Source organism: Hyphomicrobium sp. 01T421 (assembly GCF_056398805.1).
In genome coordinates this window covers 515,913-572,627 of sequence record NZ_JBFTQC010000001.1, presented here as the reverse complement: position 1 = coordinate 572,627, position 56,715 = coordinate 515,913, and the positions used below count along the sequence as shown (strand labels likewise).

The following is a 56,715-nucleotide window of genomic DNA, read 5'->3' as shown; positions in this document are numbered from 1 at the left end:
CCATTGGTAAGCCGCACCCGATGAAGGCGGCGGAGACATGGCCGCGCTCGGCAAGATGCCGGCTGCGAAGCTTTCAACCGTCAGTACACCGCCTTGCGCGGATGCTCTATGACCGGCTATCGCGAGGGCATCGGAAAGTGCGCGCACCATCAGCGCACGCACGCGCCCTGCGTCGCGAAAGCGAACCTCGGCCTTGGCGGGATGGACGTTCACGTCGACGTCGGACGGCGCGACATCGAGAAACAGCGCGAGTAGCGGCGAGCGGCCGCGCGGGATCAGATCTCCGTAAGCAGCGCGGACGGCGCCGATCAGCAGCTTGTCCTTCACCGGGCGGCCATTGACGAACAGAAACTGCTGCGTGCTGTCCTGCCGGTGAAGCGTCGGCAGTCCAGCGAAGCCGAACACGCGCATCGGCGCGGACGCGCCGTTTCCGGCTCCCGATACTTCGAGCGCATCGTCCATGAACTCGCGCCCCATGATGGCGCCGATGCGTTCGAGCCACGCGGCAGACGACCGGTCGCCGCGTGCGAAGACCGCCGGTTTCTTTTCGCCGGTCTGCAACGTAAAGCCGATATCGGGATGGGCCATCGCGAGGCGGCGCACGACGTCGGTCACCGCCATGGCTTCGGCGCGTTCCGACTTCAGGAATTTTAGGCGCGCGGGCGTGGCGGAAAAGAGATCGCGCACTTCGACGACCGTGCCGCGATTGACGGCGGCAGGGCCGACCGGTGCTTTCGATCCGCGCGTGACGACGACGGCCGCACCCTGGTTCGCATCCGCAGGGCGGGACCTGATCTCGAGGCGAGCTATCGAGCCGATGGACGGCAGAGCTTCGCCGCGAAAGCCGAGGCAGCGAATGTCGAAGAGATCTTCTTCATCGAGCTTCGAGGTTGCGTGACGTTCGACGGCGAGGACGAGATCGTCCGGCGTCATACCGGAGCCGTCATCGGTCACGCGGATAAGCGACAGGCCGCCGCCGGAGATGACGATCTCGATCTGCGTCGCGCCCGCGTCGATTGCGTTTTCGACGAGTTCTTTGACGACGCTCGCCGGACGTTCGACGACTTCGCCCGCCGCGATGCGGTTGACCGTCTCTGGCGAAAGCTGCCGGATCGCCACCCCGTCCGTCCCCTATCGATAAGCGCCTAATTAAGCGCCTTTCGCGAGGCGCTCCTTCGTCAAGATTTTCGCAAGCTCGACTGCCGGCTGATCGAAGGGATCGACGCCCAGCAGTCGGCCCGCGAGAATCGTTTCGATCATAAAGTGCATCGCCAGCGCACCCATGGTTTTTTCGTCGAGTTTTGCAATGTCGATTGTTCGCACTGGCCGCCCGGCGCGGGCCAAGGCCTCAGGAACGGCGTGCGATTGGGCGGCGACGATATCGCCGACAGTGTGGCCGCCGAGCATATCGGCGCCCGCGATGCGCGCGAGTTCGGAATCGATTCGCGGGCCAATGCCCTCGCTCGCGACGCGAACGACCGTCAGGTAATGGTCGCGCGGGCCGTCCATGAAGAGCTGCAACTGGCTGTGCTGATCGAGCGGACCGAGCGCGCCCAACGGCGTCGTGCCTTCCCCGCCCTTGCCCAGGCTTTCCGCCCAAAGTTGTACAAACCATGACGAGAGGCGGCCGAGCCTGTCGGCGTACGGCATCATAACGAGCGTCGAGATGCCCTTCTCTTTCGAAAGCGCAATCGCGGTCGCGGCTCCGACGGCGGGCGCAAAGTCATGCGGCTTGCTGGATTCGAGCAGCGCATCGACGACGCCCTTGGCGCCCGCACGAATGGCGCGGGGATCGAGGCCGCGTGCGATCGCCGGCATCAGGCCGACGTTGGTCAAGCATGAGAAGCGGCCGCCGATGCCGGTGTGATGCTCGAGCAGCGGAATTCCGAGCTTCGAGAACAGCGTTCTGAGGCCGTTCGCTTTGCCGGGCTTGTCGGGCTCGGTGATGCCGAGGAAGAGTTTCGGGATCTCGGCTTCGAGGCCCGCAGCTTTGACGGCCGCCAGCGCCGCTATGGCCTGCGCCAACGTCTCCGCCGTGCCGCCGGACTTCGAGGTCACGACGAAACGCGTCGTTGGGAGATCGAGCGACTGGAGGACGCTTTGCAGCGTGCCGCCGTCGAGGTTGGCGTAGAAGCGGGTGCGGGGCCTCGTGCGCTGTCCGGGCAAAGCGACACCGGCGATATTCCACCCTGCGAATTGGGCGAACAATTCGCCACCGAGGCTCGATCCGCCGGTTCCGAAGAACACGATCGTTTTCGCACCCTGGCTCAGGCGCGCGTATGCCGCCTCGGCGTCGGCGATGTCCTGATCTTCGTCGGCGATCCGAAGAAGCGGGAGCTTGCCGGTGCGATAATCATCTTTCAGGGCTTCGACGTGCGGGCCGATGCGATCGAGCCATGCCGAATGCACTGAAGGCGCGAGGCCGTATTCGCCTATCGCGCCTTCGAGGCATCCTTCGATGCTCTGCTGAAACGTACGTCCGTCGTGCCGCTGCCCGTCCTGCATCGCCGCTCAACGCTCCTTGTTCAAATCCGTTCCGGCCTAGCTGATTTCGGATGTGCGGCCAAGAGCGCAGAACGAAGCTGACGTTGCGCGGCGAGAAACCATTCCGCAGGCGTCATCCCCGCGCGGGCGGGGATGACGTTCATTGCGAAATACCAATTTTAGCCGCGATCGGGGGCGGCCAGGACCGGTTGGAGCGCTGCCGGCGACGCCGACTTCATGCCGGTCGGCTTGCCGACGATCGTGACGACGAGATCGTCCGGCTTCAGCAGCCTCGCGGAGACCCGCTTGGCGTCCTCGACGGTCACCGCGTTGATCAGCTTGTTGCGGTTTTCGACGTAGTCCGGGCCGAAGCCTTCCTGCATCAGCCCCAAGAGCTGAGAGGCGATCTTCGAGTTCGTGTCGAAGCGCAACGCGTACGAGCCGGTGAGATAGTCCTTGGCCGCCTGCAGATCCTCTTTGCTCGGACCGTTCTCGGCCATCTTCTTCATCTCGTTGCGGATGATTGAGAGGCTTTCGCCCATCGAGGCATTCTTCGTCGCGACGCTGCCGACGAGAATGGACGTCTGCTGGTAAGGCTGGACGTAGGTGTAGACGGAATAGGCAAGTCCGCGCTTCTCGCGCACCTCTTCCATCAGCTTGGCGGAGAAGCCGCCGCCGCCGAGGATGTGATTGACGACGAATGCCGTGATGAAGTCCGGGTCCTTGCGCGGCATGGCGCCGAGCCCGAACACGGCGACCGACTGCGGCACGCCCATCTCGACGATCTTCTGGCTTCCGCCCTTCGCCGGCTCCGTCTGTGCGACGGAGAAGAGATCGGCTTTCGCCGGCAGGGGCCCGAAGACATCGTCGATGAGCTTGCCGAGTTCGGCGGCCGTAATGTCGCCGACGGCGACGATCTTCAGGTTGTCGCGCGCGAATGTGCGCTTGTGATAATCGAGGAGATCGTCACGCGTGATCTTCGCGACGGAGTCTACCGTGCCGTTCGACGGGCGCGCGTAGGGATGTCCGGCGAAGGCCTGCGCGTACCATTCGCGCATCGCGACCTTCTCGGGGTCCTTGTCGGCGTAGATCAGGTTGGCTGTCAGCTGCTGGCGGATGCGCTCAACAGCGTCGGTGTCGAAGCGCGGCTTCTGGACGGAAAGCTTCAGGAGCTCGACGGCCTTGTCGCGGTTCGCCGATAGCGTCTCGAACGATCCGTAGAGCGCGTCCTTGCTGTCGTCGTAGCTCATGCGCATGGCGATATCTTCCATGCGCTCCTGATAGTCCTGGGATTTGATGTCGCCAGCGCCCTCATCCATCATCGCGGTGAGGAAGTTGGCGAGGCCGGGCTTCCCCGGCGGGTCCTGGCTGTTGCCGCCGTCGAAGGCATACCGCAACGAAATCAGCGGAACGCTGTGCTCTTCGACGAGCCAAGCTTCAATTCCACCGGGGGATTTTATCTGCTGAATGTTCATTGCGGCTGCTGGGTGACTGACGGATGCGGTGAACAACAAAGCCAGAGCGGGAAGAGCCAAGGCTATGTTGGGGCGGACTGCCTTGCGAACAAGCGCAGCCGCCGCACGATAAGAACCTATCATCAATGTCACCTCAATTCGCCGGACGGTGATGCGGCGGGAAGATCTTCGACTTGCGCGACACCCGACTGATCGGGAACGAGATAACCCGTAACGGAATCGTTGAGATCGAGGTACTTGGCGGCGACCTTCTTGACGTCATCCGCCGTAACCTTCGAAATATTGGCTGGCCAAGCTTCGACGTCGGCGACGGTGCGGCCGACGGCGAGATTCCAACCGTAGCGGCGCGCCAGCGTCGCCTGGTTGTCGCTGTCGTAGACGTAATCGGCCAGATAGCTGTTCTTGGCGCGGGTCAATTCCTGGTCCGTCACGCCGTTCTTCACGATGTCGGCCAGAACAGCGTCTGAGGCAGCCTCGACCTTCTCGAGCGGCACGCCGTCGGCTGCGACCGCGTAGAGCGAGATCGTTCCGCCATCGAGGCCGTAGCCCGAGTAGTCGCCGCCGGCGCTCGACGCGAGCTTCTGTTCAACGACAAGCTTCTTGTAGAGGCGGCTCGTCGAGCCGGAGCCCGCGATCTTCATCAGGATATCGAGCGCTTCGGCTTCGCCGGGCTTCGCCGTGACGTAGCTCGGCGCCTGATAGTAGCGCTGGAACGAATAGTTGCCTGCGCGCGGATCTTTCAGCGTCAACCGGCGCGCCACGAGCTGCGGGGGATCGCTCGGACGGTTACGAGTTGACGGAACGCTCGGGTTCGCCGGAATCTTGCCGTACGTTTCGTCGGCGAGCTTCTTCACTTCATCGACGGTCACATCGCCCGATACGACGAGGATGGCGTTATTCGGCGCATAGTAGTGCTTGTAGAAATCGAGCGCGTTCTGGCGCGAGAGCTTTGCCATCTCGTGGTACCAGCCGATGACCGGCTTGCCGTAGGGATGGTTCAGGTAGAGCGCCGCATTCATCTGCTCATCGAGGATAGACGAAGGGTTATTCTCGATGCGCGAACGGCGTTCCTCGAGAATGACATCGCGCTCGGTCAGAACTTCCTTCTCGTCGAGACGAAGGTTGACCATGCGGTCGGCTTCCATCTCCATCATCTTGCCGAGACGGTCCTTGGCGACGCGCTGAAAGTAGGCGGTCGCGTCGTTGCCGGTGAAGGCGTTGTCCTGGCCACCGAGGCGCCCGACGATCTTGGAGAATTCGCCGACGGGAATCTTGTCGGTCGACTTGAACATCAGGTGCTCGAGGAAATGCGCGATGCCGGAGACGCCGCCCACTTCGTCGGCCGCGCCGACGCGGTACCAGACCATGTGGGTCACGACGGGTGACCGGTGGTCGGGTATGACGACGACATCCATGCCGTTCGCAAGTTTGAATTCGGCGGCGCGGGTAGCGCCGTCGGCGGCGTGAGCTTGGGGATTCACTGCGAGCATGAGCACTGCCAATGAGGTTAAGAGGCTAGACCGAAAGCACGTCGCAAGACGCATTATGGCGTTCCTTCGAACCGTAAGAGATAAAGTGCACCGCGACTTTTTTCATCCTAAACCGAACCCGAGTGCCGGGGATTACTCTGCAAAAGGCATAGGAAGCCAGCGTGCGGAATGTCCCGCTAGTGAGCGGCGGTTAGGAAATGAAGTCAAATGACAAGGCGTTCATCTGCGGCCGTTAACATGCGGCGCAATCAGCGCTTTTGTGCGACGGAAAAGATTTGGTTATGGGGCCGTTGAGCCGAATTCACTGAGTTTGGGAATCGTCGTCGCCGTCGCCGTTATTGGTCGAACCGGTCGTCCATTTTTTGACCGAATTAAAGATCGACGGCTTGCACGAGCCGAGCGGGCCCGCAGCAGAATCGGCGGAGGAATCGCCGCGGAACTGCGCTTCTTCATAGTTTTTCTTGCAGTACTCAGCTTGCTGTCTCTCGAGATCAGCCTGCGAGACCTTCAGCTTTTTGTCGGGATCTTGGATTTCGGCGAGCGTCGGTTGCTCCACCTTGCCGCTGCCTGGCGGCGGTAGGGCCTCGAGGCCGGGCGGCACCACCAGTGGCTGCCGGGTCGCCATCTTGGGGTCGCCCTTGGGGCCGCTGTCGCCATTCAAGCCCATGGCGTCGAAGACTTTGCCGTTCAGCTGAACGCCATCAAAACCGCCGCAACCCGCCAAGAACAGCGAAGCCGTGACGCAGAGACCGATTTTTCGACCTAATTTCAACGACATGCTTATTTGCCCGTGTCTTGCAACGACACGCCCCCGAGCCCGGATAAGCCGACTTTACGGCGCTAATGCGACTCGCCCCTGAAAGACTCATACAACAGGCCAATGACGCCAGCAACGATGGCCACATCGGCGATGTTGAAGACGTACCAATGGAAGCCGTAGGCGTGGAGCGAGAAGAAATCGGCGACGCCTCCAATGCGCAGCCGGTCAATCGCGTTGCCGATGGCGCCACCGATGATCAAGCCGAGGCTGATCGCCATGAGCCGGCTTCCCTGCGACCAGTTGAGCCACAACCAGAGGCCGGCGCTCGCCACTATCGCGAAGGCGACCAACAGATATTGGCCCTCGCGGCTTTCCTGATTGAACAGCGAGTAGCTGACGCCGATGTTCTTCACGAAGACCAAGTCGAGAAAGGGCGTGACCTCGACGCGGCCCTTCGCCTCGATGCCGTAGACGTCCAGCATCCAGAATTTGTGCGCCTGGTCGATGGCGATCGTCGCGAGTGCAAGGGTGAGCGCGAGCGCTGCCCATCTGCTCCAGATGAGACGCCTCGTTTCCGCCAGCTCACTCATGCCGTCACTCCGGAATCGATCTCGCGCATTGCCGCCGCATCGCGCGCCGACAGGTCGGGATAATCGGGATCGGAGCCGACGTCCTTGGTGATGCGCCACGAGCGCGCGCACTTCTTGCCTTCCGCGCGCTTGACGACGACGCCGACGCCGGGCTCGTTCGGAAGCGTGAACGCGCCTTCGGGCGCCGGCTCGGTGGAAATTGAAATGTCCGACGTGATCGAAACTTCCGCCATGTCGACACCGTCGAGGCCCGCCATCAGATCGGGATCGGTGACGTAGACTTCGGGTGCGGCTTCGAGCGACGAGCCGATTTTCTTTTCCGCGCGTGCGATTTCGAGAGCGCCCGTCACGACACTTCTGACTTCGCGCACCCGGTCCCACTTCGCCGCGAGATTATCGTCACGCCATTCGCGCGGGATCTTCGGGAAGGGCAGCAGATGCACGCTTTCCGCTTCATCCGGCCGGTAGAGCAACCAAGCTTCTTCCGCCGTGAACGACAGGATCGGCGCGAGCCAACGGATCAGCGTATCGCATAGCTTATCGATGACGGTGAGCGCCGCCTTTCGCTTCAAGCTCGACGGCGCTTCGCAATAAAGCGCGTCCTTCCGGATGTCGAAATAGAACGCCGACAGCTCGGTGTTCATGAACTGCGACAGCAGGCCGACGATCTTGCGGTAGTCGTAATGCTCGTAGGCTTTGCGGATTTCGTGATCGAGTTCGGCCAGACGATGCAGCATCAGCCGCTCGAGCTCGAACGGCTTCATGTCCTTCAGCGAAACGGCATCCTCGGGCTTGAAGTGCGCGAGCGCGCCGAGCATCCAGCGCAGCGTGTTCCTCAGCTTGCGGTAGGTTTCGGAGAACGTCTTCAGGATTTCGCCGCCGATGCGGAGATCATCGGAATAATCCGATGCCGCAACCCAGAGCCGCAGTATGTCGGCGCCCGACTTCGCCATCACGTCCTGCGGCGCGACGACGTTGCCGAGCGACTTCGACATCTTCTGTCCCTTCTCGTCGAGGACGAAGCCGTGAGTCACCACGATGTCGTAAGGCGCTTCTCCACGCGTGCCGCAGCTTTCGAGAAGCGACGAGTGGAACCAGCCGCGATGCTGATCAGAACCTTCGAGGTACATGACCCGGTCCTGGCCGCCGTCGCGTTTGCGCTTCAAGCCTTTGAAGCCGGGGAAGGCCGTCGGATCTTCCAGCGTGAACGCGTGCGTCGAGCCTGAATCGAACCAGACGTCGAGCACGTCTTTGACCTGCTCCCACTTCTTTGCGTCTTTCGCGGGAATGAAGCCCTTGAGGAAGCGTTCCTTCGCGCCTTCCTCGAACCAGACGTCGGCGCCCTTTTCGGCGAATGCTTTTTCGATGCGTGCAGAGAGTTCTTCCGATTTTTCGAAGCCCGGTCCGGGGATGACCTGATCGGTTTCGGTATTGCGGAAGACGGTGATCGGCACGCCCCACGCGCGCTGACGCGAGACGACCCAGTCGGGCCGGTTCTCGATCATGCCGTTGATGCGGTTTTCGCCTGCTTCCGGAACCCACTTGACGCGTTTGATTTCATCGAGCGCGAGGTGGCGAAGGGTTGGCGAATTATGGCCTCTTTTGATTGCGTCAGGCGACTCGCCTTCGGCGAGCCGGCCGCCTGACGCGGTAAGAGGTTTGTCCATCGCGATGAACCACTGCGGCGTGTTGCGGAAGATGACTGGTTTCTTCGAACGCCACGAGTGCGGATACTGATGCTTCAGGCGACCGCGCGCGATGATGTTGCCGGCTTCCGCCAGCGCCTTGATGACGGCGTCGTTGGCGTCGCCTTTGTCGCCGTTCTCCTTCAGCACGCGCTTGCCTTCGAAGCCGGGCGCGGCCTTCGTCATGACTCCGTCGGCGTCGACGGTGAAAGGAACGGTCGGATCGATGCCGCGATCGCGCAGCGCTTTCTGGTTCTTTGTCCAGATGATGTAGTCGTCGGCGCCGTGGCCGGGCGCGGTATGGACGAAGCCCGTACCCGTGTCGTCGGTCACGTGATCGCCGTCGAGCAATGGCACGTCAAACGAATATCCGAGATCGCGCAGCGGATGCTCACAGACGAGATGACGTAGGTCGAAAGCGCTGACGGGCCAGCGCCGCTCATAAGCCTCGACCTTCGCTGCCTTCATGACGTCGGCGGCGAGCTTGTCGGCGAGGATGTAGCGATCGCCCTTCTTCGCCCAATTGTTTTCCGGCGCTTCCGTGATCTCGTATAGGCCATACTCGATGCGCGACGAGAAGCTGATCGCGCGGTTGCCCGGGATCGTCCAGGGTGTCGTCGTCCAGATGACGACCGAGGCTCCGAGCAAATTCTCCGGCGTCACCTCGGGATGGATCTCGGGCGGCGTTTCGGCTGCCGAAAAGTCCTCGGCCGTAGGCAAGGGCTTCACGGGAAACTTCACCCAGATCATATCGGACTGATAGTCCTGGTATTCGACCTCGGCTTCGGCGAGCGCGGTCTTCTCGACGACCGACCACATGACGGGCTTCGAGCCGCGATAGAGCTGGCCCGTCGCTGCAAACTTCATCAGCTCGCGGGCGATGATGCTTTCGGCGCGGTAGTCCATCGTTGAGTACGGCCGCTCCCAGTCGCCGACGACGCCCAATCGCTTGAACTCATCGCGTTGGATGTTCAGCCAGTGGGCGGCAAACTTCCGGCATTCGTCGCGGAAGGCGTTGATCGCGACGGGATCGGAGAAGTTCGGTTTCTCCTTGCCCTTGGCGCGATACTGCTCCTCAATTTTCCATTCGATCGGCAGGCCGTGGCAATCCCAACCCGGAACGTAGTTGGAATCGTGGCCGAGCATCTGCTGCGATTTGACGACCAAGTCCTTCAGGATCTTGTTCAGCGCGTGGCCGATGTGGATGTTGCCGTTCGCGTAGGGCGGGCCGTCGTGCAGCGTGAACTTCACGCGGCCTTTGGATTGCGAGCGGAGCTTTTCATAGAGGCCGATCTCGTCCCAGCGCTTGAGGAGCTTCGGCTCCAATTCCGGCAAACCGGCGCGCATCGGGAAATCGGTCGCGGGCAGAAATAGCGTCTTGCTCCAGTCGCGGCCGCCGTCGGCTGCCGGAGCTTGGGTTGCAGCGCCTGCCTTGCCGGCGGCCTTTGCGTCTTTCGACATCGGGTAAACTTTCAATTTCAAAGAAAATCAGCGCGGGTTCTAGCAAGGTGCGGCCACCAAGTCATCCCGCGCCCGGCCATGGTGCCGGAATGCCTTTTTATTCCGTCATCCCGGCGGAGGCCGGGATCTGTCCTGGCCGGAAGATCGCGACGAACGTCTGGTTTGGACGGATCCCCGCCTACGCGGGGATGACGTGTTATGCGGGCTTCGATGCGCCCGATGGCGCACTCGCCCGAGGATGACGAGTTTAGCCTTTCGCCAGAACCGCCTGCACCTTGGCGATATCTTCGTCCATCTGCGCGACGAGTTCCTCGACGGAACGGAATTTGCGGTCGCCGCGAATGAAGTCGATGAATTCGACCTCCATTTCGCGGCCGTAGAGGTCGCCGTTGAAGTCGAACAAGTAGACTTCGAGGACGGGCATGCCGTCATCGAACGTCGGCCGCGTGCCGAGATAGGCCGCTGCGTCGTGGGGCACGCCGTCGAAATACGCCCGGACAGCGTATATGCCGTGGCCGAGCGTCGTGCCTTTCGGCATCGGCAGGTTGGCGGTCGGATAGCCCATGTCCGTTCCGCGCCTGGCGCCGCCGACCACCCGGCCCGCAACGCGCCAGGGGGAGCCGAGCACATGGGCTGCACCCTTCACATCGCCCTGGGCGAGATAGAGCCTTACGGCGGACGACGAAAACGGTTCGCCTGCTTCCGCGATCGGGGGCATGACGGTCACTCCAAAACCAAGTTCTTCTCCGGCGCGAACCATCAGTTCTGGATTGCCGCCGCGCTTATGGCCGAAATAGAAATCGTAGCCGATGACGACGTGAACGACGCCAAGCCCCGCGACGAGCACACGCTCGATGAAATGTTCGGCGGTCAACGCTGCGAGCTCGGCGTTGAAGGGCTCGACGACGGCGATGTCGACGCCAAGGGTCTCAAGCAGGACGAGCTTCCGCTTCAACGGGGTCAGACGGAAGTGCGCCTCGTTCGGCTGAAAGAACTCGCGCGGATGCGGTTCGAAGATCATCACGGATGATGGCGCGTTGGCTTTCCGCGCTTGCGCCTTCGCCTCAGTGATCAGCGCGCGATGTCCGCGATGAACGCCATCGAAATTTCCGATGGCGATGGCGGAGCCCCGAAACTCCGGCAAAACATGCTTGTGACCATGAATGACGTGCATGTCTGGCGCGGCTTCGCCGGTCTCCGAGATCTGCGAACGTGACCAAAGATTATCGCGGCCGGGGGGGAACCATCAGCACCGCTTCGCCCGTCAAAACCGGTTTGCCGGCGACAGTGCAGAGGCACTCGAACCGGGCCCGCTTCTTGTCGGGTATCAGCTCAACGAGCTTGACGAGGGTTTCGACGCGATCGTCGATCTTGACCGGGCCTTTGAAGAACAGCGACTGAGAGACGTAAATAGCGCCGGGGCCGGGAAGTTTCATTCCGAAGATGGCCGAGATGTAGCCAGCGGAAAGGATGCCGTGAGCGATACGCTCCTTGAAGATCGTCTTGGCGGCGTATTCGGCGTCGAGATGTACGGGGTTGTAGTCACCCGACAGGGCTGCATAGGCGACGATATCCGCCTCGCCCACGATTCTCGACATCGAGGCTTCCTGCCCGACCTCTAGATCCTCGAAATATTTTGTCCGGCCGGCGGTTGCGAGCATTAAGCGTCCCTGCACGTTATGGCCCGATCCACGAGCGGGCTTTTTTCGGGGACATTAACCCGTCACAAACACTGGCCGCAACCGCGGCGCTGCCGATCTGGCTGCGGCCTTGTTGCAGTTGCCGTGGCTTTGAGCCTTGCGTGACGCCCTGCCGAAGCGTTATACAGGGGTATTCCCTTTATTTACCGTTTTACTGGCTTTCGCCGACCTCCGGCGAAAGACCGAAAGAGGACACCCATGAGCGACCGTCGCCCCCTTATGCCGAAAGCCACCGCCGTTTGGCTGGTGGAAAACACGGCGCTCGCATTCGACCAGATTGCTGAGTTCTGCGGTCTCCATCCGCTCGAGGTCAAGGGTATTGCCGACGGCGAGGTTGCTCAGGGCATCAAAGGCATGGACCCCGTCACAAACGGTCAGCTGACGCGCGAAGAGATTGCGCGGGCCGAGAAGGACGGGAAATACAAACTGCACCTCGCGGAAAGCAAGGTGCAGCTGCCGCCGCTTCCGCAGACGCGCAAGGGTCCGCGCTACACGCCCGTCTCTCGCCGTCACGACCGGCCGAACGCGGTGTTGTGGATTCTTCGCAACCATCCGGAACTCAAGGACAGCCAAATCATGCGCCTCGTCGGCACGACCAAGCCGACGATTGCTCAAATCCGTGACCGGACGCATTGGAACTCTGCCCAGCTGACGCCGCAGGACCCGGTGACGCTCGGCCTCTGCTCGCAGGTCGACCTCGATGCCGAGGTGAAAAAGGCTGCGCGCCGCACGGGCGGCGACCGCAAGGACGCGGGTGATGAGGAGAAGGCTGGGACGCTGCTCCCGACGTCGGAGACCACCGCTCCGCCCGCGCGAGCCGAGATCCTGGCGCCGAAGGGCCCGGAAGAGGCTGCCGAGGAAACACCCGAGCAAGAGCAGGCGCGTGTTCTCGCGAAGCTCAAGGGCATGACGCCCAAGGAAGAGCCTCAGGAGGACGAGTAATTCGCGATATTGCGACGGTCCGGTCTTTCTCCGCGACTCATCGCGACGGCGTCCTCGATTTGAGCCGCGTATTGCACGAGCGGCTTTCTCAAACCTGCGGCAAGGAGCGTACGGCGAACGCTCCTGGTCGCGGAGGTAAAGTATAGTTTTGTGCCGCCCCGATTGAGCTTGTTAGCGAAAGCCTCGAGGGTGCGGGCGGCGGTGCTGTCAACGATGGGCACGTCCGCAAAGTCGAGAATGAACGCCTTCGGATGCGCGCCGATCCGGTCGAGCACGGCACTAACAGATGCTGTCGCGCCGAAGAAGAATGCGCCTGAAATCCTGTAGACCATGACGTCACTGTCGGCGCCCGCGGGCTGACTTGGAGGCTGTTCCGATTCCGGCGTGTCCGCCACGTCGCCGGCGACGAACGTGCGACCGGTCTCGACTTCAACCGCTTCTGCCATCCGATGCAGAAAGAGGAATGCCCCGAGCGTAACTCCGACTGAGATGGCCATTGTCAGGTCGACGAAGATCGTCAGCAGGAACGTTGCCAGCAGAACGGCCGCATCTCCCCAGGACGATCTCAGAAGCGTCGCGAATTCTTCCTTCTCGGCCATGTTCCAGGCGACCACGGCGAGAACACCGCCGAGGCTCGCAAGCGGGATGTATGCGGCGAGTGGCGCCGCGACCAGCATGAAGAGCACGATGAATAGCGCATGTAGGATACCTGAGATGGGTCCATGCGCGCCGGAACGAACGTTGGTCGCCGTGCGGGCGATCGTCCCTGTCACACACATGCCGCCGAATGTGACCGCGGCGACGTTGGCGACACCTTGGGCCACCAGTTCACAATTCGAACGATGCTTGCGTCCGGACATACCGTCGGCGACGACGGCAGAAAGCAGGCTCTCGATGGATCCAAGCAAAGCGATCGATATCGCGTCGGGCAAAGCGGCCTGCAACTTGGCTAGATCGACGGCCGGCACATGCGGCGCAGGCAGCATCCGCGGCACCTCGCCGAACCGCGAGCCAATCGTCGCCACGTCGAGACCCAAAGCCCAGGCGACGGTCGCCGTGACGCCAACTGCGATCAGCATTCCTGGCCATTTGGGCCTGATGCGGCGGAGCCCGACAATAATCGCTATCGAGAGCAGAGAGATCGTGATCGTTGCTGGCTTGAACGTTCCGAGGTTCGAGGCGATCGTGGCAAGCTTCGGGAAAAGCGCAGCCGGCTCATGCGCCATGTCGAGGCCGAGCAGGTCTTTGATCTGGCTCGCAAAGATAATGACGGCGATGCCGGCGGTGAACCCGACCGTCACCGGGAACGGGATGTATTTGATGTAGGTCCCGAGGCGCAGAGCCCCTGCGACGATCATGATCAAGCCGGCCATCGCCGTCGCGAGAACCAAGCCGTCGTAGCCTCGTTGCTCGACGATCGTCGCGATCAGAACGATAAAGGCTCCCGCCGGGCCGCCGATCTGGTATCGGCTGCCTCCGAGTGCCGAGATCAGGAAGCCGCCAACGATCGCGGTAAAGAGACCCTTCTCGGGCGACAGACCGGAGCCGATGGCAATTGCCATCGACAGCGGAAGCGCCACGATCGCGACCGTCAAGCCGGAGATCGTGTCGGCGCGCAAATCGCTTAAGCGATAGCCCTCTCGCAGAACCGTAACGAGCTTTGGCGTAAACAGCTCCGCAAGACTCGGACGAGGCCGAGCCGCTTCGCGTCTTGCCGACATATCAATTCTCCGTCCCCATTGGAGCGGCGAGATCGTCGGCCAAATCGTCGGCGGTCATCGTCGCAGTGGTGAAAGTGTTACGAGCGCGCGAACAGGCCCTTCTTCCTGCGCCCTTGCGCCACGGCCGGTGCTGAAGTCCTGACCGGAAGGCGTTCCTTGAAACGCACGCCGCGTCCATGGCCCACGCTCGGCATATTCTCGCCGATGAGCTCAATGCCGGCCGCGTCGAAGGCGGCAACGACCTTCGTCAGTGTATCGACGACGCCGCGAACGTTGCCTTCGCTTGCCTCCATGCGCTGGATCGTCGGCAACGAAACACCGGCGCGATCCGCCAGCGTTTGCTGGTCGATACCAATTAGCGCACGCGCAGCGCGCATTTGCGCGGCAGTAATCAAGCGCTGTCCTTCCCGCGATAAGTTATGCGGAAAAGCTAAACTGTGATGTCTTATACATCAATATCAATTTTTGACACATGACATGGATCGAGAGTGCCCGGCTTCCCGCCCTATCTCTCGCTAAGGGGCACAAGTCCTGATGTGTTGAGCATCGGCGTCAGCCAAGATGACTCGCTTGAAACTTGACAGCTGAAGGCGTTCCCGGTCTCAAATCCGGCATTGTCGGCCGTTTCCGGTTTCGCTAGCGTCGCCGCAATCAAAAAAATGCTTTCGCCCGTCGAGAGCTTAGAACTAGGTAGGAACCCGGGGCACTGATCGTGACGAACCCATTTGAGCAGCATCTCGATAAGAACGCAGCGAACTTTCAACCGCTGACACCCCTGTCATTCCTTTCCCGTTCGGCGCTTGCCGCTCCGAACCACACGGCCATCATTCACGGCGACGCGCGTCTGACGTACGCCGAATTCTACTCCCGCTGCCGTCAGCTCGCTTCGGCTCTGGCCCAACGCTCCATCGGAACCGGCGATACCGTATCCGTGATGTTGGCGAATACGCCGCCGATGCTCGAAGCCCATTACGGTGTCCCGATGACGGGCGCCATTCTCCACACGATCAACACGCGGCTCGACCCGGCGATCATCGCGTTTCAGCTCGATCACGCCGAAACGAAGGTGCTGATCACAGACCGCGAGTTCTCGTCTGTCGTGAAGGCCGCTCTCGAACTCGCAACCGTGAAGCCGATCGTCATCGATTACAACGATCCGGAATTTCCGCAGACGGGCGAAGCGCTCTCGACAGAGGATTACGAAGCGTTCGTCTCCAAGGGCGATCCGAATTTCGAATGGCGTTGGCCGGCAGACGAGTGGGAAGCGATCTCGCTCAATTACACGTCCGGCACGACGGGCAACCCGAAGGGCGTTGTCTATCATCACCGCGGCGCGGCGCTGATGTGCTACGCGAACGTCATTTCGACCGGCATGACACGTTTTCCCGTGTACCTCTGGACACTGCCGATGTTCCATTGCAACGGCTGGTGTTTCCCATGGGCCGTGACGATGCTTCAAGGCACGCACGTTTGCCTCCGATGGGTGCGCGCCAAGGCGATGTACGATTCCATCGTTACGCATAACGTTTCGCACCTGTCCGGCGCGCCGATCGTCATGTCGACGCTTCTCAATGCGACGGACGACGAGAGGCAGAAGATCGGGCATGTCGTTGCATTCAACCATGCTGCTGCGCCGCCGCCCGCGTCGGTCATGGCCGCGATGGCGGATGCCGGTTTCGAGCTGACGCATCTTTACGGGCTGACCGAGACATACGGCCCGGCGACGATCAACGAGTGGGACGAGTCGTGGAACGACCTGCCGCCGCTCGAACGTGGCGCCAAGCGTATCCGCCAGGGCATTCGCTACGTCGCGCTCGAAGACCTCACCGTGCTCGACGCCGAGACGATGAAGAAAGTTCCGGCGGACGGCGAGACGCTGGGCGAGGTCATGTTCCGTGGCAACATCGTGATGAAAGGCTACCTCAAGAATCCGAAAGCGACGGACGAAGCGTTCGCTGGTGGATGGTTCCATTCCGGCGACATCGGCGTCTTGCATCCCGACGGCTACATTCAGCTGAAGGACCGCTCGAAAGACATCATCATCTCGGGTGGCGAGAACATCTCTTCGATCGAAGTCGAGGAGGTGCTCTACAAGCATCCCGCCGTTGCATTCTGCGCGGTCGTTGCCAAGCCTGACGACAAGTGGGGCGAGACGCCGTGCGCCTTCGTCGAACTTCGGCCGGGAGCAACGGCGACGGCCGACGAGATCATCGAATGGTGCAGATCAGGTCTCGCGCGCTACAAGGTTCCCCGTCATATCGTCTTCTCTGAAGTTCCGAAAACGTCGACCGGCAAGATCCAGAAATTCAAACTGCGCGAGTTGGCGAAAGAGGCGTGAGGCTTTGCGGCCTCACCGCTGCGATTGAGCGCCAGCCAATCGATTGTCCGGCCAGAGCAGCGGCACCAGCAATTTCTTCGCGATGATAACGGCGCCGAGCATGGACACATGGTTGTCGTCGTAATAGAGCACGCCTTCCTCGAGATAAGCGTTGCAGCGATCGTCTTTGCAGAACAAAGGCGCAACCGGCACGTAGGTTGCGTCCACCTCGGAGGCGATGCTTTTTAATTTCGCATCCACATCGCCGAACTTTCTATCCGGCGAAAATTTGAAGTCTGCCGGGTCGTTGCCTAGGCTGGTCCAGCGAGCGACCGTTGCCGGCGCCGGCATGTGGTTCGGAAGTCGCGGCATTGGACCCAACACAATCAGCCGGTGTCCAACACCGCTCAACGTGACGAGTGTGGTCCGAATTCCCCGCCAGTATCGTTCGGGCTCGTAATCCGACCACGCAAGGGAATTCGCCGCGATGATGATTGTCGCCGGGGCGATCGAGACGAGCTTCGCAAGCATGGCCTCGTTGTGCGGCACACACCACTTCCCAGTATCCAGCGGGCTGGTAACCAGTGGGAACCCGACGGCTGGTGGGCAAGCCGTCGCTGTGATCTGACGTACGCTTTCCTCTCTTGATTTTGCGAGCGCGCCTAGCGCCGCGCTCATTTCGATTCCATGACTATCGCCGTAGACGATAACTTTCGGCGGCAACGTCCCACCTAAAACGCAAGTAGCGTCATACGCGTGTTCCGTCGGACCGATAAAATGGCATTTCGTGCGAAACGGACTGGCGTCGCGTTTGGCGTCGGCGAGGTCGAGAACCCTCTGCTCAAACCGGCCGGGAACACCTTGCAACGAAATGATAACAAGCGAGACGACAGCTAAGCTTCCGAGACTGAGGAAGCCGCTCCAAAGGATGGCTGTTCGCGTAAAGCCGCTCGCGCCTCGCCGCCTGAATGGCTGTTCGATGAAACGCCATGTGAGCGCTGCCAGCGCGATCGAAGTTCCTGCGACGGCAAACTTCTGAAATTCGGTCAGCGTCTCGACGTTCAACAGGTTCGCGAACACGATCAGCGGCCAATGCCATAGGTAGAGGCTGTAGGAAATCAGCCCGAGAAAGACGAGCGGGCGAACCGTGAGAATACGCGCGGAAGTATTCTCCTTGCCGCCTTGGCCTCCCCAAATAATGAGCGCGGCTCCGGCGCACGGAAGGAGCGCGGCAGCTCCGGGAAATGGCGTGGCTGCGGTGTATCCGAATACTGAAACCGCGATGGCGAGCAGACCCAGCACGTTTCCCGCTTCGCGCTGCCAGCGGCATGCTGGTCCGGGAATGAAACCTAACGCGATAATGCTTCCGCAAAGCAGTTCCCAGGCGCGCGTCGGCAGAAGAAAAAATGTGCCTCGGGGATGCATCTCGACCCGCCCCACACTCGCCATCAACGAGACGGCAAACAAGAGCCATATAGTTATGCCGAGCCAGCCTCTCAGGTATTTGTGGACGAGCAGTAGGAGAAGCGGGAACGCGATATAAAACTGCTCTTCGACGCTGAGACTCCAGGTGTGGAACAGCGGCTGCACGTGGGCGCTCGGATCGAAATAGCCCGAATGTAAAAGGCACCAGAAATTGCTGATGGATAGCGCCGTCGCGACCAGGCTCGACGCGAACTGTTTCAATTCATCGGGCAGGAGAAACGCGAGCGCCAAAACGGTCGTCGCGGCGCAAACGAAAACGAGTGCCGGGACGATCCTGCGAATGCGGCGGTCGTAGAAGCCCGCGATGCTGAACGTGCCCGCTTCCAATTCGGAAGCAATGATGGACGTGATCAGAAATCCGGACAGCACAAAGAAAACATCGACGCCGACGAAGCCGCCCGGTGCGAACGGAAAATCGAGGTGGTAGGCCACGACGGCGGCGACGGCAATGCCCCTGAGGCCGTCCAAATCGCGGCGATAGGCAAGGCCCTTATGCGGCGCGAGATCAGACAAGCGCGTTCACGACGCGTGCCAGAAGAGACGACATTTCGAATTTCCCCGTCTACTCAACGTCTGCGCATCCGGCCGGTGTGACCGCCTCGCGCGCAGCGAAGACTACGCGTAACTATGCCCCTCTCTCGAGCCTTTTCAACCCAAGCGCGAACAGCAATTGTTAATAAGGGGGAATGTCGTCGTCAATTGGATCGGCGTTTTCAGAATTCGACTTCGAGTTCGACGATCTCGTCCGGCTCGATGAGGGCGCCTTGCGTCCACTCCTGCATCAGCGTCCAATGGAAGATGGTTTCGCAATACGCCGACAGTGCCGGATCAAGGGGCACAGCGTACGTGCGAAAGCGGGTGCAGACCGGGGCGTACATCGCGTCGGCGACCGTCGGCTTCGGTCCGAAGAGATATGGACCGCCGTACTTCTCAAGGCACTCCGTCCATATGGTTTTGATGCGCTCGACATCCGGACGCGCGCCCGAAAAAATCTTGAAGGAGGCGTGGCGCGCCTTGAGGTTCATCGGCAGGGCGGAACGGAGGTTGTAGAAGCCGGAGTGCATTTCGCCCGACACGGCGCGGCAATGGGCGCGGGCGGCCTGATCGGCGGGAAGCAGCCCCGCTTTCGGTGAGATTTCCGCCACGTATTCGGCGATGGCGAGCGTGTCCCATACGGTCACGTTGCCGTTCGTGAGCCGTGGCACGCTGCGAACCGACGGCGAGAGCAGCAACAGCTCCTGCCGGGCTTCGACATCGTCCGTCGCAACCGACTCCTCATCGAAGTCGAGCCCGGCCATGCGGCAAAGCAACCAGCCCCGCAGTGACCAGGACGAATAATTCTTCGACGAGATCGTCAACGTGGCGTTCGACATCGACGAAGGCACTCCTTTTTCCGCGCTCACCCTGCGGCCACAATCCTCTCGCAGTGCAGCGGAATATGCACTAAGTTTTTCAGTCGCATCGGTTTTTCAGGCCGGCGCGAGGGGGAAATTGCACGCGATGCTTTACCAAGCCTACCAGTTTCAGGATGACCTTTGGGCGCCTTTCCGGGAGGCAGCCCGGCATTCGAAGGCTGCGATGGGGCATCGGTTTTCGCCCAACTTCGATATCTTAAAGGGGCATTTCGCGGCTGGATTCGAGATGGTTTCGCGGTTCCAGCTGACCCATTCGCGTCCCGAGTTCGGCATCTCAACCGTGCGGGTGGGCAACCGCGACGTTCCGGTCGTCGAGGAGGTCGCGCTCAGCCTGCCGTTCGGTAACCTTTTGCATTTCCGGAAAGACGTCGACACCGCGCAGCCCAAAGTCCTCGTCGTCGCACCGCTCTCGGGGCATTTCGCGACGCTGCTCGCCAAGACTTGCGCGACGCTGCTCAGCGATCACGATGTTTACATTACCGACTGGGCCAACGCCCGTGACGTCCCTCTCGAAGCCGGCCGGTTCGGCGTCGACGAGTATGTCGACTACATCATCCGCTTCGTCGAAGAGATCGGTCCGGGTGCGCATCTCCTCGCCGTTTGTCAGCCGTGCGTGCAGGCGCTCGTCGCCGTCTCGATCATGTCGGAAGACAAGCATCCGGGGACGCCGCGCTCGATGACGCTGATGGCCGGCCCCATCGACACGCGCGAAAGCCCGACCGCCGTCAACAAGCTGGCGATGGAGAAATCGATCTCCTGGTTCAAGGCGCACGTCACGGCGCGCGTTCCGAGCCGCTACAAGGGCGCCGGGCGGCGGGTCTATCCGGGGTTCGTTCAGCTGTTCAGCTTTCTGGCGATGAACATCGATCGTCACCGCGCGCAGCATCAAAAGCTTTACGATCATCTGGCCAACGGCGAGTTTGCCGAAGCCGAGAAGATCAAGACTTTCTATGACGAATATTTCGCCGTGCTGGATCTCACCGAGGAATTCTACCTCGAGACGATCGACCGGATTTTTCAGCGGGCGGATCTGGCGACGGGGAATTTCACCTACCACGGCCGGAAGGTCGATCCCGCCAAGATCCATAAGACAGCGTTGCTGACGGTCGAAGGCGGGCGGGACGATATTTGCGCGCTCGGGCAAACGGCTGCGGCGCACGACCTCTGTCAATCGCTGCGGCCGCATATGAAGCGCCACCACTTGCAGGCCAACGTCGGGCACTACGGCACGTTCAACGGCCGGCGGTGGGAGACTGAAATCTATCCCGCGATGCGAAACTTCGTTTTATCCCACACGGAATAGCGCTCGGCGCCGACGGGGCCGCGCAGTTCGCGAGGGTGGCTCCCGCCCTTCTATTTCACCCAGACCTTGTGCTGGCAATCGAGCCACTGGGCGATGACCGAGCGGTCATGAAATTGTATCGCTCCGCAGTTCTGGCAGACGATCATCAACACATTGACCGGCGCCATGCTCGAAGACGACTTGCGCTCGCAGGTCAGCATATGGATGTCGACGTCGCAATTTGAGCGGAAGCGCCCACAGACAGGGCACGACGTGATGTGTTTTCCGAAAAGAAAACGGTCAACCTCCGCTTTTGTCAGATCGCGGGTCGGCGTTTCCGTTTCACGAGTGGCGGTTGCAGTGTCTGTCATTGCAGTCACCCTGTTGAAAAACCTCGAACACAAGAATCGTATGATGAGTGGCCGTTTCATACAAGAAGAGTTCGAAGCAACGTCGCAATAATTGATGACCGTTTTTCAAGCATATTTCTTGTGCGGCGCAGTATTCGCGTTGCAATAATTTTGTTCCACGGAATGATTTGCCGGCTGACGACATTTCTTGCCGGCTACATCTCACCGCATCGCGACCGAATGAGCCGGAACGGCACACCTCTCAACACGTTGATCACCCAATCGCGGGGCAGTCGCGACCTGTCATCAACGTAGGAGAGACACGACAATGCTGAAGTATTCGATTACTGCCCTCGCACTTGTTGCGGGGTCGACGTTCGCCTTGGCAGATCCGAATAACGGCGCAGGCCCGTCATCGCCTGGTGCCGGGCCTGGTGCCGGCGGTGGCGCGGCGATGGAGCGTTCCGGCGGATCGTCAATGCCCGGTGGCTCGATGAAAGAAAGCGGAGGATCGTCGAAGGAACTCGGCGGCCAGATGAAGGAAGACCGTGGTTCGCGGGATCTCGACTCCGGTTCAGCAAAAAAGAATTCTGCCTCTGATGAGGGATCTCGCGACCGCGCGAAATCCGATCGTCAGCAGGCGTCCGACCGCGACTTACAAGGCAAGGACCGGCAGGCAAAGGATGAGAATCTGAATGCAAAGAGCAAGGCGAGCGACCGGGCGGACCGGGACGATCGCGGCGATAAATACAATGATAAGTCAAAGAACGACAGGTCTTCCACCGGCAAGAGCGAGGGTACGGAAGGCAAGGGCGGAGCGAAGGGCTCCCTCACCAGCGTCAGTCCTGAACAGAAAACGCGCGTCAGGTCTGCTTTCGCGAGCCACCGGGTCGCCCCGGCGCATAACATCGGCGTCTCCGTCAACGTCGGCGTCGTGATACCGCGCTCGGTGCACATCTATACGGTGCCGCAGGAGATCATCGCCATCGTTCCGGATTACCGTGGCTATGAATATTTCATGATCGATGAGGATCACGTCGCGATCGTCGATCCGGATACGCTCGAAGTCGTCGACATCATCGTCGTCGCTTAATTTTTAAGCACCAGGAAGAATGTGGACACCGCCGGGGCGACCCCTCGGCGGTTTTCTTTGTAAGAAAATCTTAAGCAGCACGCCTCTCCGGGGGCGCATTATGCTCGAGCCGACGGTCACCTCGGCTGACTTGTGATATTGTCAGACTGCACGATTAGGAAATATTCCTAGAAACCCCTGGGCGATCGTCACGACAACATTCGCTTGCCACTTCCGACTTTCAAAATTCATAAGACTTCCTAACACTATAGCTTCCGTCGACGAAGACTTGCGCGGACTACAAATCTTGCAATGGAGTGTCCTTGATGGTTTCCAACCGGCTCGTTGCCGTTTGCTTCGCAGCGGCTTTAATCAGTCTTCCGATAACTCGTGCCCATGCCGATGCTGACGCCGAAAGTCTCGTCAATGCGCTCAATGCCGTTTTCGGCAAGCATCCAGGCGTTCGCGCCGCGCACACGCACGGCATCTGCGTCAAGGGCAACTTCGTGCCGTCGGCGGAGGCTCCGAGCCTTACGAAAGCGCCGCATTTCAATTCGAAGACGCCGGTCGGCGTCATTGGGCGGTTCTCGATGGGCGGCGGAGACCCCGATGCGCCGAACGCGCAGAAAGACAACGTGCGCGGGATCGCGATGCATTTCGATCTCGGCAAGGGCAACAACACGGATCTGCTGATGGTCTCGGCGCCCGTATTCGTCGCGAAAGATCCCGATCAATTCTTGAAGCTGCTGACGACCGTCGCCACGAAAGACAAGGAAAAGATCGGCGCCTATTTCAAAGATAACCCGAACTCGACGCGGCAGGGTGCGTGGCTCAACGCGCGGCCGGTGCCGGCGAGCTACGGAACCGTCAATTATTGGGGCGTTCACGCGTTCACGTTCACGAATGCTGACGGGAAGAAGCAGATCTTCAAGTACAAGGCGCTGCCGGTCGGCGGCGAGGTCGGCATCTCGGATGACGAGGCAAAGAAGAAGGACCCCGACTTCTACCGGCCTGAACTCAAGGACCGTCTCGCCAAGGGGCCGGTGCAGTACACTTTGACGGCGATCCTCGGCGAGGACGGCGATCCGCTCGACGATCCGACCGCGTTCTGGCCGGAAGACAAGCGCAAGTCGGTCAATCTCGGCACGATTTCGATCACCGATTTCGAAGATGCGAAAACGTGCGACGAGGCCATCTTCGATCCGACCAACGTCGTCGACGGCGTCGAAGGACCGGCGAACGATACGATCTTCCCGATGCGCTCGCAGGCATACGCCGTTTCGTTCTCACGCCGGGAAGCGCCCCAGCAATAATTTAAAGGAAAGCCGTCATCCTCGGCGTGAAGCCGAGGATGACATTCAGTTCGATTACCCAGTTCTGTTACATGGGCGATCAGCGCTTCCGAATGCTGGCCAGGTAAGCTTCCAGCTTATCGAAGGTGCCGCCGAAGCCGTTCGTCATGCTCAGATACCCCTCCTCGAAGGTCGCGATTTCCTCGTCGCTGGCATTGTATGCCGACGACGTCACGTTGAGCTTCGTGCGGCCGTCATCGATCTTTTCAAACGTGAAGACCGTCAGCATTTCCATCGGCCACCCGGGGGCCATGGGGTGACGCGTGACGCCGCCCTCCGCATCCGAAAACGAGTTTATGAAAACGATGCGCTCGGGCGCTGAGATCTGGCGATAGAGGAACCGTCCCCACATGACGGAGCCATCGGGCGCCTGCATGCCGTAGTGGAAAATACCGCCCGGCCGTAGATCCATCTTGGCATCGACGATCTTCAAGCCTTTCGGCCCCCACCAATGCCGCATGTGTTCGGGATCGGTGAACACTTTGTAGACGAGCTCGCGCGGGGCATCGATGATGCGCGAGAGGGAGAACGGCCCGATCTTGGCATTGTCGGCGACTTTGTTCATGGCGTCTTCTCCCGCGATTGAAGCAGATACGCGTCAAGGCGGCTGAGCGTCTGGTGGCCACCCTCGACGGCGCCGAACTTCGCCATCCACTCCCGCCGTTCACGCGTCGCCGCGAGAAGGCGCAGCGTCACGCGGGTCTTGCGGTCTTCCGTTTCGAACGTGATCCAGACCTTGAACATCTCGAAGTCGGGTCTCTCCTCGCCGGCGTCGTGATCGTAAGCGAGAAGTTCCGGAGTCTTCACTTCGGTGTAACGAACACGGTTCGGATAATCCGTGCCATCGGGCCCATGCATCGTGAACAGCCATTGGCCGCCGGGGCGAACGTCCATCTCATACGTCGTCGTGGTGAAGCCGTTCGGGCCCCACCAATTGCTGATGTTGTGGGGATCCTTGAATGCCTCGAACACGAGTTCGCGCGGGGCATCGAAGACGCGCGTGGTGACAATTTCTCTGTCGGCTTCGCTCGCATCACTTCGGTTTCTTGCGTCCACCTTTTTTCTCCTTCGCCTGTAACACACGTAGATACTCGTCCAGCCGATCGAAGCTCTGCTCCCAGAACCGGCGGTAGTGCTCGACCCAGTCGTCGACTTCCTTCAACGGCCCCGGCTCCAGCCGGCAGGGCCGCCATTGCGCCTCGCGCCCGCGCGCGATGAGCCCCGCCCGCTCCAGAACCTTGAGATGCTTCGAAACGGCCGGAAGGCTCATCTCGAAGGGTTCGGCAAGATCGGTGACAGACGTCTCACCCAGCGCCAGCCGCGCCAGGATCGCCCGTCGCGTGGGATCGGCGAGGGCTGCGAACGTTTCACTCAGTCTGTCGGAAGTCATGTATTTAGCTATCCGGTTAAGTAACCATTCGGTTAAGTACAGTCGATGGGGAAGAACGTCAAGTATGTAAGAACCTGCTCGGCAATGCTTGCCGACGGAGGCCGGCATCCGTCCACAGCGCCAGTGCTGATGCTTCCCTAGATCCTGGCCTTCGCCGGGATGACGGAGAATGGTGGAGCAGCTCGCCTCTAACCACGTCCCGCGAGACATGCCGCGCGGGTCACCCCACCACCGTCATCCCGGCGCAGGCCGGGATCCATACAAGCCGGAAATTTGTAATGGACGGATGTCAGGACGGATCCCCGCCTTCGCGGGGATGACGATGCTTGGAGAGGCGGTCAGTTACAATTTTCCATCATCCACGCCGCGGCACGCAGCAGGCGTGCATCATCGCCGCGCGCGCCTACAAGCTGCACGCCGACTCGAGCTGAGCGGTGCCACGCCGAAGACGGGGGGATCCAGCGCAAGAGTGGTCGAAAACCGCGAACGTCTCGCGAGCTCGCGGTTCGAGGACGACGGCAGGTTTGGTGGCTGAAAATCGGCTAAAAATATAAAAACCCCGCCCGGAGACCGATGGATCATCCGCTCCGGTGGCAGGGCCTGGGTTAAGGGACTTCGTGCGCGAGCTAGTGGCGCGTCTCGCGTCTCAGCCGCTCTATCTCGTCCTTGAGCTTCAGCTTTTCTTGTTTCAATCTACGGATTTCGATGTCGTCAGATCCGGGGCTCGCAGCCGTTTGGTGGATTTTTTGTTCGAGAGCCCGATGCTTCTCCGCGAGTTCAGCCAGATGAGCCGTAATCGTCATCAGTTGCCTCCTAAAGAGATTGCAGACGATGAAATCGTGCCACACGTTTTTGGCGTTGTCCAACGTGTCTCGCGGCCAAGCCGCGATGTTTTACTTTTGTTGCGGAGCCCAAAACTGGCATTAGAGAATCGTGAAATTATTTCATAGGATTAGAAAGATCGACCTGGATCGCGCTTTTGCCCTGTTGCCATATCGAGGGCAATCACCCAAAAGGCTGCGATTGGACTGGGCAGTGGGCAGGGAATCGTTATGGAGCGGCGCGACGAACGCGAGCTCAGGGAAGAGCTGGTAACTTTGCGAGGCGAGCATCGGAAGCTCGACTGCGAAATCGCCGCTCTTGAAGGCGACGCTTCGGCTGACCAACTTCTCATCAAGCGGCTGAAAAAGAAGAAGCTTGTTCTGAAGGACCGGATCACGCAGATCGAGGATAAGCTGCTTCCCGATATCATCGCGTGAACGTCATTCTGCATGTAGCTGCTTCGCGGTTACATGCGTTTAATGGTTCATGATCTCGCTCGCACCTCCCGTCGACAGCTGGCTGTACCCTGTCGGGTCCGGCATCTATTGCGAGCCCGGCGATTTTTATATCGATCCGGGCCGGGCCGTTGATCGCGCTGTTATTACGCATGGGCACAGCGACCATGCGCGCGCGGGCCACCGCGCGGTGCTCGCAACGTCCGAAACCATCGAAATCATGGAGGTGCGCTACGGCGAGGATTGTGCCGGCGCATTCCAGCCGCTCGCCATCGGCGAAACCATCGACATCAACGGCGTCAAGCTGCGGCTGGTGCCCGCCGGGCATATCCTTGGGTCCGCGCAGGTTGTCATCGAGTGGGCCGGGCGGCGCGCCGTCATTTCCGGCGACTACAAGCGTGCGAGTGACCCGACCTGCGCGCCCTTCGAACTCGTCACGTGCGACGTGTTCGTGACGGAAGCGACATTTGCGCTGCCGGTTTTCCGACACGAGAAGGCGGAACACGAAGCCGAGAAGCTTCTTTCGTCTCTCAGCGCAGAGCCAGACCGGACACACCTCATCGGCGCCTACAATCTCGGCAAGTGCCAACGGATGATCCGAGTCGTTCGCGACGCGGGCTACGATAAGCCGATCTACCTGCATGGCGCGGTCGTCGCGCTGACGGAGCTTTATCAGAAGCTCGGCGTCGATCTCGGCGAGCTTCTGCCTGTTGCGGGCACCGATCCGAAGTCGATGCGCGGCGGCATCGTCATGTGTCCCCCTTCCGCACTTGGAGATCGCTGGTCGCGGCGGTTCGGCGATCCGGTCAACGCTTTCGCGAGCGGCTGGATGCGCGTGCGCGGCCGCGCCCGCCAGCTTGGCGTCGAGTTGCCGCTGGTCGTCTCCGATCACGTCGACTGGCCGGAACTCATTCAGACCGTCATCGAAACGGAGGCCGAAGAGATCTGGGTGACGCACGGCCGCGAGGATGCGCTTGTCCATTATCTCGGCACGCTCGGYCGGAAGGCTCGCGCGCTCGCGCTCGTCGGATATGGCGAGGAGGCGGAATAGCGATGCGCGCGTTCGCCCGTCTCCTCGACTGCCTGGTCTACACGCAGAGCCGCAACCGCAAGGTGGCCTTGCTCGGCCATTATTTCCGCTCGGCACCGGATCCCGACCGCGGCTGGGCGCTTGCGGCTTTGACGGACGGCGTGCCGATCCGCTTGCCGCTTAGGCGGATGCTGAGCGATCTCGTCACCCGCTTCATCGATCCGACGCTTTACCGGCTGTCGCGCGATTACGTCGGCGACACGGCAGAAACGGTGGCTCTGCTCTGGCCGGATGATCATGCCGTCGTTTCCTCGATTCAGAAAGCGAGCGCCGTTTCCCTTTCTTCGACGGACAAAAAGCGGGACGACGAGGAGCACAAAAAGCCGAAGCAGCTCGTGCTTGAGTTCACCCCACCCCCAACCCCTCCCCGTCAAGGGGAGGAAAGAAGTGGGCTGTCCCCTTCTCTTTCCAGCGACGGAGAAGGGAGAAGTGGGTCGTCCCCCTCCCCCTTGCGGGGAGGGGTTAGGGGTGGGGGTGATGTCGGGCACAATTCCGGAGAGCCGCCTGAACTCTCGCTCGGCGCGGTGATCGAGGCGATGGCGGACGGCACGACGGCAGAGCGCACCGAGCGGCTCGGCCGTCTTCTTGATCAGCTCGATGCGACCGGTCGATGGGCGCTGCTGAAGCTCATCGGCGGAGCGCCGCGTGTCGGCGTGTCTGCGCGTCTCGCGCGTACGGCGCTTGCCGAAAGCTACGGCCGTGACGTTTCCGAGATCGAAGAGGTCTGGCACGCGCTCGAGCCGCCGTATCTCGAACTCTTCCAGTGGCTCGACGGCAAGGCGGAGCGTCCCGATCCCGGTGCGAAACCGGTTTTTCGCCCCGTCATGCTCGCGCATCCGATCGAAGAGGAAGACTGGCCGCGGCTCTCTCCGGAAGATTTCTCCGCCGAATGGAAGTGGGACGGCATCCGCGTCCAGGTCGCCGCGCGTGGCGGCGATGTCCGGATGTTCTCGCGGCAGGGCGACGACATTTCCGGCGCCTTCCCGGAAATCCGATCGGCGTTCCAAGGGCACGACTGCGTCGTGGACGGCGAGTTGCTTATCATGCGCGATGATAAAATCGCGCCGTTCAACGACTTGCAGCAGCGTCTCAATCGCAAGTCAGTCACCCAGAAGATGATGACCGGCTATCCTCCGTACGTGCGTCTCTACGATCTTCTGTTCGACGGGCAGGAAGATCTTCGCGGGCTGTCGTTCGGCGAGCGGCGCGCTCGGCTCGAAGCCTGGCATGCAAAGCATCATCCCCGGCTGACGGACGTCTCGCCGCTCGTTCCATTCAAATCGTTCGGCGAACTCGGCGTGCTGTGGTCGTCGGCGCGGGCGGAAGGCATCGAAGGGCTCATGCTGAAGCGACGCGCAAGCACGTATCAGGCCGGCCGCGTCAAGGGCGAATGGTTCAAGTGGAAACGCGCCGCGCTAACGCTCGACTGCGTGCTGATGTACGCCCAACGCGGTTCGGGAAAGCGCTCGTCCTACTATTCCGATTATACGTTCGGGGTCTGGCGCACGGACGAGAACGGCGAACGCCAACTCGTGCCGGTCGGCAAAGCGTATTCGGGATTTACGGACGAAGAGCTGTTGCTGATCGATAAGTGGATCAGGGGACATACGACCGAAACGTTCGGGCCGGTTCGCGCCGTCGAGCCGGAACTCGTTTTCGAGGTCGCGTTCGACGCGGTGCAGGAGTCGACGCGGCACAAATCGGGCGTCGCAATGCGGTTTCCGCGCATTCACCGCATCCGCTGGGATAAACCCGCGGCCGAGGCCGATACGCTCGAAGCGATTCTGAAAATTATGGGAGGCGGTGCCACCGCGAGCGCAGCGGCACCTTCCAATCTTGTTTGAGGCCGATCTCGCTTAAGCGGCGGCGGCCTTCACGGAGCCTGCCGTTTCGGCGATGTAGCTCATCGCAGCGGCAACGCCGCCCTTCTTATGCGGAACGCCTGCAAGGTCGAAGCCCATCTCGACGCCGGTCAGAGCGCCAAGGATCGTCAGCTCGTTGGTGTCACCGAGATGGCCGATGCGGAAAGCCTTGCCCGCGATCCTGTTCAACCCGGTTCCGAGCGACATGTTGAAGTTGTCGAGCACGAGCTTGCGATAGGCGTCGGCGTTGTGGCCTTCCGGCATGATGACCGTCGTCACCGCGGGCGAATAATACTTCGGATCGCGGCACTGAATTTCGAAGCCCCACGCCTGAACCGCGCGGCGCGTCGCTTCAGACAGACGGGCATGACGCACGAACACGTTTTCGAGGCCTTCCTCGTTGATCATGTCGATCGACTCGGCGAGGCCGTAGAGCAATCCGGTCGCCGGGGTGTACGGGAAGTAGCCCGTCGCGTTCAGCGCCAGCATTTCGTCCCAGGCGAAGTACGACTTCTTGAGCTGAGACGTCTTCGACGCTTCGAGTGCCTTGGCGCTGATGGCCGTGAACGACAATCCCGGCGGCAGCATCATGCCTTTCTGCGAACCGGCGACGGTGACGTCGATGCCCCACTCGTCGTGGCGGAGATCGGCGGCGCCGAGCGACGAGATCGCGTCGACCATGAGCAGCGCCGGATGCTTCGCAGCGTCCATGGCTTTGCGAACTTCATCGAGCCGCGAGAGGCAGCCCGTCGACGTCTCGTTATGGACGACGCAAACGGCCTTGATCTTGTGGGCGGTGTCAGCCTTGAGCCGCTTCTCGATGAGATTGGCGTCGGCGGCGATGCGCCAGTCGGTCGGGATGACTTCGGTCTCGAGACCGAGGCGGCGCGCCATGGCTTCCCACAGCACGGCGAACTGGCCCGTTTCGCACATCAGCACCTTGTCGCCCGGCGACAGCGTGTTGGTGAGGCTCGCTTCCCAAGCGCCGGATCCCGACGCCGGATAGATGATGACGTGGCCCTGGGTCTTGAACAGGCCCTTGATGCCGCTCAGAACGCGTCTGCCGAGCTGCCCGAACTCAAGGCCGCGATGATCGAGAATCTGACGCGACATTGCCGCCAAAATGCGCTCCGGCACGGGCGTCGGCCCCGGGATCTGCAAAAAGTGGCGGCCAGGACGGCGATTTTCTCTCGTCATTATAATAGTCCTCAAGGATCTTTTTTATTCAGCTCCGCGGGTGTCCTAGTACTGAACCGCTCCGGATACAATTGTTTGGGGCGCCGATTTGGGCCGATCCGCGGCGCTTTTTGTCTCGGCAGGGCTGGTCACGGGAAAAAAAGCTTCTTTCCCGTCAAAGCCGCGATATTGACACACGCGCTGCCTTGCCACGCCGCGATGGCCGCACAACCGACCGAGACGAAGAGGCCACCCAGTGAGCACGTCGAATAAGAGCACGCGTCTCGAGCACCTTACGGCTTCCGAAGCGCGCGAGTTGCTGATCGCGGGCGATATCACGTCTGCGGATCTTGTCAGCGCCTACATCGGACGAATCGCGGAACGCGACACAGATGTCGGCGCGTGGGCGCACATTGACGCCCGCAAGGTGCTCGACGCTGCTGAAGCGAGCGACGCGGCGCGGGCGCGCGGAGAGGCGATGCCCCCGCTTGCGGGAATTCCGGTCGGCGTAAAGGACGTCATCGACACAAAGGACTATCCGACGGAACTCGGCTCGGAGGTCTTCACCGGGCGGCAACCGTCAAATGACGCGTTCGTCGTTTCCCAGCTCAAAGCCGCGGGCGCGATCGTGCTCGGCAAAACGGTGACGACGGAGCTTGCATTTTTTGGTCCCGGAAAAACGCGTAATCCGCATGATTTGGAGCGGACGCCGGGCGGCTCGTCGTCGGGATCGGCGGCGGCCGTCGCCAACAATCAGGCGCCTCTTGCGCTTGGAACGCAGACGGCTGGTTCCGTCATCCGGCCCGCATCCTATTGCGGCGTCATCGGCTTCAAACCGACGTTCGGATATACGTCCCGTACCGGCGTTCTGGCGCAATCGCCGCCGCTCGACACAATCGGCGGCTACGCGCGATCGGTCCAAGACATCGCGCTCTTGTTCGATTGCATGAGCGACTTCGATGCTGCCGACGGCGACATGACGGCGGGGGCGAAGCCTTCGCTTCTGGCGGCTCTCAAATCATCCGAGTTGCAGGCCCCGCGCCTGGCATTCGTGAAAACGCCTGCGTGGCCGCACGGCGACGAAGCGATGCGCGCGGCGTTGGAACAATTCGCTGTGCGCTTTAGAATTGTCGAAACGCCATTACCAGCGGAGTTCGACGAGATCCTGCGTCTGCAGCAGATCGTGCAGTTTTACGACATCGCGCGGAATTACGGCCCGATTGCCGACGCCAATCCGGAACGCGTGTCGGCGAAGCTCAAGGAGATCATTGCGGAAGGGCGGACGTTTTCGCAGGCGGACTATGACGCTGCGCGGAGCAAGCAGGATGCTCTCTACGGGGCGCTGCGGCCGATCCTCGATACCTGCGACGCTATTCTGACGCCTGCAGCGGCGGGCGTTGCGCCGGTCGGGCTCGGCGGCACGGGCAGTCCGATGTTCAACGGGCTTTGGACTTACCTCGAGATGCCCTGCATCTCGCTGCCGCTGCTCGAAATCGATGGGCTTCCCCTCGGCGTGCAGCTTGTCGGCGCGCGCGGCGATGATGCACGCCTGCTCCGTGCCGCGGCGTGGATGATGGAAGCGCGCAATTAGCGGCGTTTCCAGTGACTGTCATGCAGATGAAGGTCGGCGCCCAGACCGACCACGCGTCATCCTCGACCGAATGAGCGTAGCGAATGATGGTCGGGGATCCAGCGCAAGACTCGTCGAAGACACGAAATGTATTGGGCCTTCGGCAGTTTGCGCTGGATCCCCGGTCTTCGACGTGGCTCCGCCACGCTCGACCGAGGATGACGGACAAAAAAATGGCCGGGGCGAGCCCGGCCATTGTGAAAGTCATGATGAAACGATTTAGGCCAGCTTGAACGGCATGTCCTTGCCGGCGAAGAAGGCATCGATGTTGTCGAGCGCTTCAAAGCCCATCTGGTTGCGCGCCTCGATGGCGGCGGAACCCAGATGCGGGAACAGGAACGTGTTCGGCAGGTCGTAATAGCCTTCGTTGATCTTCGGCTCGCCGGCGAAGACGTCGAGGCCGGCGTAGCCCAAGCGTCCCGACTTCAGCGCCGCGATCATGTCCTCGTCCTTGACGAGGTCGCCGCGCGCCGTGTTCACGACGATGGCGCCTGGCGGCAGCTTCTCGATCACATCCTTGTTGAAGAAGTAGCGCGTCTCCGGCGTCGAAGGCGCGTTGATCGAGAAGAACTGCGAGACCTTCAAGAGACTGTCGAGGCTGTCGTGATAGGTGGCGTTGTACTTCGCCTCGACCTCGGGCTTCGCGCGATAGATGTCGTAGTAATGGATTTCCATGTCGAAGCCGCGCGCACGCTGCGCCAGGGCCTGACCGATCTTGCCGAAGCCATAGATGCCGAGCTTCTTGTTGTCGAGGCGCTGACCGACAAGTTGCAGCGGCTGCCAGCCCGGCCATGACCGCGTGCGGATCATCTTCTCGCCCTCACCCGCGCGCCGTGCCGAGCCGAGTAGCAGCAGCATGGCGATTTCAGCGGTCGCGACGGTGACGCCGTGCGGCGCGTTGCCGACCTTGATGCCGCGCTTCTTGCAGGCTTCGAGATCGATGTGATCGAAGCCGATCGAGAACGTCGAGATGCACTTGATGTTCTCGGGGATCTTTTCGATCACCGGCGCCGGGCACTTCTCGTTGAGGGTCAACAGAATGGCGTCCACCGACTTCGCCGTCTCGAGCATCTCGTCGACGGTGATCTTCGGGTTATCCCCGTGAGCGATAACATCATAGGTGGCGCGGGCGCGGGCCATAGCGGCCTCAGGGAGAGGCCAGGTAATAAGGATCTTCTTTTTCGACATGACGTGAGGGTTCTCCCGGGAGATCGGACGTGGATCGCAGGCACCGCTTGTGCCTCACCAAGCCGGACCTGACAAGCCCGCTGCGCCGCTGCGCTGCACCGCAACCGGCCGAAGCGAAACGCTTTTTTCACCAAGACGGGCTCAGAATGGAGGCCGGGTTATTATGGGCCGGCCAATCGATTGGCGCGCCTTCGGGCCTCGGACAAACGTCATGCGTATGATCTTGCTTGGTTTGGTGGTGCTTGCGGGCGCGAAGGTCTGGTTTCAGGACCGCGCTTATCGGGCTGCCATGAGCGAAGCGGTTGTCGAAGCCTATCGCGAGCGCGCCATCGAGGTCTGCCGCCGAAATGCTCCTAAGCGTGCCGCTGGTTCCCGCGACGACGGGCCAGCTCAATGGGCGGCCCCTTCGCAAATCGAGGCCGTGATCGGCAATCCGGATATCGACGTCGCGATTTGGGATACGCAGAACCCGCTGTGGAGCCAGCGCTACCGCGATCCGCATCTCATTCTGACGTCGTCAACCGGCGGCCGCAGCGCGCGGTGCGCCTACGACGTCCACGAAGGCGGCGCGAAACTTTCGCTGCGCTAGACGGCTCTCGCTGCACTAACGCGTTTTCGGTGCAGATGCCCCGGCCGGCGGTAAAAACTTAACCAATAAAGCCCTGTTCATAATTGATCCTGACAATAGCGAGTGATTCGGCATTGCCGGGCACGCGGGCGAAACTACACGGCGCCCGGACTTCACGGGCACTACGGGACGATGAGCCAGGAAACGGCATCACCAGCACAGCGCAGCATGGGGCTCGGCTTCCCAGGCGCCCGATCGGCCATCGTCAAGCGCGCCAAGGCCGTCGCGGTCTTGCCGGTCATTACCGCGCTCCTCGCCATGGCCATCGTCGCCGTCATTCCCGACCGGTACTCAGCTTCGGCTCTCATCCAGACGGACCCGCAGCAGAGACCTACGACCAAGGCCGCCAATGTGCCTGCCCCGGCCGATACGCTCGCGTCCGACGCCGAGCGCCGGGAGATCGAGAAGCAAATGGACTTCATGCGGTCGGCGCAGATCATCGACCGCGTTATCGCCGAGCTTCAGCTGTCGAACGATCCTGAACTCAACAAGCGATCGCTATGGTCTTACCTCACCGGATTTCTGACGCGTCCGGCGCCGGGGGAAGCTCTGCGCGAGGCGATAATCGACAGGCTGAGCATTACCCGCGTCCGCAGCACGTTCCTCGTGACGGTGCAGGTCACGACGAGGAATGCTGAAAAGTCCGCTCGCATCGCGAATGCGATCGCAACCCAATACCTTGCGCAACAGCGATCACCCGTCGCCGCGGATCGCGCACCTCCCGCCAAGTCCGGCAAACTCACCGCTTCCGAGCGCATGTTTGCATCGCTCATCGGCAAGTATGGACTGAGCAGTCCGCTCGCCGGGCCGCGCATCGTGGGGGCTGCCGGTGCACCGAACCGCGCGGCAGGACCGAGGCGCGTACGCATCGTTGCGATTACCGCCGGATCGACATTGTTGGTGGCGCTTCTGCTCGCGCTCTGGCTCGAGCGGGAAGCGTTGCGGCGAACGCTGAAAGTCGAACAAACCCTCGCCTGCCCGCACATGATCTCCATTCCGGCGATGACCGCGCATTCCGACCCGAAGGCGAACGCGCGGGGCGCACGGATGATCGTCGCTGAGCCTCAATGCGTCTACGCGGAGGCTGTGCGAAAGGTCTGCCGCGAACTTGGACAGCGCAAAAGCGATGACGCCTCGCGCGTGATCCTGGTTGCGTCCGCTCTACCGGACGAAGGCTCGGAGAGTTTCGCGTCGAACATCGCTCATTACTTCGCGGTCTCCGCGCAAGAGACCCTCCTCGTCGACTGCGATTTTCGAGGCAAGGGCCTGACGCGCGAACTGACGCCGCGGAATTCCAGCGGGCTTCTCGATCAGATCGCTGCGCGCGCGCCGATCGAGGACGTGATCTTGCGCGATAATCTCACGGGGTTGCATTTCCTGCCGGCGTCCGGCCCGACACCGGTCCCGCTTGCGGTGGCGACAGCAATCCGGTCACCGGAATTCACGAGGTCGATCGCCGGTCTCAAGTCGCGGTTTCCCATCATCGTGCTGTCCGCGCCGCCGTTGCTGCCGATCTCGGACGCTCGCGTGCTCGCGGAACTCGCCGACGAAATCGTATTTCTTACCGCCTGGCACCGGACGCCCCGATCGCTCGCTAAAAAGGCGCTGACGTTGCTCGAGGCCAACCAGAAGAAAGTCGTCGGCGCTGTGCTGACCGACGTCGCCGAGGATCAATCCGTCGGCGTCATGAGCTTCGCCGCGATTTTCGATGAGATCCGCCGAGCCGCCCGCATGCCGGCGATGCCCCGCGCCGCCTGATCATCAGTCCGACGCTCGCCACGCACGCAACAACCTCCCGCTGTGCTTCTTTTTTCTTGCGTATCGATAGTCGGCTGTCACCCCGCATCGTGGCGAATGTTTCATCAGACGAACCGCGTTCGAGCCCGGCACGGGAATTCTTGCCCATACATTTCGGGAATAATTCTCGATGCAGCGCGGCCGCAAAAAACCATTTTTGCCGCTCGCCATCGCGCGACCTGAAAATGGTTCTAAATCAGGTCGTCATGGGCGTCTCGCGTCAGCGAATACTTACGAATTTCACACTGGTAACCGAACAGCAAAATCGCTACACGCGTTTCCGGAAATCGGACATTCTTTCGCTAAGAGAAGGTCATCGCGTGATCAGAGCTTTCAAGCGTTACCGCCTTGCATATGCGCTCGTTCTGCCGATCGGTGCTTTGGCGACACACGCTGTTGCCGATCCGACTGCTACACCCCCTCCGAAAGAACTGGCTTCGACAGCGCCGGCGACCCACGTGGAATTGAACAAACTCGAGAGTTCCGACAAGGGTTGCCGCGCCTATATGGTCGTCAACAACCCGAGCGAGACGACGTACCAGTCGTTCAAGATCGACCTCGTGCTGTTTCAAACCGATGGCGTCATCGGCAGGCGTTTTTCGATCGATCTGGCGCCGCTCCGGCCCAAAAAGAAATCCGTGAAGCTCTTCGAGATCGATGGAATCCAGTGCGATAAGATCGGCTCGCTGCTCATCAACGACGTCATGGATTGCAAAGCCGAATCCGGGCCCGTTTCGGGATGTCTCGAAAGCCTCAAGACCTCGACCCTCACGAACGTCCAACTTTCCAAGTAACCCGGTGACCGCCTGATGACTGAAGAAATTATCGGAAGAGACTTGTCGATCCTCGGCCTCTTCCAACATGCCGATATCGTCGTGAAGTCCATTATCGTCGGTCTGTTGCTGGCCTCCGTCGTTTGCTGGGCGATGGCGTTCGAAAAGCTCATTCGCGTGTGGCTGGTCAATCGCGAGATCCGCGTTCTCGAAGCCAACAGCAAATCCGCTACTATTCCTTCGGGCCGCCCGAACAGCCTGGTCGGTTCCGTTGGCGATGCCGCCCGCACGGAGTGGGCCGAGGGCGCGGACGCTGCTTCGGCCGGCGAAGTGCGCGACCGCCTCGAAATCGCCATGCGCGCCGCCGTCAAGCGGAAGCTAAAGAGCATCGAGCAGGGCTTGCCGTTTCTCGCGACGCTCGGATCGGCCGCGCCGTTCATCGGCCTCTTCGGCACCGTCTGGGGCATCATGAATTCGTTCACGGCGATCGCTCAGCAGAAAGATACGAGCTTGGCCGTCGTCGCGCCCGGCATCGCGGAAGCGTTGTTCGCAACGGCCGTCGGCCTCGCAGCCGCTATCCCGGCCGTTATTTTCTACAACCAGATCACGGTCGCACTCGGCCGTGCGTCGGAACGGGTTGCGCCTGCCATCGTCGGCTTGGCGCGGACGCTTTCCCGCCGCGGCGTCGAGGGTGTGAACTAATGGGAATGTCCGTTGGCAGTGGTTCGTCGGGCGACGACGGCGACAGCTACAAACCTTTGGCCGAGATAAACGTCACGCCGTTCGTCGACGTGATGCTCGTGCTGTTGATCATCTTCATGGTCGCTGCGCCCCTGATGGTTCAGGGCGTGCCGCTCGATCTGCCAAAGACATCGGCGTCGAAGCTCGGCGCGCAGAAAAAGCCGATGGTCGTTTCGCTGGCGCCCGATGGGAAGCTCTACATCCGCGACGAGGAAGTGTCGCGCGACACGCTCGTGTCACGTCTCATGCAAATCAAGTCGAGCGAGGGCGACGGCGTCGTTTACGTGCGCGCGGATCGAAAAATTGCCTATGGCGACGTGATGGAACTTTTGGGGCGCGTCGGTGAGTCGGGTTACGCGCGCGTGTCCCTTCTCTCCCAGCCTTCGCCCTCCGGAGAAACTGTTAAGAACTAATGCCCAGAGCCGCCGGAATGAACGTGTTGCGAGCGACCGCCATTCTTCTGTCCCTGTTGATCCACGGGACGATCGGCTATGGGATGCTGCCTGATTTGCAAAATTCCAATATCGAGGCTCTCGACCTCGGCAAGGGCACGGACATCGTGCTCGTCCAGCAAGGCATCGCGACAGAGGGCATATCAAAACTCGGCGACGCGATGGAGACCATCGAGACGACCGAGATCGTTCCTGTCCAGGAGCAGCAGTCGAAGCCTCCCGAAGAAGTCAAACCGGACGAGCTTCGCGACGTCATCACGTCCGACGCCAGCGATGTCGAGTCGGATGTTGTAAAGACCGAAGAACCGCCGCCGCCTGACACTCCGCCGCCGGAGCCGCAGGTCGTCGAGACGAAGCAGCAGCCCGAGCAGGTCGCGATCGTGACCGAGCAGAGTTCGGGCGAAGCGAAGTCGGGCGGCAATGCCAGGGAGTTCGGTCTCTATCTCGGCAAGATCAACGACCATGTGCAACGTGCCAAGGTAAATCCCCGTACGACGGTTGCAGGTACGGTCGTGATGAAATTCACGATCGGCGTCGACGGGACGCTGCTCTCCAAGGAAATTGCGACAAGCTCGGGCTCGAAGCTTCTCGACGACGCCGCAACGGCGGCTATCGACCGCGCGGCACCGTTCCCGCCGATCCCGCCGGAAGTGAGCATAAAGCCGCTGGCGTTCACCCAGCCGTTCAAATTCATCATGCGGTAATAGTTTCTGTTGTTCTTGCAACAGCTCTCGCTGCGCGCACGACAACTCTTGCTGCGCTTGCGACTCCCCATGCGGACGTCCTCCGGCAGCGCGGATTCTTAATTTTCGTAAGTCATTTGAGTTGCGGCGGCAGCCAGAGAGCGGCGGGGTTTTGGATTAACCTTGAGTTAGCTACTCGCCCCTAGATTGAAACTGCTTTCAGCACTGCGTTAGGCTGCAATATGATGTTTGGCTCAGTTGGAACCGCCAAATCCAACTCCCTGATGAACGAGTATGCGTCGCTATTGAGCGATGCGGTTCTGCGTCATCGCGCGCGCGTCGCCGAGCAATCCGCGCGCATCGAAGCGGAGCTTGCCGGCAAAGTAAAATCCGAATTCATCGCCAACATGAGCCATGAGCTCAGAACGCCGTTGAACACGGTCATCGGCTTTTCGAAGCTCCTGACGCAGCATCAGCATCGCCGCTTGCCTGACAAAGAGATCGTCGAATACGCGACGCTCATTCATGATGCGGCGGGCCACCTGCTCTCGGTCATCAACGATATTCTCGATATCTCCAAAATTCAGAGCGGAAAATATTCGCTCGACGCCCGCGAGGTGAATGTCGGCGAAATTCTCGCCGGTTGCATCACATCGTTCCGGACGATGGCAAGCGAAGCGCAGGTGGATTTGCGCTTCGGCATTGCGCCTGATCTACGCCCCATCCGCGGCGACGCCGAGAAGTTGCGCCAGATCTTCATGAACATCATTGCCAACGCTCTCAAGTTCACGCCGGCAGACGGCACGGTGGACGTGAGCACGCGACGGACCAACAGCGGCGGCGTCATCATCGCCATCCGAGACAGCGGCGTCGGCATGACGGAAGAAGAAATCGCTATCGCCATGACGCCGTTCGGGCAGGTGGACGGCGGCCGTTCGCGCTGGCGGGAGGGCGCCGGTCTCGGCTTGCCGATCGCCAAAGCGCTCGTCGAGCTGCACGGGGGTTCACTCGAACTCCGTTCGAAGAAGGGCACCGGCACGGAGGTCGTCATCAACCTTCCGGCGCGGGACAGTGTAAGCGCGGCCGACTCTACGCAAATGATTGCCAACGGCGCTTAACAGGCCCGAGATCCGGATCAGTATGGCTGGCATAAGTATCTCAACTCAGGTGAATGGCGGTCCCGATACCTCCATCGGGCGCATCGTTTCGGTCACGGGATCGAAGGCGATCGTCTTGCTCGACGGCGCCGGCGACCTGCGCTCCCGCTCGCCGGATGGCCGGCCCGAAATGGGAACCCTGCTCGCGATCGAAACCAGCCGGACGACCGTGCTCGCCATTGTTTCGGCGTTGAGCGTTCCTGTCCCATCGCAACGCGAGGGCGACAGCGAGGTCTGGATCGCGGAACTTGGTCTCGTCGGCGAATTGACGACCGTCGGCGAAAGCAAGACGCCAAAATTCAACCGTGGCGTCACCGGCTATCCGGCGCTCGGCGACCGGGTTCGCCTCGCATTGCGGACAGAACTCGAGGCGACGTTCTGCGGCGATAGCGGGGCGATGGTGCGTGTCGGCACGATCCGCCAGGACAGCACGATCCCGGCGATGGTCCGCGTCGACGAACTGCTCGGCAAGCATTTCGCGATCCTCGGCACCACGGGAACCGGCAAATCGTGCACGACGGCGCTGATCCTCAGATCGATCGTCGAAAAGAACCCGAACGCGCACATCGTGCTGCTCGATCCGCACAACGAATATGCGACGGCATTCAGCGAATGGGCCGAGGTGATCTCGCCGCGGAACATGCAGCTGCCCTATTGGCTGCTGACGTTCGAGGAACTGCAGGAAGTTCTCGTCGGCGACAGCGACCGCAAAGCCGAGATCGAGATCCTTCAGGAAGTGATTCCGATTGCCAAGGCGCGCTACAACAGCGGCCGTGCGGCAGAGCCTGCGAAGCTCCGTCGCGGCTACTCGGACTCCAGCCGCTACACGGTCGACACGCCCGTTCCCTACCGTATTTCCGATCTGCTGCTGCTGATCGACGAACGGCTCGGCAAACTCGAGAACAGAAAAGACCTCGCGCCCTACCGGCTTCTCAAGCACCGGATCGAGACGATTTCGCAAGACGGCCGCTACGCCTTCATGTTCGGATCGCTCACCGTTTATGACGGCATGACCCAGGTGCTCGGCCGAATTTTCCGCGTTCCCGTCAACCACAAGCCGATCACGATCCTCGAGCTGACCGGCATCCCGTCGGAAGTCGTCAACGTCGTCGTTTCGGTTCTGTGCCGCATGACATTCGACTTCGCGCTATGGAGCGAAGGCCAGGTGCCGGTTACGCTCGTCTGCGAAGAAGCGCATCGCTACGTTCCCGTAAACTCGACGCTCGGCTTCGAGCCTTGCAAGCGCGCGATTGCGAAGATCGCCAAGGAAGGCCGGAAATACGGCGCCTCGCTTTGCATCGTCACGCAGCGCCCGGCGGAAATCGATCCGACCATTCTTTCCCAGTGCAACACGGTCTTTGCTCTGCGCATGTCGAACGACCGCGACCAGGAGATCGTCGCCTCGGCCGTCGCCGACACCGGTGCCGGACTTTTGGAATTCCTCCCCTCGCTCGGGCAGCGCGAAGCAATCGCGTTCGGCGACGGCATGGCCTTGCCGGTGCGGATCAAGTTCGACGAATTGCCGAAGCACTGCTTGCCGAAGTCATCGACTGCGAACTTCTCGGAGCGGTGGCAGAAGTCTCTCGGCGACGACGGCTTCCTCGATCAAATCGTCGAGCGCTGGCGCGCCTCGGGCATACCGGCGAGCAACGATGGATCGCAGCATCTCGCAATGATGGCGGATGCTCTCGGCTTTCACGGCAACGCGCATTCGGGCGCGGCGCCGGAGGTTCATGACGCCGGTCACGATGCGAGCGTCTCCGGGCATAAAATGCCGATGGCGCCGACGCCTTACGGGACCACGTCCGCCGTTCCACGGCCGAGCGTGCCGCTACCCCGCCGCGATGTTCCGCCGGCCCTGCCTTCGGGTGCCTCCTCGGGCTCGGCCCCTGCCACAGCTTCGCATCAGGGCAGCAAAGCATCAACGTCGGCTGAGTCGCTCCGGTCGCTCCGCGAACGCCTGACGCGTCCGCTAGGCTGATTGGTTCAGGTCTTGCGCGGGCCGCTTCTGCACGCCTGTCGTATTTGGGCCGTACACGTTGCGTCAGATTGGCATTCGTTCGTCGCGTGGATTTCCTATTAATTTGCGCGAATGTCCCTGAAGGCCGTTTGTGCGCTACATAGATGTCGACCTTTGATTTTGGGGGATACCGTTTCTCGATGAGCAATATTTACCCAGTCATTTTATCGGGCGGCTCGGGAACGCGGTTGTGGCCGCTGTCGCGGGCGATGTATCCGAAGCAGTTCATTCGCTTCTTCAACGGTCAAAGCTCGTCGTTTCTCGGCGCGGCGCTCGGGCGGCTGCCGCAGCCCGAAGGTTTCGAGCGGCCGATCCTGCTCTGCAACAACGATCACCGGTTTCTGGTGCGCGAGGAAGTCGAGCGCGCCGGTCTCGAGCCGCGCGCCATCGTGCTCGAGCCCATCGCGCGCAACACGGCGCCGGCCATCGCGGTCGCGGCGCTGATTGCGCTTGCCGACAATCCGGATGCCGTTCTCGCGGTCATGCCGTCCGATCACGTCATCGAAGACGGCGCGGCGTTCGCCGAGAATATCCGGCGCGCGGCTGAGGTCGCAGCGACCGGCAAGCTCGTCCTCTTCGGCATCAAGCCGACGGAGCCTCATACCGGCTACGGCTACATCAAGCGCGGCGCGGCGCTCGAAGGCTTCGACGGTCACGCATTCACAGTTGAGAGCTTTGCGGAAAAACCCGACCGCGCCACGGCCGAGCGCTATCTCACCGATGGCGGCTATTTCTGGAACAGCGGAATTTTCGCTCTCAATGCCAAGACGTATCTGGCCGAGATCGAGCGGCTGGAGCCGAAAATTCTCGAGGCGGCGCGGGCTGCACTCGCGGGCGCGACGGACGACCTCGGCTTCCTGCGTCTCGACCGCGCCGGCTTCGCGGCGTCGCCGAACATCTCCATCGATTACGCGGTGATGGAGAAGACGCGGGCGGCGGCGATCCTGCCGATGGACGTCGGCTGGAACGACGTCGGCTCGTGGTCGTCGCTGTGGGACATCGCGCCTCGTGACGACAAGGGCAACTTCATCAAGGGCGAAGCGGTGCTCGAAGACACGTCGAACTGCTACGTCCATTCCGAGCGTTCGATCGTGTCGACCATCGGTGTCAGAGATCTCGTCATCGTCAACACGCCGGACGCGCTGCTCGTCGCCGACAAGAGCCGCACGCAGGATGTTTCCAAGATCGTGCAGCGGCTGAAGCAGTCGAACCGCAAGGAGCAGGAGCAGCACCTCAGAAACTACCGGCCGTGGGGGTACTTCGAGACGCTCAACATCGGGCCGCGGTTTCAGGTGAAGCTGTTGCACGTGAAGCCCGGCGGCATGCTCTCAATGCAAATGCATCATCACCGGTCGGAGCATTGGATCGTCGTACAAGGGACAGCGCAGGTATCGATCGGCGATAGGGACCAGCTCGTTCGCGAGAACGAGAGCGTCTACATTTTCGCGACGCAATGGCACCGGCTGCAAAATCCCGGCAAGGTTCCGGTCGAAATCATCGAAGTGCAGATCGGCTCGTACCTCGGCGAGGACGACATCATGCGCACCGACGACATCTATCATCGCCAGCCCGAAGAGACGAAATAGTATCCAGCGCTGGCGGCCAGCTCGCGGAACTCGGCGAGCCAGCGTGAGATGATTATTTCGTCGGATCTGTCGGGCGGAAGGTGAAAATGCGCCCGGTGCCTTGCTGTGGCGCGGGCGTTTCGCTCGGTTGAGGAGAAGCCGATTGCGCAGCGGCGGCGGCCGCGCTCTCGCCCTCGCTCCTGTCGCGGAAGTTCCGCCAGCTCACGGGAATGAAGCCGAGATAAATCAGCGTCAACACAGTCAGCGTTTCGTAGGGGTAGGTGAACAGGAACGCGACAACGCCGATGGCGACGACGAATATCGGCAACACCCATTCCCGTCCCACGCGCTCGCCGACCAGTTTGCCGGAGTATGTCGGGATCGACGACACCATCATGAAGGCGATGAACACCGTGTAGACGAGCACGACCTTCAACGCCCACTGCGTTTTGATGTCGGCGAGGCCGAGCTGGTCGAGATAAACCGGCAGCAGCAGGACGATTGCCGCCGCGGGCGTCGGCATGCCCATGAAGTAGTTCGATTGCCACTTCGGTTTGTCATCGTCGAGCGCCGCATTGAAGCGTGCTAAGCGAAGCGCGGAGGCGAGCGCGAAGATCATCACGCAGATCCAGCCTGCGCTTTTCAGGTCGCCGAGACCCCAATTGAAAAGCAGAAAAGCCGGTGCGACGCCGAAGTTCACAAAGTCGGCGAGACTGTCGAGTTCGGCGCCGAAACGGGACGAGGCCTTCAAGAGCCGGGCGATGCGGCCATCGATGCCGTCGAGACAGGCGGCGAAAACGATCGCCGCCAGCGCCAGATCGTAACGGCCTTCGATCCCCATGCGGATCGATGTCAGGCCGGCGCAGAGACCGAGGAGCGTGAAGAAATTCGGCACGAGCATCCGCACCGGCACGCGCCGGTGACGGAACAGAGACCGGCGCCTGCGACGGCGCGTTTCGGTCTCGATGAATGGCTCATCCGCATCCATGGCAGGCTCCTTATGGTCCATGCCTCAAGTTTCAACGGCGGGCGCGACCTCAGGCGTGGCGCGCTTCGCGTTCCGGCTCGATCGATTGAAGATCTGCCAAAACCGTCTCGCCTGCAACCGCACGCTGACCAACGCTGACGAGAGCGTTTTTGCCGGGCGGCAGATAAACGTCCACACGCGACCCAAAACGGATCAAACCGAAGCGTTGGCCGGTTCCGAGTGTGTCACCGACCTCGCAAAAGGTCACGATGCGGCGCGCCACAAGTCCTGCGATTTGCACCACGCCGACGTCGCCTTCGGCTGGCGTCTCGATGACGATAAGCCGGCGTTCGTTGTCTTCGCTCGCCTTGTCGAGAGCTGCGTTCAGAAACGTGCCCGGTACGTAGATTGACCGGACGACGCGGCCCGCGATAGGCGCGCGGTTGATGTGAACGTCGAACACCGAGAGGAATGTCGAAATCCGGGTGCGCGGCTCCGTGCCGAGGCCCATCTCGGCGGGCGGCACGACTTTCTCGATGCCGGAGATCTTGCCGTCGGCTGAGGAAACGACGAGGCCCGGTCTCAGCGGTGTCACGCGCTGTGGATCACGGAAGAAATAGATGACCCATGCAGTGATGCCGGCGCAGATCCATCCGAGCGGCGGATAGAGGAAGAAGAACAGCAACGTTACCGCGGCGGCGATACCAACGAACTTGTGTCCATCGGGATGCACGGGCGATAGCTGGTCGAAAATCGTATCGAGAATGCCGTGACCTTTGGACACGAATTACCTCCTGCCGAGAATTTCTGCTTCCGATAGCACGCGGGTTACGTCAACGGCACTGCGACGAAGCGGAGATCGCCCTTACTGTCCTCGACGCGCAGAAGCACGGCCTTGCGGCCGGCCTTCTTGACCTTTTCGACGCTTTTCGCGACGTCGTCGGGTTCGGAGACGCTGTCCTGCGCGGCTTCGACGATGACGTCGCCCGGCTTCAGGCCTTTGCTCGCGGCGGGGCTTTGGGGATCGACCTGCTCAACGACGACGCCTTTGATCTTGTCGTCCAGATTGTACTTCTTGCGAAGTTCGTCGCTCAGGGGCGAGAGCGTCAGCCCGATGATTGCCGAGCCCTTCGGATCAGCCTCTTTGCCGAGGTCGTTTTTGAGGTCGCTGGCGTTGTCGTCGTCGTCTTCGAGACGGCCGACCGTCACTTGCGCGTTCTGCTTCTGACCTTTGCGAAGAAGTTCGAGGTCGACGGCTTGGCCGACCTCAGCCTGGGCGACCATCTTCGGCAGGCCGCGCATCGTCGTCACGTCCTTGCCGTCGAACCGCAAAATGACGTCGCCCGCTTCGAGCCCGGCTTTGGAGGCCGGGCTGCCGGGCGTTACGGCTGCAACGAGAGCGCCTGTGTTTTCAGGCAATCCCAGCGTCTCGGCGATGTCGTCGGTCACGGTTTGGATTTTGACGCCGAGCCAGCCGCGCCGCACTTCGCCGTACTGCTTCAGCTGATCGATGACTTTCGCGACGGTGTCGGACGGGACTGCGAAGCCGATGCCGATCGATCCGCCAGTGGGTGAGATAATCGCTGTATTCACGCCGATGACTTCGCCGTTCATGTTGAACAGCGGGCCACCGGAGTTGCCCTTGTTGATCGCCGCGTCGGTCTGCAGATAGTCGTCATAGGGCCCGGAATTGATGTCGCGGCTTTTCGCCGAGATGATGCCGAGCGAAACCGATCCGCCGAGGCCGAACGGGTTGCCGATGGCCATGACCCAATCGCCGACGTCGATGCCGGAGGATGGGCCGAATTTCACGTCCGCAAGCGGCTTCTTCGGCGTGACCTTCAAAAGCGCGAGGTCGGCCTTGGTGTCGCGGCCGATGATCTTCTCGACGACGAGCTTGGAGCCGTCATGGAAGTTGATGTCGATTTCCTCGGCACCTTCGATGACGTGATTGTTGGTGACGATCAGGCCTTCCTTGCCGTCGATCACGAAGCCTGAGCCCAGAGACGAGACCTTGCGGTCGCCGTGGGGCACGCCGCCGCGCTTGTTGAAGAAGTCATCGAAAAAGTCTTCGAAGGGTGCACCCTTCGGAACCTTCGGCAGCGGGTTGCCGGCCGGGCCTTTGACAGTTTGAGATGTCGCGATGTTGACGACCGCATCCTCGAGACGCTTTGCGAGGGGTGCGACGGACGCCGGTCCGGTCGCGAAATCTGCCAGAGCAGGTCCTGCACCCGCTGAGCCCCACAGCGCGACGAAGCCAACACTGACAAGAAGCGCCGAACGTTTCTTCATCATCGCGAGAACTCCAGGGGCTGATCGTGTCGTACGCTCGTTTCGGCCGGGTGGGGCGCTTTTGGCGAGTTCCCCGGATTGGCAGGCGTTATTGGCGCAACATCCAAGCGTCAACATGGCAACTTTAGCATACCGTCAAGGCGCGGGGATAAGTTGGGTCGTTTCAGCCCTATCCCTTGGATCATCCCCTTGGATCATCCCTTGGCTCATCCCCGGGCCACCCAAACGACAAAAACGCCGAGCGCCACGGCGGCGACGGCGCAGGCCTGGATGTGGCCATTGCTGAAAGTTGAAATTTCTTCAAGGGCCCGCCGCGCCTTTTGAGGCGCGGCGGCCCAGAGGAGGCCCTCGAGGACAAGGGCGATGCCTAGCCCCGCGAGGAGATCGTTCATCGCTGGTCGGCGTGAACCGGCGGGGCCGGCGCCTTGCCGTTAGGGTCCTGGAAGTACCGGAAGAACTGGCTGTCCGGAGACAGCAGCATGCGGGTGTCTTCCGGCTTGATAGCCGTCGTGTAGGCTTGCATTGACCGGTAGAAGCGGAAGAATTCCGGGTCCTGGCTGAAGGCATCCGCGAAGATCCGGCTGCGCTCGGCTTCGCCGTCGCCGCGGATTTCATCTGACTTCTGCGTCGCCGTCGCCTTGATGATCGTCACGTCCTTGTCGGCGTTGGCACGAATGCGGTTGCTCTCCGCTTCGCCTTGAGCACGTAGCTCCGTCGCCTCACGAACACGGTCCGCCCGCATCCGGTCATAGACCTTAACGAGGTTTTCCTTGGGAAGGTCAGCGCGCTTGATGCGCACGTCGACGACTTCGAGACCGTAGTCGCGGCCTTCCTTGTTCACCTGCGCGGCGATCTCCTTCATCAGGCTTTCGCGCTTGTCCTTGACGACTTCCTGCAGAGTTGCAGAGCCAAGAACACGACGGATTTCAGATTCGATCAACGGGCCTACGACCTCGCGAACGCGATCCTCGTAGCGCACGTTCTGATAGAACTTGAGCTGGTCGGTGATGCGATAGCGGGCGTAAGCGTCGACGATCAATCGCTGCTGATCGGACGCCGTCACTTCCTGCTCGGTCGTATCGAGGTCGAGGATGCGCTTGTCGAACTTCTCGACGGTGTCGATGAACGGCACCTTCCACTTCAGGCCAGGCGTCGTGATGGCCTGCTGCGGATTACCGAAGCGGAGCACGAGCGCCTGCTCGTTCTGGTGCACGATGAAGGCGGAGGCGTAAAGCCCCAGCGCCGCGAGACCGAGAACGGTCAGGATAAAAGCGAAGAACGCTCGCATATTATTTCGCTCCGTCGGGCTGTTGCTGGTCGCGCTTCTGGAGCTGCTCCAGCGGCAGGAATGGGATTACGCCCTGGCCGCCGCTCTTTTGATCGAGAATGATCTTGTCGGCTCCGGACAGAACGCGTTCCTGCATTTCGAGATAGAGCCGTTCGCGCGTGACGTCCGGCGACTTCTTGTATTCGTCGTAGACCTTCAGGAAGCGGGCAGCCTGACCCGTCGCCTCGGCGACCGTCTGATCGCGATAGCCTTCGGCGGCGGCAACGATGCGGTCGGCATCGCCGCGGGCACGCGGGGTCACCTGGTCCTGATAAGTCTGAGCCTGCTTGACCAGGGTTTCCTTCTCCTGACCGGCAGCGGCGACTTCGCGGAATGAACTGATGACTTCCTGCGGCGGATCGACCTCTTTGAGCTGGATCTGATCGATCTTGATGCCAGCACGATAGTAATCGAGCGTCTTCTGCATCAGATTGCGCACGTCTTCCTGTATCTTCTGGCGGCCACCCGTCAGAAGCGGCTGAAGGGCCGACTGACCGACAACTTCACGCATGGCGCTCTCGGCGACCTCACGAACGGTCGTCTCGGGCTGCGCTATGTTGAACATGTATTGTTCGACGCCCGTCTCTCCGGTTGCCGGATCCGATTCAGGGCTGATGCGCCAGAAAACAACGAAGCGAGCGTCGACGACGCTGCCGTCGCCCGTCAGCATCAAGCCACTATCCTGGCCGCCAATAACGCTGCGGCCGGCGCCGACTTCGATCGTACGCTGCTGCGTAACTTTCGGGAGACGAACTTCCTCGATCGGATAAGGCCAGCGGAAATGCAGGCCCGCCGGTTCCCACCGGTCGAACTTGCCGAAGCGCATGACGATGCCCTGCTCGTCCGGATTGACGCGGAAGAAGAAGCCGTAGAACGAGACGCCTGCAAGCAGCAGCATCGCGATCAAGAAAAGGAAAGGTTTCGGTACGCCGCCGCCGAAGTTGCCGCTACCGTTGCCGTTGCCGCCGCCGCCGCGCATCACTTGGCGCACGCGATCCTGGCCACGGCGCAGAATCTCATCGAGATCGGGCGGTTCTTTACCACCACCACCGCCACCACCGCCGGACGGACCCCAGGGCCCTTGGCCCCACGGGCCACCACCGCCCTTGCGGCCGCCATTCCCACCGGGGTTGCCGCCACCGCCTTGACTCGTCCAGGGCATAACTCAGGGCCTCATTGAATTTGAGTTGAAGAGTGAAATCGCGACCCCCGCTTTGAATACGCCGGCAACAGATCGCTGTCGCCGATTGTTAGACATGCACCACAAAGGGTTGAGCCACGTCGTTAAAAGAGATTTCGCGGAGCTTATAGGGCAGGGCCCGATCGATCGCAAATTCCGCTTTTTTTGGCTAATTCCAATTTGGTGGCTCCGCGCACGCCTTCAAGTGCGGCGTGTCGCTTCTTATGCCGATGTTTTCAGGCGATCGTAAACGATTAGCGTCGATGCATGGTCGTCGCGAGGGCCATGCGGCAGCGCCTCCTCGCTGACTTTTTGCCATTGGCCGGCGTCGAGCGGCGCGAAATGACGGTCACCGTCAACTACCGCATGAACGCGAGTTAAGTAGATCCGATCCGAGACCGGAAATGCCGCATCATAGATCGCCGCACCGCCGATAACCATGATCTCCTCGGCGCCGCGCGTTTTCGCGAGAACGCGTCCAAGGGTCAGCGCGTCGCTCACCGTCTCGCACGTCGAGACGCCGGCCACCTCGAATGACGGGTCTCGCGTGACGACGATGTTATCGCGACCGTCGAGCGGCTTGCCGATCGATTGGAATGTTTTGCGGCCCATGATGATGGGCTTGTCCAGCGTGAGGCGACGGAACGTCTTGAGGTCGGATGAGAGCCGCCACGGCAAGCCACCGTCGCGGCCGATGACGCCGTTCTCGGAGACGGCGACGATAAGTGAAACTGTTATGTCATTCATCCGGATCGCATAGCAACGGCGGCGGCAAGAAGCAAACCCGTGAAATGAACGGCGGAAATACGAATTCCGTTGAAGTGAGCTTTTCAGCAACTTGCTCTTTGTGCGGAGGACGTTCTAGCCTTCGTCTCAAAACCGGGACAACGGGGAACGTCAGGCAATGCAAAGGCGATTGGTCTATGGGTTGGCGGCCATCGCCACGTGTCTTTTCACTGGCATCGTCAGCGGCGGATGCGCTGTCTACATGGCCGCGAACCAACCTAACGCGAAGGACCTTAATGTCCTGTCGGCTGGTCAACCGAGGGCGAGATTGATCGCGGAACTGGGGCCGCCCGTCAGCACCCAGACAGACAAAGGCGTTCGCACCGATATCTTCAGTTTCACCCAGGGCTACAGCGGCGGCGCGAAGGCGGGCCGTGCCATTCTGCACGGCGCCGCTGACGTCTTCACGATGGGCCTATGGGAGGCGGTCGGAACGCCGACCGAGGGCTATTTCAACGGAACGCCAATGAGCGCTCAGGTGACCTACGACCAGAATGACATCGTTACCGCGGTCGTGCCTCTCAAGGGCTCGGAGCAACTTCAGGCAGTGACGACGGACGCCAAAACCGATACCAAACCTCAGGCCCGCGACATTCAAACCTCGAGCACGCACTAACCGCCACTAAACCGCAACCGGCGCCTTGATGTGCGGGTGCGGATCGTAGCCCGTCAGCTCGAAGTCTTCGTATTTGAAGTCGAAGATCGATGACACGGCGGGATTGATCTTCATCTCAGGGAGCGCGCGCGGTGTGCGCGACAGCTGCAGATCCGCCTGCTCCAGGTGATTGAGATAGAGGTGCGCGTCGCCGAACGTGTGGACGAAATCTCCCGGCTTCAGTCCCGTCACCTGCGCCATCATCATCGTCAGCAGCGCGTAGCTCGCGATGTTGAACGGCACGCCGAGGAACACGTCCGCCGAGCGCTGATAGAGCTGGCAAGAGAGCTTACCGTCGGTGACGTAGAACTGGAAAAGGCAGTGGCACGGCGCCAATGCCATTTTCGACAGGTCGCCGGGATTCCAAGCCGTCACGATGATGCGGCGCGAATCGGGGTTGCGCTTCAGATCGTCGACGGCGTTCGTGATTTGATCGATGGTCGCGCCATCGGGGGCTTCCCAGCTTCGCCACTGCTTGCCGTAGACCGGACCGAGATTGCCTTCCGCGTCGGCCCATTCGTCCCAGATGCTGACGCCGTGCTCCTTCAGATACTGGGTGTTCGTCGCGCCCGACAGAAACCACAGCAGCTCGACGATGATCGACTTCAGGTGCAGCTTCTTCGTCGTGACGAGGGGGAAGCCTTCCGAAAGGTCGAAACGCATCTGGTGGCCGAAGACCGAAAGCGTGCCGGTGCCGGTGCGGTCTGTTTTCTTCGCGCCTTCGGTTCTGACGCGGCGCAGCAGGTCGAGGTATTGTTGCATTTAATGAGCACTAATCGATTCTGGACCGCGGATCGATTCCAGTGGTTTTCCCCTCACCTAGCCGAACGATCCCGCGGCCGAGAAAGCCATCAAGAGGATGATCAGCGAGTTGTAGGCGCCATGACAGACGATTGGAGTCAATAGCGACCCGGTGCGCTCGCGAAGCCACGCAAGATAAAGTCCGATCAGCGTTATCGCAGCCAAGCCGTAGAGCGAATAATTGGCATGCAGCAGGGCCCACGTCACCGCGGTGATGACCGCCGCTCCGATAAATCCCAATGGCGACGGCCTGAGGGCTCCGAAGAGCAAACCCCGGAACAGGCATTCCTCAGCGAGCGGCGCTCCGATACCGGCGGCCAGAAGAATGAGCCACCACGTCCGCGACTTCATCATCTCGGCGAAGGGCTGCAGGTCGTGCTGCAGTGCGTCCGGATTGAAAACGAAAACAAAGGAGGCAAAGAGCATCGCGAGCGCCATCAGCACGACGACGGAGAGCGCGAGCGTCTTGATACCGCCCGGCGGCATGTCGAAATTCAAAAAGGGCGCGCCCGCAACGCGCCTGCGGCGAGCATTGGCCAGAAGTACAGAGACGACCGTCACCGCCTGAAAAGCGAAGAGCGAAATGGCGACGCGTCCCGTCATCAGGGCTTCGGGTTCGCCGGCCGCGAAGGCGCGAGGCTCCTTGATCTGGCTCCACATATCGAAGACGGCGGCGGCGCCGTAGCCCGAAACTGTCGCCAGTACGACGATCGCGACCGCCAGGCAGACACCGGTCGCCACCCATTTCCAAATCTGAGTTCGACTTTGCACGTGACCTTGCATTCGACTTTCGGTTCGACCCTGAAGGCAACCCAACACCCGGGCCGGGCCCGGGCCGGGACTGGGATTGAGACTGGGACCTTATCTTGCGACGATACGCTCACTCTATAATTTCTTGGGCTGAAGTTCTCCCGCCCGCAGGCGCGTCACGATCAAATCACGGCGCCCAGCGGCAAAATCGGGTGTCCTGTTCACCAATCGCTCGGTCCAATCGTCGCCCTGCCGATCACAGATTTCTTCGTCACGGCGAGCACATAGGCGCGGAAACGCTTTTGTTCGAAAGCATTGCACCCTATATTCGTTCTGCTGGCTTGCCAGCTATGGCGATAAACGCGGTCGTAATAAGCCGATCGGACCCGGGGGCGGTACCCGGCGCCTCCACCATTTTCTCGCTGGGGTCTTTCGACTCCCCTCCGGGGAGCCGGCCGAAAGGCCCGGTAGGTATGGGGGCGAAATAGGATCGACGAAGGCGTAAAGGACTTAGCTTTTGCCCGGCATGATACCACCGTTATCGGGTCATACAGAGTAGTTGCAAATGACAACTATGCTGAGGCTGCTCTCGCTGCGTAATGCAGTGCGAATAGCCTGAACTTGAAGCCCTTATCCGTAGCAGGATAAGGCGCGGTCCGGAGGGCACCGGGCAACAGAAGCCCTCCACTTATTCTCTGCGTCCCTTTAGAATGTTCCTGGCACTCGGACTTGACGAGACGGGACTTGACGGGACGGCAAATCTGATTTCAGAGGTCAGAACGAAGTGTTCGCGAATTGAAGGCTGAGGCATGGCATCGGGGCCGTCCATAGATTACGCAAAGCTACAACAGGAGGCGATGCGAGGCGTTGTGCGCGCGGTTCTGCAGCAGGTCGTCAAGACCGGGTTGCCCGACGAGCACCATTTCTACATCTCGTTCCATACGCAGGCGCAGGGCGTAATCCTGTCGAAGCGGCTCAAGGAAAAATATCCGACCGAAATGACGATCGTGCTCCAGCACCGGTTCTGGGATCTGATCGTTTCGGAGGACCGGTTCGAGGTCAAGCTCACCTTCGACGGCATCCCCGAAAGGCTTGTCGTTCCGTTCGCCGCCATCAAGGTCTTCATCGACCCGAGCGTTCGCTACGGGTTGCAGTTCGACGAGGAAGCGAGCGATCGCGACGCGCCGTCCGTGCCGCGTGCGGTCACCGCGGACGCGACCTACGACGTCGTCGACGCAACGGATACGCCGCGCACGCAATCCAAAAAACCGCGAGCGCCCCGCAAGCCCCGCGGCGACAAGGATGCGCCAAACAGCGCGCCGACGCTGGTTGCCGTGAAATCCGTTCCTTCCATCCCGCCCAATCCGGAGCCCGCCTCGCGCGCCGGAGAGGAAGCTCCGAAAGACGGCGATGACGCCGACGCCGCTAAGGAACAGGCCCCCGAAGGCGGCGCCAAAATCCTGAGCCTGGATCAGTTCCGGAAGAAGTAGGCGGGCCTGCCGGTCCGCATTCCGCTCGACTGATCGAATATTGACCACTGTGCCTCGTACGCCGCTACGGGCTGCGCCCGAGCAGATACGACACGAACGACGCGCAGGCGCCCAGCATGAACAATGCGTCGGCCTCGTCCACCTGCGCCTCGTCGCTGAACACGAGTGCGTGGCGCACGCCTTCCTCCTCACTTGAATAGCCGTAGAGCGACCCGAACGCCGCCTTAAGACTGCCATGCAGATGGCCGCGCTGCTCTATTACCTTGAGGGCCCCGCCCAGGGTGTTCGTGTTCGGCGCGAGACGCACGGCCATCGCTTCGACGGCATGAATGCTTTCACGCACGCTACCCGGCCAATCCCCGTTGCGAAGTGCAACACCCGCCGCGATGAGTTGCTTGCGCGCGGCGGTGGCATTCTTCGACTCCGCGTCCGCAATGGCGCGCTCGAATACCTCCGCCTGCTCATCCGTGCCGATGGCGGCAATATATTTGTTGTCGAAGACGCGATACGCGGAGCGCGCCGTCACTAAAGCGTCCGCAAGCTCGCGCTTAAGCTCGCCGCTGCAATTGGGATGCAGGAGGAAGAATTCGACTAGATCGAATAACTTTCCAATGTCCGCACGCTGAATGAAGAAGTTTAGATTCTGCTCGATATCAACGGCGCGGTTCTTGAATTTGTCTGCCGGCTGCTTGAGGAAGAGAACGTGCAGGTCCATGGCGACCCGCCTCCATTCGTCTTTAAAATAGTCGTCAGCATACGGCAGATGCCGTGCTTCGCGGTCGATTTCGAGGCTGATGTAATAATAGAGCAGACGCCGCAGTTCGACGGATACTTCGCCCATCTTGAGCTGCGGCGGGATTGGCTCAAGGCCGGTGCGTTGGGAGAATGGCACGTAAGGCTTGGAATCGCTCTGCATGCCACATTATAGGTGGAACCGCAGTTTCGGAGCGCTCGCACCAGTAAAAAAGATGTTCACGACGACGATTGTCTTGCCGCGAACGCAGCCTTTTGCCCGACCTGTCACTGTGGATGCCATCACATCGGTTGTGAAGGCCCCCGAAACCGATAGCGTCGCTGCCTGACGCCACTAACCATCCTCCAAACTTCCCCACCGAAACCTGTCCCCGCTCTCGTGCCGCGAGTCATGTATGGATTGAGCATGCGGGGTCGCGCGGAGAAATCGGCATGCCGCGGGTTCGCCGACTTCCATTCGACGGTATGGGAGTAGCGGCCTTTGACTCGAAAGAGACGCCAGCCGCGCGACAGCTTCGCTGAGCCAGCGACCTACAGGGCTTGACCTGCCACCCAGCCGCTCGCCCAAGCCCATTGAAAATTATAGCCGCCAAGCCAACCGGTCACGTCTACCGCTTCGCCAATCGCGTAGAGCCCGCTCACGTTCCTTGCTTGCATGGTCTGCGACGACAGCTCGTCGGTGCTGATCCCACCAGCGGTCACCTCGGCTTTGGCGAACCCTTCGGTGCCGGTCGGGCGAAAGCGCCAGTCGGAAAGCCGCCGCTGAGTTTGTTCGAGTATCCGGTCGGGAATGTTTGCGAGCTCTCCGCTGAGCCCTGTGCGCTCGGCCAGAGCTTCGGCGAGGCGCGCAGGCAATGCATGCGACAGCACGGAGCGCAGCGCGGAACGGGGGTGGCTGCGCTTGGCCTCAAGGAGCCAGGACGATCCGAGCTGCGGCAGAAAGTCGATCCCGATCTCTTCGCCCGGCGTCCAGTACGAGGAGATCTGCAGTATGGCCGGTCCCGAAAGCCCCTTGTGGGTAAACAGCGCAGCCTCGCGAAATGCGATGTCGCCACATCGCGTGACGACATCGGCCGAGACACCCGACAGCGACTGGAAGAGCGTGTCGTCTCTCCCAAGCGTCAGCGGCACAAGCGCCGGCCGGGGCGCGAGGACCGCGAGGCCGAACTTGCGGGCAAGATCGTAGGCAAACCCCGTCGCCCCCATTTTCGGTATGGAAAGGCCACCAGTCGCGATCACGAGTGCAGGCGCGCAGGCTGTCTCATCACCGCAGCTGACGCGGTACATCCCATCGGCGTGCTCCAACTCGCGCACAGCGTTGCCAAGCCTCAGCTCGACGTGTCCTTTGGCGCACTCCTCGAGGAGCATGGCGACGATCTGCCGGGCCGAGCCGTCACAGAAAAGCTGTCCCAGCGTTTTGTCATGCCAAGATATACGATGGCGCTCGACCAAGGCGATAAAGTCTTCGGGGCGAAAGCGGCGCAGCGCAGACTTGGCGAAGTGGCGGTTCGCGGACAGATACCGCTCGGGCGGCGTATGGAGATTGGTAAAATTGCAGCGGCCGCCACCTGAGATAAGGATCTTCTTTCCCGGCTCGTCGGCATGGTCAATCAAGAGCACCTTGCGTCCGCGCTGGCCCGCCGTGAGGGCACACATCAGCCCCGCCGCACCTGCGCCTAGTATGATTGCGTCATAACGACTGGATGCTCTCGTGCTCACGGACCTGCTGCGCGACCTCTCTTGACCTCAGATTTAGGCAGAGGCTGCATCAATACTGTTCCATCGAGTGCGGCAACCCCGCGAATTGCCCTCCCGCAGTGGTCGCAGCCCTTGGCGCACGACGCCCAGAGCCTTCCACGCACGCAAGAGCATTGATGTTCTGATTTACACAGCAAGGATCATCAAAGCGCTCTCACCCCCAGAATTTGCCCCCCTTGTCGAACTCGCGAGCGAACTTATCTACGTCGGCTTGAGGGAAAGCTCGGCCTGAGCGCAAACCAAACCTGACTGATCACCGACATCGAAAAAGGGAATGTGCATGACCAGTTGGCTAACTGGCCTTGAGGGTGCTTTTGCTGTCAAGCTCGCCCTGTGTCTGGCGCTCGGCATCATCATCGGAGTGGAGCGTGAGCTTCGCAACAAACCTGCCGGCATCAGCACGCACTGCTTCGTGATGGCGGGCGCTTGCTTGTTTACATTCATATCTACGGTCGCCGACCCCAACAGCCCGGCCCGTATCGCGGCTCAAGTCGTTTCGGGCGTTGGTTTCCTGGGCGCCGGTATGATCTTGAAGAGCGAGAACAACAGCATAAGAAACCTGACAACGGCTGCAGCAATCTGGTTTGCTGCCGCTATCGGCATGGCCATCGGCATCGGCTGGTATGCGATCGCAGTGATTGCTTCAATCTACGCGGTCATCGTTCCCCGCATCCCACATGTCAAAAAGTGGAGGGACAGCCAGATCGAGGAATAATCCTCGGAGACGTGACGGATTTTGCGTTGCCCAGCTCTTGTTTGGATCGAAGATCGAGAGCACCGCTCGCTATGGAGCCATTTCTTTCGCTCGCTGCCGAGTGGGCGGACGATGGTGGCGAAAGGGACCTCACTCGTCGGCGTAACTGTCGGGCGAGTTGCGTGATTAGGCAGGAACGTAGGTCAACCTGATCACATCCTCGCCAATCCGATCATTAGCCATAAGGCGGAG

At 61.0% G+C, this 56,715-nt stretch carries 54 protein-coding genes and 1 other RNA gene (2 of these 55 running past the window's edge); 23 read left to right on the top strand and 32 right to left on the bottom strand.

All coding sequences use genetic code 11. From position 1 onward, the window contains the following. The 7 genes from mutL to ileS form a co-directional block, all read right to left on the bottom strand. Window positions 1–1,119, bottom strand: the 5' portion of a protein-coding gene (mutL, locus tag AC1DK3_RS02665; RefSeq protein WP_477190745.1) for a DNA mismatch repair endonuclease MutL. Its footprint begins 711 nt before the window's first position; 1,119 of the gene's 1,830 nt are visible here — the first part of the coding sequence; it begins with the start codon at window positions 1,117–1,119; its stop codon lies beyond the left edge, outside the window. 30 nt (window positions 1,120–1,149) lie between these two features. After that, on the bottom strand, window positions 1,150–2,505 hold the full coding sequence (locus AC1DK3_RS02660; protein WP_477190744.1) for a glucose-6-phosphate isomerase: 1,356 nt from the start codon (window positions 2,503–2,505) through the stop codon (window positions 1,150–1,152). Window positions 2,506–2,663: 158 nt separating this feature from the next. Next, window positions 2,664–4,082, bottom strand: coding sequence for a M16 family metallopeptidase (locus tag AC1DK3_RS02655; RefSeq protein WP_477190743.1), 1,419 nt, complete (start codon window positions 4,080–4,082; stop codon window positions 2,664–2,666). A 5-nt stretch (window positions 4,083–4,087) separates the two neighbouring features. Then, complete coding sequence (locus tag AC1DK3_RS02650; RefSeq protein ID WP_477190742.1) at window positions 4,088–5,449, bottom strand: M16 family metallopeptidase; 1,362 nt, start codon at window positions 5,447–5,449, stop codon at window positions 4,088–4,090. Between the two features lie 301 nt (window positions 5,450–5,750). Next, window positions 5,751–6,173, bottom strand: a complete 423-nt coding sequence (locus AC1DK3_RS02645; RefSeq protein WP_477190741.1) for a hypothetical protein — start codon at window positions 6,171–6,173, stop codon at window positions 5,751–5,753. Window positions 6,174–6,289: 116 nt separating this feature from the next. After that, window positions 6,290–6,799, bottom strand: a complete 510-nt coding sequence (lspA, locus tag AC1DK3_RS02640) for a signal peptidase II (protein ID WP_477190740.1) — start codon at window positions 6,797–6,799, stop codon at window positions 6,290–6,292. Further along, a complete protein-coding gene (ileS, locus tag AC1DK3_RS02635) occupies window positions 6,796–9,945 on the bottom strand; it encodes an isoleucine--tRNA ligase (protein WP_477190739.1) in 3,150 nt (1,049 codons plus the stop codon). The genes lspA and ileS overlap by 4 nt, the downstream gene beginning before the upstream one ends. A gap of 89 nt (window positions 9,946–10,034) precedes the next feature. Between ileS and AC1DK3_RS02630 the strand changes: the two genes are divergently transcribed. Then, window positions 10,035–10,187 (top strand): hypothetical protein, encoded by a 153-nt coding sequence (locus AC1DK3_RS02630; protein ID WP_477190738.1) that lies wholly within the window; start codon window positions 10,035–10,037, stop codon window positions 10,185–10,187. 5 nt (window positions 10,188–10,192) lie between these two features. On the opposite strand, the gene AC1DK3_RS02625 is transcribed toward AC1DK3_RS02630, so the two are convergent. Both AC1DK3_RS02625 and AC1DK3_RS02620 read right to left on the bottom strand, forming a co-directional pair. After that, window positions 10,193–11,119 (bottom strand): bifunctional riboflavin kinase/FAD synthetase, encoded by a 927-nt coding sequence (locus AC1DK3_RS02625; protein WP_477190737.1) that lies wholly within the window; start codon window positions 11,117–11,119, stop codon window positions 10,193–10,195. 49 nt (window positions 11,120–11,168) lie between these two features. Further along, complete coding sequence (locus tag AC1DK3_RS02620; RefSeq protein WP_092868068.1) at window positions 11,169–11,606, bottom strand: MaoC family dehydratase; 438 nt, start codon at window positions 11,604–11,606, stop codon at window positions 11,169–11,171. 237 nt (window positions 11,607–11,843) lie between these two features. On the opposite strand from AC1DK3_RS02620, the gene AC1DK3_RS02615 reads away from it, so the two are divergent. Then, entirely contained in the window at window positions 11,844–12,587 is a 744-nt protein-coding gene (locus AC1DK3_RS02615) for a DUF1013 domain-containing protein (RefSeq protein ID WP_477190736.1), read from the top strand. Here AC1DK3_RS02615 and AC1DK3_RS02610 read toward each other — a convergent pair. After that, complete coding sequence (locus AC1DK3_RS02610; protein WP_477190735.1) at window positions 12,572–14,308, bottom strand: SulP family inorganic anion transporter; 1,737 nt, start codon at window positions 14,306–14,308, stop codon at window positions 12,572–12,574. The genes AC1DK3_RS02615 and AC1DK3_RS02610 overlap by 16 nt on opposite strands. Before the next feature lie 77 nt (window positions 14,309–14,385). Then, window positions 14,386–14,703, bottom strand: a complete 318-nt coding sequence (locus AC1DK3_RS02605; RefSeq protein WP_477190734.1) for a helix-turn-helix domain-containing protein — start codon at window positions 14,701–14,703, stop codon at window positions 14,386–14,388. 317 nt (window positions 14,704–15,020) lie between these two features. On the opposite strand from AC1DK3_RS02605, the gene AC1DK3_RS02600 reads away from it, so the two are divergent. After that, window positions 15,021–16,646 (top strand): acyl-CoA synthetase, encoded by a 1,626-nt coding sequence (locus AC1DK3_RS02600; protein ID WP_477190733.1) that lies wholly within the window; start codon window positions 15,021–15,023, stop codon window positions 16,644–16,646. A 12-nt stretch (window positions 16,647–16,658) separates the two neighbouring features. Here the strand turns inward: AC1DK3_RS02600 and AC1DK3_RS02595 are convergent, their stop codons facing one another. Both AC1DK3_RS02595 and AC1DK3_RS02590 read right to left on the bottom strand, forming a co-directional pair. Then, a complete protein-coding gene (locus tag AC1DK3_RS02595; protein ID WP_477190732.1) occupies window positions 16,659–18,623 on the bottom strand; it encodes an acyltransferase family protein in 1,965 nt (654 codons plus the stop codon). A gap of 200 nt (window positions 18,624–18,823) precedes the next feature. Then, window positions 18,824–19,483: a glutathione S-transferase family protein gene (locus AC1DK3_RS02590; RefSeq protein WP_477190731.1), complete on the bottom strand. Its 660-nt coding sequence runs from the start codon at window positions 19,481–19,483 to the stop codon at window positions 18,824–18,826. A gap of 127 nt (window positions 19,484–19,610) precedes the next feature. Here AC1DK3_RS02590 and AC1DK3_RS02585 point away from each other — a divergent pair, with 127 nt between their 5' ends. Next, window positions 19,611–20,828, top strand: coding sequence for a polyhydroxyalkanoate depolymerase (locus AC1DK3_RS02585; protein WP_477190730.1), 1,218 nt, complete (start codon window positions 19,611–19,613; stop codon window positions 20,826–20,828). Window positions 20,829–20,878: 50 nt separating this feature from the next. On the opposite strand, the gene AC1DK3_RS02580 is transcribed toward AC1DK3_RS02585, so the two are convergent. Then, window positions 20,879–21,178 (bottom strand): hypothetical protein, encoded by a 300-nt coding sequence (locus tag AC1DK3_RS02580; protein ID WP_477190729.1) that lies wholly within the window; start codon window positions 21,176–21,178, stop codon window positions 20,879–20,881. A gap of 307 nt (window positions 21,179–21,485) precedes the next feature. On the opposite strand from AC1DK3_RS02580, the gene AC1DK3_RS02575 reads away from it, so the two are divergent. Both AC1DK3_RS02575 and AC1DK3_RS02570 read left to right on the top strand, forming a co-directional pair. Beyond that, window positions 21,486–22,250, top strand: coding sequence for a DUF1236 domain-containing protein (locus tag AC1DK3_RS02575; RefSeq protein ID WP_477190728.1), 765 nt, complete (start codon window positions 21,486–21,488; stop codon window positions 22,248–22,250). A gap of 305 nt (window positions 22,251–22,555) precedes the next feature. Beyond that, window positions 22,556–23,542: a catalase family peroxidase gene (locus tag AC1DK3_RS02570; protein WP_477190727.1), complete on the top strand. Its 987-nt coding sequence runs from the start codon at window positions 22,556–22,558 to the stop codon at window positions 23,540–23,542. Between the two features lie 79 nt (window positions 23,543–23,621). Here AC1DK3_RS02570 and AC1DK3_RS02565 read toward each other — a convergent pair whose 3' ends face one another. From AC1DK3_RS02565 to AC1DK3_RS02550, 4 genes are all read right to left on the bottom strand, one after another. Further along, window positions 23,622–24,146 (bottom strand): SRPBCC family protein, encoded by a 525-nt coding sequence (locus AC1DK3_RS02565; protein WP_477190726.1) that lies wholly within the window; start codon window positions 24,144–24,146, stop codon window positions 23,622–23,624. Beyond that, window positions 24,143–24,637 carry an SRPBCC family protein gene (locus tag AC1DK3_RS02560; protein ID WP_477190725.1) on the bottom strand — a complete coding sequence of 165 codons (495 nt, stop codon included), beginning with the start codon at window positions 24,635–24,637 and terminating at the stop codon, window positions 24,143–24,145. The genes AC1DK3_RS02565 and AC1DK3_RS02560 overlap by 4 nt, the downstream gene beginning before the upstream one ends. After that, window positions 24,615–24,971, bottom strand: coding sequence for an ArsR/SmtB family transcription factor (locus tag AC1DK3_RS02555; protein ID WP_477190724.1), 357 nt, complete (start codon window positions 24,969–24,971; stop codon window positions 24,615–24,617). The genes AC1DK3_RS02560 and AC1DK3_RS02555 overlap by 23 nt, the downstream gene beginning before the upstream one ends. A 626-nt stretch (window positions 24,972–25,597) precedes the next feature. Beyond that, window positions 25,598–25,774 carry a YdcH family protein gene (locus AC1DK3_RS02550; RefSeq protein WP_339085631.1) on the bottom strand — a complete coding sequence of 59 codons (177 nt, stop codon included), beginning with the start codon at window positions 25,772–25,774 and terminating at the stop codon, window positions 25,598–25,600. Between the two features lie 249 nt (window positions 25,775–26,023). Between AC1DK3_RS02550 and AC1DK3_RS02545 the strand changes: the two genes are divergently transcribed. From AC1DK3_RS02545 to AC1DK3_RS02535, 3 genes are read left to right on the top strand one after another with little or no spacing between them, the layout of a single operon-like run. Further along, window positions 26,024–26,230 (top strand): DUF465 domain-containing protein, encoded by a 207-nt coding sequence (locus tag AC1DK3_RS02545; RefSeq protein ID WP_092868080.1) that lies wholly within the window; start codon window positions 26,024–26,026, stop codon window positions 26,228–26,230. A 49-nt stretch (window positions 26,231–26,279) separates the two neighbouring features. After that, entirely contained in the window at window positions 26,280–27,299 is a 1,020-nt protein-coding gene (locus tag AC1DK3_RS02540; RefSeq protein ID WP_477190723.1) for a ligase-associated DNA damage response exonuclease, read from the top strand. Window positions 27,300–27,301: 2 nt separating this feature from the next. Next, window positions 27,302–29,182, top strand: coding sequence for a cisplatin damage response ATP-dependent DNA ligase (locus AC1DK3_RS02535; protein ID WP_477190722.1), 1,881 nt, complete (start codon window positions 27,302–27,304; stop codon window positions 29,180–29,182). A 12-nt stretch (window positions 29,183–29,194) separates the two neighbouring features. Here AC1DK3_RS02535 and AC1DK3_RS02530 read toward each other — a convergent pair whose 3' ends face one another. Beyond that, window positions 29,195–30,397 carry a pyridoxal-phosphate-dependent aminotransferase family protein gene (locus tag AC1DK3_RS02530; protein ID WP_477190721.1) on the bottom strand — a complete coding sequence of 401 codons (1,203 nt, stop codon included), beginning with the start codon at window positions 30,395–30,397 and terminating at the stop codon, window positions 29,195–29,197. A 235-nt stretch (window positions 30,398–30,632) separates the two neighbouring features. Between AC1DK3_RS02530 and AC1DK3_RS02525 the strand changes: the two genes are divergently transcribed. After that, on the top strand, window positions 30,633–31,967 hold the full coding sequence (locus AC1DK3_RS02525) for an amidase (RefSeq protein ID WP_477190720.1): 1,335 nt from the start codon (window positions 30,633–30,635) through the stop codon (window positions 31,965–31,967). Between the two features lie 258 nt (window positions 31,968–32,225). Here AC1DK3_RS02525 and AC1DK3_RS02520 read toward each other — a convergent pair whose 3' ends face one another. Further along, complete coding sequence (locus AC1DK3_RS02520; protein ID WP_477190719.1) at window positions 32,226–33,194, bottom strand: 2-hydroxyacid dehydrogenase; 969 nt, start codon at window positions 33,192–33,194, stop codon at window positions 32,226–32,228. A 211-nt stretch (window positions 33,195–33,405) separates the two neighbouring features. Between AC1DK3_RS02520 and AC1DK3_RS02515 the strand changes: the two genes are divergently transcribed. The 9 genes from AC1DK3_RS02515 to AC1DK3_RS02475 all read left to right on the top strand — a co-directional run bounded on the left by AC1DK3_RS02515 (window position 33,406) and on the right by AC1DK3_RS02475 (window position 43,031). Next, window positions 33,406–33,783: a hypothetical protein gene (locus tag AC1DK3_RS02515; RefSeq protein ID WP_477190718.1), complete on the top strand. Its 378-nt coding sequence runs from the start codon at window positions 33,406–33,408 to the stop codon at window positions 33,781–33,783. Window positions 33,784–33,954: 171 nt separating this feature from the next. After that, window positions 33,955–35,580: a CpsD/CapB family tyrosine-protein kinase gene (locus tag AC1DK3_RS02510; protein WP_477190717.1), complete on the top strand. Its 1,626-nt coding sequence runs from the start codon at window positions 33,955–33,957 to the stop codon at window positions 35,578–35,580. Between the two features lie 224 nt (window positions 35,581–35,804). Further along, on the top strand, window positions 35,805–36,413 hold the full coding sequence (locus tag AC1DK3_RS02505) for a hypothetical protein (RefSeq protein ID WP_477190716.1): 609 nt from the start codon (window positions 35,805–35,807) through the stop codon (window positions 36,411–36,413). Window positions 36,414–36,428: 15 nt separating this feature from the next. Continuing rightward, complete coding sequence (locus AC1DK3_RS02500; RefSeq protein WP_477190715.1) at window positions 36,429–37,094, top strand: MotA/TolQ/ExbB proton channel family protein; 666 nt, start codon at window positions 36,429–36,431, stop codon at window positions 37,092–37,094. Beyond that, the gene (locus AC1DK3_RS02495) at window positions 37,094–37,546 is read left to right on the top strand and encodes an ExbD/TolR family protein (protein WP_477190714.1); all 453 of its coding nucleotides are present in this window, start codon (window positions 37,094–37,096) and stop codon (window positions 37,544–37,546) included. Before AC1DK3_RS02500 ends, AC1DK3_RS02495 begins: the two co-directional genes overlap by 1 nt. A gap of 17 nt (window positions 37,547–37,563) precedes the next feature. Then, entirely contained in the window at window positions 37,564–38,289 is a 726-nt protein-coding gene (locus tag AC1DK3_RS02490) for an energy transducer TonB family protein (protein WP_477190713.1), read from the top strand. A gap of 224 nt (window positions 38,290–38,513) precedes the next feature. Next, complete coding sequence (locus AC1DK3_RS02485) at window positions 38,514–39,386, top strand: sensor histidine kinase (RefSeq protein WP_477190712.1); 873 nt, start codon at window positions 38,514–38,516, stop codon at window positions 39,384–39,386. A 22-nt stretch (window positions 39,387–39,408) separates the two neighbouring features. Further along, a complete protein-coding gene (locus tag AC1DK3_RS02480; protein ID WP_477190711.1) occupies window positions 39,409–41,406 on the top strand; it encodes an ATP-binding protein in 1,998 nt (665 codons plus the stop codon). Window positions 41,407–41,585: 179 nt separating this feature from the next. Next, window positions 41,586–43,031, top strand: a complete 1,446-nt coding sequence (locus AC1DK3_RS02475) for a mannose-1-phosphate guanylyltransferase/mannose-6-phosphate isomerase (protein WP_477190710.1) — start codon at window positions 41,586–41,588, stop codon at window positions 43,029–43,031. Window positions 43,032–43,083: 52 nt separating this feature from the next. Here the strand turns inward: AC1DK3_RS02475 and pssA are convergent, their stop codons facing one another. The 7 genes from pssA to AC1DK3_RS02440 form a co-directional block, all read right to left on the bottom strand. Next, on the bottom strand, window positions 43,084–43,998 hold the full coding sequence (gene pssA, locus AC1DK3_RS02470) for a CDP-diacylglycerol--serine O-phosphatidyltransferase (RefSeq protein WP_477192852.1): 915 nt from the start codon (window positions 43,996–43,998) through the stop codon (window positions 43,084–43,086). 49 nt (window positions 43,999–44,047) lie between these two features. Next, a complete protein-coding gene (locus AC1DK3_RS02465) occupies window positions 44,048–44,761 on the bottom strand; it encodes a phosphatidylserine decarboxylase (RefSeq protein ID WP_477190709.1) in 714 nt (237 codons plus the stop codon). 44 nt (window positions 44,762–44,805) lie between these two features. Continuing rightward, on the bottom strand, window positions 44,806–46,272 hold the full coding sequence (locus AC1DK3_RS02460) for a Do family serine endopeptidase (protein ID WP_477190708.1): 1,467 nt from the start codon (window positions 46,270–46,272) through the stop codon (window positions 44,806–44,808). Between the two features lie 203 nt (window positions 46,273–46,475). Next, the gene (locus tag AC1DK3_RS02455) at window positions 46,476–46,661 is read right to left on the bottom strand and encodes a DUF2065 domain-containing protein (RefSeq protein ID WP_477190707.1); all 186 of its coding nucleotides are present in this window, start codon (window positions 46,659–46,661) and stop codon (window positions 46,476–46,478) included. Next, window positions 46,658–47,557 carry a protease modulator HflC gene (gene hflC / locus AC1DK3_RS02450; protein WP_477190706.1) on the bottom strand — a complete coding sequence of 300 codons (900 nt, stop codon included), beginning with the start codon at window positions 47,555–47,557 and terminating at the stop codon, window positions 46,658–46,660. The genes AC1DK3_RS02455 and hflC overlap by 4 nt, the downstream gene beginning before the upstream one ends. Before the next feature lies 1 nt (window position 47,558). Further along, entirely contained in the window at window positions 47,559–48,758 is a 1,200-nt protein-coding gene (hflK, locus tag AC1DK3_RS02445) for an FtsH protease activity modulator HflK (RefSeq protein WP_477190705.1), read from the bottom strand. Between the two features lie 240 nt (window positions 48,759–48,998). Then, window positions 48,999–49,523, bottom strand: coding sequence for a dihydrofolate reductase (locus AC1DK3_RS02440; RefSeq protein ID WP_477190704.1), 525 nt, complete (start codon window positions 49,521–49,523; stop codon window positions 48,999–49,001). Window positions 49,524–49,680: 157 nt separating this feature from the next. On the opposite strand from AC1DK3_RS02440, the gene AC1DK3_RS02435 reads away from it, so the two are divergent. Next, window positions 49,681–50,178, top strand: a complete 498-nt coding sequence (locus tag AC1DK3_RS02435) for a hypothetical protein (protein WP_477190703.1) — start codon at window positions 49,681–49,683, stop codon at window positions 50,176–50,178. A gap of 6 nt (window positions 50,179–50,184) precedes the next feature. Here AC1DK3_RS02435 and AC1DK3_RS02430 read toward each other — a convergent pair whose 3' ends face one another. Both AC1DK3_RS02430 and AC1DK3_RS02425 read right to left on the bottom strand, forming a co-directional pair. Further along, window positions 50,185–50,979 carry a thymidylate synthase gene (locus tag AC1DK3_RS02430; RefSeq protein ID WP_477190702.1) on the bottom strand — a complete coding sequence of 265 codons (795 nt, stop codon included), beginning with the start codon at window positions 50,977–50,979 and terminating at the stop codon, window positions 50,185–50,187. A gap of 57 nt (window positions 50,980–51,036) precedes the next feature. Beyond that, the gene (locus tag AC1DK3_RS02425) at window positions 51,037–51,801 is read right to left on the bottom strand and encodes a lysostaphin resistance A-like protein (protein WP_477190701.1); all 765 of its coding nucleotides are present in this window, start codon (window positions 51,799–51,801) and stop codon (window positions 51,037–51,039) included. Between the two features lie 263 nt (window positions 51,802–52,064). Here AC1DK3_RS02425 and ssrA point away from each other — a divergent pair. Continuing rightward, window positions 52,065–52,457: a transfer-messenger RNA gene (ssrA, locus tag AC1DK3_RS02420) on the top strand. A 120-nt stretch (window positions 52,458–52,577) separates the two neighbouring features. Then, complete coding sequence (locus AC1DK3_RS02415; RefSeq protein WP_477190700.1) at window positions 52,578–53,258, top strand: SspB family protein; 681 nt, start codon at window positions 52,578–52,580, stop codon at window positions 53,256–53,258. Window positions 53,259–53,322: 64 nt separating this feature from the next. Here AC1DK3_RS02415 and AC1DK3_RS02410 read toward each other — a convergent pair whose 3' ends face one another. Together AC1DK3_RS02410 and AC1DK3_RS02405 are read right to left on the bottom strand one after the other, a co-directional pair. Then, window positions 53,323–54,174: an AbiJ-NTD4 domain-containing protein gene (locus AC1DK3_RS02410; protein WP_477190699.1), complete on the bottom strand. Its 852-nt coding sequence runs from the start codon at window positions 54,172–54,174 to the stop codon at window positions 53,323–53,325. Between the two features lie 368 nt (window positions 54,175–54,542). After that, the gene (locus AC1DK3_RS02405; protein WP_477190698.1) at window positions 54,543–55,730 is read right to left on the bottom strand and encodes a BaiN/RdsA family NAD(P)/FAD-dependent oxidoreductase; all 1,188 of its coding nucleotides are present in this window, start codon (window positions 55,728–55,730) and stop codon (window positions 54,543–54,545) included. 319 nt (window positions 55,731–56,049) lie between these two features. Here AC1DK3_RS02405 and AC1DK3_RS02400 point away from each other — a divergent pair, with 319 nt between their 5' ends. Further along, on the top strand, window positions 56,050–56,484 hold the full coding sequence (locus tag AC1DK3_RS02400) for an MgtC/SapB family protein (RefSeq protein WP_477190697.1): 435 nt from the start codon (window positions 56,050–56,052) through the stop codon (window positions 56,482–56,484). Window positions 56,485–56,649: 165 nt separating this feature from the next. Here the strand turns inward: AC1DK3_RS02400 and AC1DK3_RS02395 are convergent, their stop codons facing one another. After that, window positions 56,650–56,715, bottom strand: the end of a protein-coding gene (locus AC1DK3_RS02395; RefSeq protein WP_477190696.1) for a dihydrofolate reductase family protein. The gene runs 465 nt beyond the window's last position; only the last 66 of its 531 coding nucleotides appear in the window; the start codon falls outside the window, past its right edge — the gene reads right to left on this strand; it ends in the stop codon at window positions 56,650–56,652.

Coding starts and splice junctions, on each gene's coding strand:
- AC1DK3_RS02610 (WP_477190735.1), bottom strand. CDS start 14,308: ATGTCGGCAAGACGCGAAGCGGCTCGGCCTCGTCCGAGTCTTGCGGAG.
- AC1DK3_RS02520 (WP_477190719.1), bottom strand. CDS start 33,194: ATGTCGAAAAAGAAGATCCTTATTACCTGGCCTCTCCCTGAGGCCGCT.
- AC1DK3_RS02455 (WP_477190707.1), bottom strand. CDS start 46,661: ATGAACGATCTCCTCGCGGGGCTAGGCATCGCCCTTGTCCTCGAGGGC.
- hflK (WP_477190705.1), bottom strand. CDS start 48,758: ATGCCCTGGACGAGTCAAGGCGGTGGCGGCAACCCCGGTGGGAATGGC.
- AC1DK3_RS02440 (WP_477190704.1), bottom strand. CDS start 49,523: ATGAATGACATAACAGTTTCACTTATCGTCGCCGTCTCCGAGAACGGC.
- AC1DK3_RS02545 (WP_092868080.1), top strand. CDS start 26,024: ATGGAGCGGCGCGACGAACGCGAGCTCAGGGAAGAGCTGGTAACTTTG.
- AC1DK3_RS02580 (WP_477190729.1), bottom strand. CDS start 21,178: ATGACAGACACTGCAACCGCCACTCGTGAAACGGAAACGCCGACCCGC.
- pssA (WP_477192852.1), bottom strand. CDS start 43,998: ATGGATGCGGATGAGCCATTCATCGAGACCGAAACGCGCCGTCGCAGG.
- AC1DK3_RS02620 (WP_092868068.1), bottom strand. CDS start 11,606: ATGCTCGCAACCGCCGGCCGGACAAAATATTTCGAGGATCTAGAGGTC.
- AC1DK3_RS02625 (WP_477190737.1), bottom strand. CDS start 11,119: ATGCACGTCATTCATGGTCACAAGCATGTTTTGCCGGAGTTTCGGGGC.
- AC1DK3_RS02655 (WP_477190743.1), bottom strand. CDS start 4,082: ATGATAGGTTCTTATCGTGCGGCGGCTGCGCTTGTTCGCAAGGCAGTC.
- AC1DK3_RS02585 (WP_477190730.1), top strand. CDS start 19,611: ATGCTTTACCAAGCCTACCAGTTTCAGGATGACCTTTGGGCGCCTTTC.
- AC1DK3_RS02475 (WP_477190710.1), top strand. CDS start 41,586: ATGAGCAATATTTACCCAGTCATTTTATCGGGCGGCTCGGGAACGCGG.
- AC1DK3_RS02460 (WP_477190708.1), bottom strand. CDS start 46,272: ATGATGAAGAAACGTTCGGCGCTTCTTGTCAGTGTTGGCTTCGTCGCG.
- AC1DK3_RS02565 (WP_477190726.1), bottom strand. CDS start 24,146: ATGAACAAAGTCGCCGACAATGCCAAGATCGGGCCGTTCTCCCTCTCG.
- AC1DK3_RS02430 (WP_477190702.1), bottom strand. CDS start 50,979: ATGCAACAATACCTCGACCTGCTGCGCCGCGTCAGAACCGAAGGCGCG.
- AC1DK3_RS02575 (WP_477190728.1), top strand. CDS start 21,486: ATGCTGAAGTATTCGATTACTGCCCTCGCACTTGTTGCGGGGTCGACG.
- AC1DK3_RS02495 (WP_477190714.1), top strand. CDS start 37,094: ATGGGAATGTCCGTTGGCAGTGGTTCGTCGGGCGACGACGGCGACAGC.
- AC1DK3_RS02510 (WP_477190717.1), top strand. CDS start 33,955: ATGAGCCAGGAAACGGCATCACCAGCACAGCGCAGCATGGGGCTCGGC.
- AC1DK3_RS02530 (WP_477190721.1), bottom strand. CDS start 30,397: ATGACGAGAGAAAATCGCCGTCCTGGCCGCCACTTTTTGCAGATCCCG.
- AC1DK3_RS02490 (WP_477190713.1), top strand. CDS start 37,564: ATGAACGTGTTGCGAGCGACCGCCATTCTTCTGTCCCTGTTGATCCAC.
- AC1DK3_RS02570 (WP_477190727.1), top strand. CDS start 22,556: ATGGTTTCCAACCGGCTCGTTGCCGTTTGCTTCGCAGCGGCTTTAATC.
- AC1DK3_RS02435 (WP_477190703.1), top strand. CDS start 49,681: ATGCAAAGGCGATTGGTCTATGGGTTGGCGGCCATCGCCACGTGTCTT.
- AC1DK3_RS02550 (WP_339085631.1), bottom strand. CDS start 25,774: ATGACGATTACGGCTCATCTGGCTGAACTCGCGGAGAAGCATCGGGCT.
- AC1DK3_RS02660 (WP_477190744.1), bottom strand. CDS start 2,505: ATGCAGGACGGGCAGCGGCACGACGGACGTACGTTTCAGCAGAGCATC.
- AC1DK3_RS02480 (WP_477190711.1), top strand. CDS start 39,409: ATGGCTGGCATAAGTATCTCAACTCAGGTGAATGGCGGTCCCGATACC.
- AC1DK3_RS02535 (WP_477190722.1), top strand. CDS start 27,302: ATGCGCGCGTTCGCCCGTCTCCTCGACTGCCTGGTCTACACGCAGAGC.
- AC1DK3_RS02410 (WP_477190699.1), bottom strand. CDS start 54,174: ATGCAGAGCGATTCCAAGCCTTACGTGCCATTCTCCCAACGCACCGGC.
- lspA (WP_477190740.1), bottom strand. CDS start 6,799: ATGAGTGAGCTGGCGGAAACGAGGCGTCTCATCTGGAGCAGATGGGCA.
- AC1DK3_RS02630 (WP_477190738.1), top strand. CDS start 10,035: ATGCCTTTTTATTCCGTCATCCCGGCGGAGGCCGGGATCTGTCCTGGC.
- AC1DK3_RS02425 (WP_477190701.1), bottom strand. CDS start 51,801: ATGCAAGGTCACGTGCAAAGTCGAACTCAGATTTGGAAATGGGTGGCG.
- AC1DK3_RS02415 (WP_477190700.1), top strand. CDS start 52,578: ATGGCATCGGGGCCGTCCATAGATTACGCAAAGCTACAACAGGAGGCG.
- AC1DK3_RS02650 (WP_477190742.1), bottom strand. CDS start 5,449: ATGCTCGCAGTGAATCCCCAAGCTCACGCCGCCGACGGCGCTACCCGC.
- AC1DK3_RS02500 (WP_477190715.1), top strand. CDS start 36,429: ATGACTGAAGAAATTATCGGAAGAGACTTGTCGATCCTCGGCCTCTTC.
- AC1DK3_RS02615 (WP_477190736.1), top strand. CDS start 11,844: ATGAGCGACCGTCGCCCCCTTATGCCGAAAGCCACCGCCGTTTGGCTG.
- AC1DK3_RS02590 (WP_477190731.1), bottom strand. CDS start 19,483: ATGTCGAACGCCACGTTGACGATCTCGTCGAAGAATTATTCGTCCTGG.
- AC1DK3_RS02555 (WP_477190724.1), bottom strand. CDS start 24,971: ATGACTTCCGACAGACTGAGTGAAACGTTCGCAGCCCTCGCCGATCCC.
- AC1DK3_RS02515 (WP_477190718.1), top strand. CDS start 33,406: ATGCGTATGATCTTGCTTGGTTTGGTGGTGCTTGCGGGCGCGAAGGTC.
- hflC (WP_477190706.1), bottom strand. CDS start 47,557: ATGCGAGCGTTCTTCGCTTTTATCCTGACCGTTCTCGGTCTCGCGGCG.
- AC1DK3_RS02400 (WP_477190697.1), top strand. CDS start 56,050: ATGACCAGTTGGCTAACTGGCCTTGAGGGTGCTTTTGCTGTCAAGCTC.
- AC1DK3_RS02485 (WP_477190712.1), top strand. CDS start 38,514: ATGTTTGGCTCAGTTGGAACCGCCAAATCCAACTCCCTGATGAACGAG.
- AC1DK3_RS02505 (WP_477190716.1), top strand. CDS start 35,805: ATGGTTCTAAATCAGGTCGTCATGGGCGTCTCGCGTCAGCGAATACTT.
- ileS (WP_477190739.1), bottom strand. CDS start 9,945: ATGTCGAAAGACGCAAAGGCCGCCGGCAAGGCAGGCGCTGCAACCCAA.